45 protein-coding genes (2 of these 45 running past the window's edge) are annotated in these 57,671 nt (G+C 72.9%); 16 read left to right on the top strand and 29 right to left on the bottom strand.

What is annotated here, in order from left to right; translation table 11 throughout:
- The 3 genes from AC3A3L_RS09560 to AC3A3L_RS09550 form a co-directional block, all read right to left on the bottom strand.
- Positions 1–403: the beginning of an MSCRAMM family protein gene (locus AC3A3L_RS09560; protein WP_487639765.1), read on the bottom strand. 1,562 nt of this gene lie to the left of the window's left edge; only the first 403 of its 1,965 coding nucleotides appear in the window; its start codon is at positions 401–403; its stop codon lies beyond the left edge, outside the window.
- A 107-nt stretch (positions 404–510) separates the two neighbouring features.
- On the bottom strand, positions 511–1,752 hold the full coding sequence (locus AC3A3L_RS09555) for a fatty acid desaturase family protein (RefSeq protein WP_487639764.1): 1,242 nt from the start codon (positions 1,750–1,752) through the stop codon (positions 511–513).
- 35 nt (positions 1,753–1,787) lie between these two features.
- A complete protein-coding gene (locus AC3A3L_RS09550; RefSeq protein ID WP_487639763.1) occupies positions 1,788–2,918 on the bottom strand; it encodes a ferredoxin reductase in 1,131 nt (376 codons plus the stop codon).
- 103 nt (positions 2,919–3,021) lie between these two features.
- On the opposite strand from AC3A3L_RS09550, the gene AC3A3L_RS09545 reads away from it, so the two are divergent.
- A complete protein-coding gene (locus tag AC3A3L_RS09545; RefSeq protein WP_487639762.1) occupies positions 3,022–4,206 on the top strand; it encodes a PucR family transcriptional regulator in 1,185 nt (394 codons plus the stop codon).
- Between the two features lie 26 nt (positions 4,207–4,232).
- Here AC3A3L_RS09545 and AC3A3L_RS09540 read toward each other — a convergent pair whose 3' ends face one another.
- Together AC3A3L_RS09540 and AC3A3L_RS09535 are read right to left on the bottom strand one after the other, a co-directional pair.
- Positions 4,233–5,717 (bottom strand): amidohydrolase, encoded by a 1,485-nt coding sequence (locus tag AC3A3L_RS09540; protein WP_487639761.1) that lies wholly within the window; start codon positions 5,715–5,717, stop codon positions 4,233–4,235.
- A gap of 23 nt (positions 5,718–5,740) precedes the next feature.
- Positions 5,741–6,970, bottom strand: a complete 1,230-nt coding sequence (locus AC3A3L_RS09535) for an amidohydrolase family protein (protein WP_487639760.1) — start codon at positions 6,968–6,970, stop codon at positions 5,741–5,743.
- Positions 6,971–7,051: 81 nt separating this feature from the next.
- Here AC3A3L_RS09535 and AC3A3L_RS09530 point away from each other — a divergent pair, with 81 nt between their 5' ends.
- Together AC3A3L_RS09530 and AC3A3L_RS09525 are read left to right on the top strand one after the other, a co-directional pair.
- Positions 7,052–7,705 carry a hypothetical protein gene (locus tag AC3A3L_RS09530; protein WP_487639759.1) on the top strand — a complete coding sequence of 218 codons (654 nt, stop codon included), beginning with the start codon at positions 7,052–7,054 and terminating at the stop codon, positions 7,703–7,705.
- Between the two features lie 28 nt (positions 7,706–7,733).
- Positions 7,734–8,363: a hypothetical protein gene (locus AC3A3L_RS09525; protein WP_487639758.1), complete on the top strand. Its 630-nt coding sequence runs from the start codon at positions 7,734–7,736 to the stop codon at positions 8,361–8,363.
- Between the two features lie 8 nt (positions 8,364–8,371).
- On the opposite strand, the gene AC3A3L_RS09520 is transcribed toward AC3A3L_RS09525, so the two are convergent.
- Positions 8,372–9,856, bottom strand: coding sequence for a serine/threonine-protein kinase (locus AC3A3L_RS09520; protein WP_487639757.1), 1,485 nt, complete (start codon positions 9,854–9,856; stop codon positions 8,372–8,374).
- A 20-nt stretch (positions 9,857–9,876) separates the two neighbouring features.
- Here AC3A3L_RS09520 and AC3A3L_RS09515 point away from each other — a divergent pair, with 20 nt between their 5' ends.
- Both AC3A3L_RS09515 and AC3A3L_RS09510 read left to right on the top strand, forming a co-directional pair.
- Positions 9,877–10,455, top strand: coding sequence for an RNA polymerase sigma factor (locus AC3A3L_RS09515; protein WP_487639756.1), 579 nt, complete (start codon positions 9,877–9,879; stop codon positions 10,453–10,455).
- Positions 10,452–11,993, top strand: coding sequence for a M1 family metallopeptidase (locus AC3A3L_RS09510; RefSeq protein ID WP_487639755.1), 1,542 nt, complete (start codon positions 10,452–10,454; stop codon positions 11,991–11,993). Before AC3A3L_RS09515 ends, AC3A3L_RS09510 begins: the two co-directional genes overlap by 4 nt.
- Positions 11,994–12,034: 41 nt before the next feature.
- Here AC3A3L_RS09510 and AC3A3L_RS09505 read toward each other — a convergent pair whose 3' ends face one another.
- Positions 12,035–17,797, bottom strand: coding sequence for a carboxypeptidase regulatory-like domain-containing protein (locus AC3A3L_RS09505; protein ID WP_487639754.1), 5,763 nt, complete (start codon positions 17,795–17,797; stop codon positions 12,035–12,037).
- A gap of 179 nt (positions 17,798–17,976) precedes the next feature.
- Between AC3A3L_RS09505 and AC3A3L_RS09500 the strand changes: the two genes are divergently transcribed.
- Positions 17,977–19,452: a carboxyl transferase domain-containing protein gene (locus AC3A3L_RS09500; RefSeq protein ID WP_487639753.1), complete on the top strand. Its 1,476-nt coding sequence runs from the start codon at positions 17,977–17,979 to the stop codon at positions 19,450–19,452.
- A 58-nt stretch (positions 19,453–19,510) separates the two neighbouring features.
- On the opposite strand, the gene AC3A3L_RS09495 is transcribed toward AC3A3L_RS09500, so the two are convergent.
- On the bottom strand, positions 19,511–20,539 hold the full coding sequence (locus tag AC3A3L_RS09495) for a DivIVA domain-containing protein (RefSeq protein ID WP_487639752.1): 1,029 nt from the start codon (positions 20,537–20,539) through the stop codon (positions 19,511–19,513).
- Entirely contained in the window at positions 20,532–22,004 is a 1,473-nt protein-coding gene (locus tag AC3A3L_RS09490; RefSeq protein WP_487639751.1) for a coiled-coil domain-containing protein, read from the bottom strand. Before AC3A3L_RS09490 ends, AC3A3L_RS09495 begins: the two co-directional genes overlap by 8 nt.
- A gap of 137 nt (positions 22,005–22,141) precedes the next feature.
- On the opposite strand from AC3A3L_RS09490, the gene AC3A3L_RS09485 reads away from it, so the two are divergent.
- Positions 22,142–23,092: an NAD-dependent epimerase/dehydratase family protein gene (locus AC3A3L_RS09485; protein WP_487639750.1), complete on the top strand. Its 951-nt coding sequence runs from the start codon at positions 22,142–22,144 to the stop codon at positions 23,090–23,092.
- Positions 23,093–23,127: 35 nt separating this feature from the next.
- On the opposite strand, the gene AC3A3L_RS09480 is transcribed toward AC3A3L_RS09485, so the two are convergent.
- The 9 genes from AC3A3L_RS09480 to AC3A3L_RS09440 all read right to left on the bottom strand — a co-directional run bounded on the left by AC3A3L_RS09480 (position 23,128) and on the right by AC3A3L_RS09440 (position 37,119).
- Positions 23,128–23,907, bottom strand: a complete 780-nt coding sequence (locus tag AC3A3L_RS09480; RefSeq protein WP_487639749.1) for a DeoR/GlpR family DNA-binding transcription regulator — start codon at positions 23,905–23,907, stop codon at positions 23,128–23,130.
- Between the two features lie 17 nt (positions 23,908–23,924).
- Positions 23,925–24,980 carry a 4-hydroxythreonine-4-phosphate dehydrogenase PdxA gene (gene pdxA / locus AC3A3L_RS09475; RefSeq protein ID WP_487639748.1) on the bottom strand — a complete coding sequence of 352 codons (1,056 nt, stop codon included), beginning with the start codon at positions 24,978–24,980 and terminating at the stop codon, positions 23,925–23,927.
- 66 nt (positions 24,981–25,046) lie between these two features.
- On the bottom strand, positions 25,047–26,369 hold the full coding sequence (locus tag AC3A3L_RS09470; protein WP_487639747.1) for a four-carbon acid sugar kinase family protein: 1,323 nt from the start codon (positions 26,367–26,369) through the stop codon (positions 25,047–25,049).
- Positions 26,366–27,826: a GntP family permease gene (locus AC3A3L_RS09465; RefSeq protein WP_487639746.1), complete on the bottom strand. Its 1,461-nt coding sequence runs from the start codon at positions 27,824–27,826 to the stop codon at positions 26,366–26,368. The genes AC3A3L_RS09470 and AC3A3L_RS09465 overlap by 4 nt, the downstream gene beginning before the upstream one ends.
- Positions 27,827–28,039: 213 nt before the next feature.
- Positions 28,040–29,584, bottom strand: a complete 1,545-nt coding sequence (locus AC3A3L_RS09460) for a dihydrolipoamide acetyltransferase family protein (RefSeq protein ID WP_487639745.1) — start codon at positions 29,582–29,584, stop codon at positions 28,040–28,042.
- Between the two features lie 65 nt (positions 29,585–29,649).
- On the bottom strand, positions 29,650–30,636 hold the full coding sequence (locus AC3A3L_RS09455) for an alpha-ketoacid dehydrogenase subunit beta (protein WP_487639744.1): 987 nt from the start codon (positions 30,634–30,636) through the stop codon (positions 29,650–29,652).
- Between the two features lies 1 nt (position 30,637).
- Entirely contained in the window at positions 30,638–31,792 is a 1,155-nt protein-coding gene (pdhA, locus tag AC3A3L_RS09450) for a pyruvate dehydrogenase (acetyl-transferring) E1 component subunit alpha (RefSeq protein ID WP_378545188.1), read from the bottom strand.
- A 291-nt stretch (positions 31,793–32,083) separates the two neighbouring features.
- Complete coding sequence (locus AC3A3L_RS09445; protein WP_487639743.1) at positions 32,084–35,707, bottom strand: SpaA isopeptide-forming pilin-related protein; 3,624 nt, start codon at positions 35,705–35,707, stop codon at positions 32,084–32,086.
- A 422-nt stretch (positions 35,708–36,129) separates the two neighbouring features.
- Positions 36,130–37,119, bottom strand: coding sequence for a glutathione S-transferase family protein (locus AC3A3L_RS09440; RefSeq protein ID WP_487639742.1), 990 nt, complete (start codon positions 37,117–37,119; stop codon positions 36,130–36,132).
- A 45-nt stretch (positions 37,120–37,164) separates the two neighbouring features.
- Between AC3A3L_RS09440 and AC3A3L_RS09435 the strand changes: the two genes are divergently transcribed.
- Positions 37,165–37,950, top strand: a complete 786-nt coding sequence (locus AC3A3L_RS09435) for a metallophosphoesterase (RefSeq protein WP_487639741.1) — start codon at positions 37,165–37,167, stop codon at positions 37,948–37,950.
- Between the two features lie 166 nt (positions 37,951–38,116).
- Here the strand turns inward: AC3A3L_RS09435 and hisC are convergent, their stop codons facing one another.
- Together hisC and AC3A3L_RS09425 are read right to left on the bottom strand one after the other, a co-directional pair.
- Complete coding sequence (gene hisC, locus AC3A3L_RS09430) at positions 38,117–39,199, bottom strand: histidinol-phosphate transaminase (protein ID WP_487639740.1); 1,083 nt, start codon at positions 39,197–39,199, stop codon at positions 38,117–38,119.
- 10 nt (positions 39,200–39,209) lie between these two features.
- The gene (locus AC3A3L_RS09425; protein ID WP_487639739.1) at positions 39,210–39,785 is read right to left on the bottom strand and encodes a VanZ family protein; all 576 of its coding nucleotides are present in this window, start codon (positions 39,783–39,785) and stop codon (positions 39,210–39,212) included.
- A 183-nt stretch (positions 39,786–39,968) separates the two neighbouring features.
- Between AC3A3L_RS09425 and AC3A3L_RS09420 the strand changes: the two genes are divergently transcribed.
- Genes AC3A3L_RS09420 through AC3A3L_RS09395 form a run of 6 tightly spaced genes read left to right on the top strand, consistent with a single transcriptional unit; the run spans position 39,969 to position 44,604 of the window.
- Positions 39,969–40,358: a phage holin family protein gene (locus AC3A3L_RS09420; RefSeq protein WP_487639738.1), complete on the top strand. Its 390-nt coding sequence runs from the start codon at positions 39,969–39,971 to the stop codon at positions 40,356–40,358.
- The gene (locus AC3A3L_RS09415) at positions 40,358–40,897 is read left to right on the top strand and encodes a low molecular weight protein-tyrosine-phosphatase (protein ID WP_487639737.1); all 540 of its coding nucleotides are present in this window, start codon (positions 40,358–40,360) and stop codon (positions 40,895–40,897) included. Before AC3A3L_RS09420 ends, AC3A3L_RS09415 begins: the two co-directional genes overlap by 1 nt.
- On the top strand, positions 40,897–41,760 hold the full coding sequence (locus AC3A3L_RS09410) for a fructosamine kinase family protein (RefSeq protein WP_487639736.1): 864 nt from the start codon (positions 40,897–40,899) through the stop codon (positions 41,758–41,760). Before AC3A3L_RS09415 ends, AC3A3L_RS09410 begins: the two co-directional genes overlap by 1 nt.
- Positions 41,761–41,811: 51 nt before the next feature.
- Positions 41,812–42,432, top strand: coding sequence for a UdgX family uracil-DNA binding protein (locus tag AC3A3L_RS09405; protein ID WP_487639735.1), 621 nt, complete (start codon positions 41,812–41,814; stop codon positions 42,430–42,432).
- A gap of 51 nt (positions 42,433–42,483) precedes the next feature.
- A complete protein-coding gene (locus AC3A3L_RS09400; protein ID WP_487639734.1) occupies positions 42,484–43,179 on the top strand; it encodes a response regulator transcription factor in 696 nt (231 codons plus the stop codon).
- 18 nt (positions 43,180–43,197) lie between these two features.
- Positions 43,198–44,604 (top strand): sensor histidine kinase, encoded by a 1,407-nt coding sequence (locus tag AC3A3L_RS09395; protein ID WP_487639733.1) that lies wholly within the window; start codon positions 43,198–43,200, stop codon positions 44,602–44,604.
- A 58-nt stretch (positions 44,605–44,662) separates the two neighbouring features.
- Here AC3A3L_RS09395 and pabB read toward each other — a convergent pair whose 3' ends face one another.
- The 9 genes from pabB to AC3A3L_RS09350 all read right to left on the bottom strand — a co-directional run bounded on the left by pabB (position 44,663) and on the right by AC3A3L_RS09350 (position 55,634).
- The gene (gene pabB / locus AC3A3L_RS09390; protein WP_487639732.1) at positions 44,663–45,955 is read right to left on the bottom strand and encodes an aminodeoxychorismate synthase component I; all 1,293 of its coding nucleotides are present in this window, start codon (positions 45,953–45,955) and stop codon (positions 44,663–44,665) included.
- Positions 45,955–46,578, bottom strand: coding sequence for an anthranilate synthase component II (locus AC3A3L_RS09385; protein ID WP_487639731.1), 624 nt, complete (start codon positions 46,576–46,578; stop codon positions 45,955–45,957). The genes pabB and AC3A3L_RS09385 overlap by 1 nt, the downstream gene beginning before the upstream one ends.
- Positions 46,579–46,603: 25 nt before the next feature.
- A complete protein-coding gene (locus AC3A3L_RS09380; protein ID WP_487639730.1) occupies positions 46,604–48,307 on the bottom strand; it encodes a sulfatase-like hydrolase/transferase in 1,704 nt (567 codons plus the stop codon).
- Between the two features lie 113 nt (positions 48,308–48,420).
- Positions 48,421–50,313: an anthranilate synthase family protein gene (locus AC3A3L_RS09375; RefSeq protein WP_487639729.1), complete on the bottom strand. Its 1,893-nt coding sequence runs from the start codon at positions 50,311–50,313 to the stop codon at positions 48,421–48,423.
- Between the two features lie 43 nt (positions 50,314–50,356).
- Complete coding sequence (locus AC3A3L_RS09370; protein WP_487639728.1) at positions 50,357–50,950, bottom strand: class I SAM-dependent methyltransferase; 594 nt, start codon at positions 50,948–50,950, stop codon at positions 50,357–50,359.
- A 10-nt stretch (positions 50,951–50,960) separates the two neighbouring features.
- Positions 50,961–51,965, bottom strand: a complete 1,005-nt coding sequence (locus tag AC3A3L_RS09365) for a hypothetical protein (protein ID WP_487639727.1) — start codon at positions 51,963–51,965, stop codon at positions 50,961–50,963.
- Between the two features lie 109 nt (positions 51,966–52,074).
- Positions 52,075–54,252: a HelD family protein gene (locus AC3A3L_RS09360; protein ID WP_487639726.1), complete on the bottom strand. Its 2,178-nt coding sequence runs from the start codon at positions 54,250–54,252 to the stop codon at positions 52,075–52,077.
- A 118-nt stretch (positions 54,253–54,370) separates the two neighbouring features.
- Positions 54,371–54,793: a hypothetical protein gene (locus tag AC3A3L_RS09355; protein WP_487639725.1), complete on the bottom strand. Its 423-nt coding sequence runs from the start codon at positions 54,791–54,793 to the stop codon at positions 54,371–54,373.
- A gap of 70 nt (positions 54,794–54,863) precedes the next feature.
- Positions 54,864–55,634, bottom strand: a complete 771-nt coding sequence (locus AC3A3L_RS09350) for an enoyl-CoA hydratase-related protein (RefSeq protein WP_487639724.1) — start codon at positions 55,632–55,634, stop codon at positions 54,864–54,866.
- Positions 55,635–55,692: 58 nt separating this feature from the next.
- Here AC3A3L_RS09350 and AC3A3L_RS09345 point away from each other — a divergent pair, with 58 nt between their 5' ends.
- Positions 55,693–57,234 carry a molybdopterin-dependent oxidoreductase gene (locus AC3A3L_RS09345; protein ID WP_487639723.1) on the top strand — a complete coding sequence of 514 codons (1,542 nt, stop codon included), beginning with the start codon at positions 55,693–55,695 and terminating at the stop codon, positions 57,232–57,234.
- A gap of 228 nt (positions 57,235–57,462) precedes the next feature.
- Positions 57,463–57,671 carry the 5' end (the start) of a fasciclin domain-containing protein gene (locus AC3A3L_RS09340; RefSeq protein ID WP_487639722.1) on the top strand. 454 nt of this gene lie beyond the right edge of the window, so 209 of the gene's 663 nt are visible here — the first part of the coding sequence; it begins with the start codon at positions 57,463–57,465; the stop codon falls past the right edge of the window.

Here is a 57,671-nt window from a genome sequence, read left to right as displayed (position 1 = left end):
CGGCTCGCGTCACCATGACCGAGACGCCGGTGCGGTTCTCCCCGGGAGCAAGGACCAGGGTGCTCGCGGTGTCCATCGTGCCTCCGTTGGACCAGTACTCGGTGACGTGGTCGCCCGCGGGGTCCACGAAGCGGAGGCGGTAGGCACCAGCTTCGACGTCGGTGAACTGGTAGCTGCCAGTCGCGTCGGTCTCGGTGGTGTCGACGTCGTACCAGTCCCCGAAGTCCTCGGCGTAGAGAGTGACCTCGGCCCCCGGGATGGGGGCACCGCCGGTGACCAGCATCTGGCCGCTGATGCTGCCAAGGGCGGCAGCGGCGGTGCCGGTGGAGGCGGGTACGACGGTGCCCACGAGGGCGAGGACGAGCCCCAGCAGGAGGAGCAGGGCTGAGCGCAGGCGATGCATGACGACCTTTCCGAGTGCCCTGCCGACGCAGGGGCGTTGGCCCGGATCCTAGGTCGCCGTCAAGGACTCCGTGACAGGAACGATCACATCGGTCCCCATGGGACGTGTCACGCGGCCTTCGTCATGGCCCGGGCCTCGCTCTCGAGCTTGCGCCCGAGCAGGCGGCGGGTGCGGCGGTCGCCGGTGGCCATCTTGTAGAGGATGGCGAGCTGCTGGGGCGCGTTCTTCGTGCTCGTGGTCGCGAGCCAGCCGTTGGGCAGGGACAGGCGGATGACCTTGTGCCAGGCGGAGGCGACCTGCGGGACCATCGGCCGCGCGCAGTAGGTGAGGTCGTACTTGTCGAAGAGGGCCTTCACCTTGGGCGCGATCTCGGCGTAGCGGTTGGACGGCAGGTCCGGGAAGAGGTGGTGCTCGATCTGGTGGGACAGGTTGCCGGTCATCAGGTGGAGGAACTTCGAGCCGGAGATGTTCGCGCTGCCGAGCATCTGCCGGACGTACCACTCGCCCTTGGTCTCGCCCTCGATCGAGCGCTTCTCGAAGGTCTCGACGCCCTCGGGGAAGTGGCCGCAGAGGATGACCGAGTTGGACCACAGGTTGCGCACGACGTTGGCGGTGAAGTTGGCCGCGAGGGTCGGCAGGAAGGAGCCGGTCGGGATCGACAGCGCCGGGTGGACGACGTAGTCCTTGGTGGCCTGCTTGCGGATCTTGCCGAGCACGGCCTTGGCGCGGCGGCGGAACTCGGGGTCCTTGGTCTGCTTCTTCTTGATCACCGCGCCGAGCTCGAGGTCGTAGGCGGCGATGCCGTACTCGAAGAAGAGCGCGTTGATGAAGCAGAACAGCGGCTGGGCGAGCGAGGCCGGGGTCCAGGTCTGGTCCTCGTCGACGCGCATGATCCCGTAGCCGAGGTCGTTGTCCTTGCCGATGACGTTGGTGTAGGTGTGGTGGAGCTCGTTGTGGCTGTGCTTCCACTGCTCGGCGGGCGAGGCCATGTCCCACTCCCAGGTCGAGGAGTGGATCTTGGGGTCGCGCATCCAGTCCCACTGGCCGTGGAGGATGTTGTGGCCGATCTCCATGTTGTCGAGGATCTTGGAGATGCTCAGGCCGGCAGTGCCGAGGATCCAGGCCGGCGGGAACGCGCTGAACAGGAGCACCGCGCGCGAGCCGAGCTCGATCTTGCGCTGGGTGTCGATGACCCGCCGGATGTACGCCGCGTCGCTGGCGCCGCGGTCGTCGAGGACGTCCTGGCGGATGGCGTCGAGCTCGATGCCGATCTGCTCGATGTCGGCCTCGGTGAGGTGGGCGATCGGGTTGGTCTGGCCGAGGACGGCCTTCTTCTGGATCGTGGTCATGTCGATCTCCTGGGGGTGTCGTGGAGGTCAGGCGTTCAGTGGTCGATGTGGCACGGGCCGGCGGCGGCGTTGATGCAGGTCTGCACCTTGATGTCGCCGGTCTCGCCGGGCACGGCGGTGGTGATGGCGCCGTTGCGGAGGTCGCGCACGCTGCCCTCGCGCAGCGGGATGACGCAGCCCATGCAGATGCCCATCCGGCAGCCGCTCGGCATCAGCATCCCGGCGTCCTCGGCGGCGTCGAGGATGGGCGTCGCGCCGTCGAGGTCGAGCGTGGTGCCCGAGCTGAAGGTGACGGTGCCGCCGTCGCCGGGCTCGACGCGGGCGGTGCGGAACTGCTCGGTGGTGAGGCTCAGGCCGGCGTCGTCGTGGTGCGCGGCGAGCGCGTCGAGGAGACCCGCCGGCCCGCAGGCGAGGGTCTGGCGCTCGGCGAGGTCGGGGACGAGCGCGGCGAGGTGGTCGACGTCGAGGACGCCGTGCTCGTCGTCGTAGCGCGCGACGAGGCGGATCGCGCCCGCGGCGTCGAGCGCCTCGAGGTCGCGGATGAAGATGGAGTCGGGGTGGCTCGGTGCGACGTGGACGACCACGATGTCGTGGTCGGCGCTGCGCGTGGGCCGGAGCACTCCCTCGTCGGTGCTGGGGAAGAGGTTGCGCAGCATGCCGATCACCGGCGTGATGCCCGACCCGGCGGTGACCATGAGGAACTTGCCGCCGTCGGGCGGGAGCACGAACTCGCCTGCCGCCTGCTCGAGGTGGACGAGGGTGCCGGGTCGCGCCTCGTGCACGAGGTGGTTGCTGACCAGGCCGTCGGGGACGGCCTTGACGGTGATGGAGATGCGGCCGTCGCGGCGGGGGCCGTGGGTGAGCGAGTACGCGCGCCACTGGCGTACGCCGTCGACGTCGATGCCGATGCGGAGGTACTGACCGGGCACGTGGCCCGCCCAGTCGGCGCCGGGACGGATGACGATGGTCGCGGCGTCGGCGGTCTCGGGGTGCACCGACTCGATGCGTCCGCGCAGGTCGGCGCCGGAGCGCAGGGGCGCGAAGAGGTCCATGAAGTCGGCCGGCAGGTAGGGCGTGGTGGCGGCCTCGGCGACGCGGACGAGCTGGTCGCCCAGTCGCCTGCCGCGCGTGGCGCCGCGTGCCGGCGGCTCGAGAGTCGTGCTCATGACATCAAATCTCGCCGATCCGGCGGCGTTCTTCCTGCTCCCCGCACGTGAATCGGGACTAGACTCTTGTTCGTCGCGAACAAAACGGACCTCAGGAGTCACGATGGCCACGCGTGACGTGCGCCCCGCCACACAAATGAAGACCGTCGTCAGCCTGGACCCGGCCGTGGCCGAGGCGCTGCGGGCGCGGCTCGCCGACGTCGCGGACCGGGTCGTCCTCACCATCATCGACGAGGTGCCCAGCTATGCCGGCGCGTTCAGCGGGCGGATGGGCGAGGTGATCCGCAACGCCGTCCAGCTCGCGCTCGGCGGCTTCCTCACCCTGGCGACCCGGCAGGACGGCAAGGCGCCCCCGAAGGCGCCGGCGATCGAGGGGGCCTACCAGCTGGGGCGTGGCGAGGCCCGGAGCGGTCGGACCGTCGAGGCGCTGCTCGCGGCCTACCGGGTCGGCGCCCGCACGTCGTGGCGCGACATGGCCGACGCCGCGGTCGAGGCCGGGATCGGCGCCGAGCAGCTCGCGCGCTTCGCGGAGCTGGTCTTCGCCTACATCGACGAGCTGTCCGCCGCGTCGGTCGCCGGGCACACCGACGAGCTCGAGAGCAGCGGCCGCGTCCGGCAGCGCAACCTCGAGCGCCTCGCGCGCGCCCTGCTCACCGGCGCACCTGCCGACGCTGTCGGCACCGCCGCCGAGCGCGCCGACTGGGAGCCGCCCGGCGCGCTGACGGCCGTGGTGCTGCCGGAGTCGCAGGTCTCCCACGCGCTGACCGCGCTCGACCCGCGCACGCTCCAGCCCACCGACGACGTGGTCGGGCTGCCCGAGGGACACGCCCTCCTGCTCGTGCCGAGCACCGGGTCGGCGACGGCCCGGCGCACCCTGCTGCAGTCGCTGCGGGGCACGGACGCCGTCGTCGGCCCGGGTGTGACCTGGCTCGAGGCGTCGGCGTCGTACCGCCGGGCCCTGCGGTGCGCGGCGCTCGACATCGAGGGCCTCGTCGACTCCGAGGAGCACCTCGCCGCGCTCGTGCTCGCAGCCGACCCCGCTGCCCGCGACGACCTGCGGGCACGGGTGCTCGCGCCGCTCGCCGACCTGCGCCCCTCGACGGCCGAGAAGCTCACCGACACCCTCCGCAGCTGGCTGCTCCACCACGGCCGGCGCGACGCCGTCGCGGAGGAGCTCTTCGTCCACGCCCAGACCGTCCGCTACCGCGTCGGCCAGCTCAGGGAGATCTACGGCGACCGCCTCGAGGACCCGGCCTTCGTCCTCGACGCGACGCTCGCGCTGGCCTGACCACCGCTGGACGACCCGGGGCAGGCTCAGGGATGGGTGTACGCCGCCGCGCCGGCGACCCAGGTCCCGACGACCTGGTCGGCGAAGGACCGCAGCCGCCGGGCGTGCTCGCGGTCCGATGCCCCGTCGAGCGGGTCGGCGTCGAGGAGCACCAGGTCGGCCGGGTGCCCGGCCGCGACCGTGCCCCAGCCGTCGGTCGATGCGGCGAGCGCCTCGCGGGCGGTGATCGACTGCTCGGGGTGCCACGGCTCGCGGTCGTCGCCCGAGCGGTGGACCGCGCTGGCGATGGCCAGCCACGGATCGAGCGGGGAGACCGGGGCGTCGGAGCCGAGGACGACGTCGACGCCGTCGTCGAGCATCCACCGCAGCGGGAAGCAGCGCTCCGCCCGGCCGGGCCACAGCCGCTCGGTGACGTCGCGGTCGTCGAGGAGGTGGGCGGGCTGCACGCTCGCGCGGACGCCGAGGCGAGCCATGCGGCGTACGTCGTCGCGCGTCGTGAGCTGCACGTGCTCGATGCCGCCGCGGGCACCGGTGTCCTCGAAGGCGGCGAGCGCCTCGGTAACCGCACGGTCGCCGATGGCGTGCACGGCGACCTCGAGCCCGCCGGCCGCGGCCCGGGCCAGCAGGGCCCGGAGCTCGTCGGGGCTCTGGTTGGGCTGGCCCTCCTCGAAGCCGGGGACGGCCTTCTCCGCGTAGGGCTCGCAGCACCACGCGGTGCGGGTGTTGAGCGAGCCGTCGCTGATGATCTTGAGCGGCCCCATCGTCAGGCGGGGGTCGTCGGCGAGCGGGTCGCCCGAGCGCAGGCCGCGGGCGAGGACGTCGTCGAGCCCGTCGGCGTAGCAGGCGTGGCGGATCCGCAGCAGGTCGGCGCCGCCGCCCCACCGCTCGACCCAGTCGGCGACCCCGCCGCTGAACTCCAGGTCCACCAGCCCCACCACGCCCTGCGCGGCCGCGGCCTCCATGGAGCGGCGGTAGGCGTCGGGACCGGTGCCGTCCTGGCCGAGCACCGACGCCAGCCGGCCGTAGGCCATGAACCACTCGGCCTCGCTGACCACGCTGTCGCGGATCGGCAGGGCGAGTGCGTGGAGCGCGATCGTGTTGAGCCAGCCGTGGTGGCCGTCGCCGGCGATCAGCACGATCGGCTGGTCGGTGACGATGGCGTCGAGGTCGGAGACCGTGGGGTTGTCGGGCCACGCGGTCGGGCGGTGCCCCCACCCGATGACGGGCAGGTCGGGCCACTCCTCGATCCGCCGCCGCACGAGCGCGACGGCCTCGGCGCTGGAGCGGGCGGGACCGAGGTCGAGCCGCGCGGACGCGAGCGTCCACTGGCCGAGGTGGACGTGCTGGTCCCAGAGGCCCGGCATCAGCCATCGCCCGCCGGCGTCGTACGACGTCTCGTCCCCGCCCAGCGACGGTCCGACCTCCACCACGCGGGCGCCGTCGAGGCGTACGTCGACGGGTCCCGGGACGGCCTCGGTGACGGCGACGAGGCGGGCGTTGCGGATCAGCACGGGGCCACCGTAGGAGGTCGCGCTCACCGCTCGACCGCGACCCCGCCCACCCACACCGCGACGGGTCGCGACAGTGCGCCCACGTCGGCCGCGACGTCGCCGTCGACGACCAGCAGGTCGGCGAGGCGGCCGGGCGCGAGGCGGCCGGCCTCGATGCCGCAGTCGTCGGCGGCCACCGAGGTCGCGGTCGCGAGCGCCTCGTCCACCGGCCACCCGCCCCGGACCAGCTCGGCGACCGAGCTCCACAGGTGGCCGTGCGGCTTGGCGGGCATCGCCCCGGCGTCGAGACCGGAGACCACGCGGATGCCGTGCTCGCGCAGGCGGACCGAGTTGGCGGCGACCCGGGCGAAGTGCTCGTCGCGGTCGGTGATCCCGATGCGCTCGAGCATCTCGAGGATGTGCGGCGGCATCGCCGACACGGGCAGGAAGCGGGAGGGGTCGTTGCCCAGGGTCGGGCACACCGTGGTCCCGGCGGCCGCGACCCGGGCCAGCAGCTCGGACGGAGGTGTCGCACCGGCCTCGCCCAGGCACGTGAAGTGCTCGAGACCGTCGACCCCGGCGTCGACCGCGACCTCGGCCCCGGCGACCGAGTGGGTGTGGGCCAGGACCCGGAGGCCCGCCTCGTGGGCGGCGCGCACCATGTGCCGCAGCGGCCCCACCTCGAACTGGGCGCCCAGCTGGTCGCTGCCGGGCGTCAGGAAGCCGCCGCTCGCCATCACCTTCACCACGTCGACGCCCCGCTCGACGCGTTCCGCGACCGCGCTGTCGAGCGTCCGGGGATCGTCGGGGTCCACCTCGCCACCGAGGAAGTGGCAGTGCCCGAGCGGGATCGTGATCGGCGGGCCGGCGGCCACCACCCGCGGCAGCCCCTCGCCCTCGCGGCCGCGGTGCGCGAGGGCGAGGTAGCCGACGTCGCCGAGGTCGCGGACGCTGGTCACTCCTGCCGCGACCTGCGCACGCAGGGAGGCAGTCACCACCTCGTCCACCGCCTCGGGCGCGGCCGCGCCGGCCCACTCGAGGCTCCCCGGTGTCCCGGGGAAGGCACCCGATGCGACGAGGTGGACGTGGCAGTCGACCAGCCCGGGCAGGAGCGTGCCCTCGACGTCGGTGACCGGTACGTCGTCCGGCACGCGGAGGGCGGCGGGCTCCACCCCGACGACCCGATCACCCTCGACGAGCACCGTCGCGCCGCCGGGCACGAACCGCTCCCCGTCGAACGCACGCCCTGCCCGCACCGCCCACCGAGTGGCCATCTCCCGATGGTGCTCCCGGCGGGCCGCTGGCGCACCGGCGCGGCTTTCTGGACCAGACCACCCGGCTGACATGATGAGGGCGTGGAGTGGCGGGGGCCTGCGGTACTGGTCGCGCTCCTGGCGATCGGGGCCGGGGGCGGCTACGCCGCGTCTGCACAGAGCCGGGACGGCTCCATCGGCTCGGGCGTGCCGACGCCCGTGCCCGCGCGGGCACCGGAGATGCCGGTCGAGGCACCCCAGCCCCCCGTCCCGGACCCGACCGACCCGCCGCTGCAGCCCGGCATCGCGCTGGCGCCGCAGAAGGTCGGCACGGGGAAGTTCGAGATCACGTTCCCCGCACCCGTCGGGTGGAGCACCAACGCCAACGCCAGCAACGAGTGGAAGTGGAAGCAGCCCGGCACGTCCAACAACACCTACGTGATGCGGATCGAGCAGATCAACAGCCAGGACATCACGATCGAGGACGCCATCAACATCCGGATCGAGCGGCTGCGCGCGGAGCAGGACGACGTGGTCATCGTGGACCGCGGTGCGGAGACGCTGGAGTACACCTATCGCAGCAACGAGGGCAACGCCCGGCACAGCTTCATGCGCTGGCTCGACCTCGACGCGAGCGGCCAGGCCGACGTCGAGATCGTCGTCCACGGTCGCGAGCGGGACGTCGCCGGCACCCGCGACCTCATCCGCCGGGTGGCCGACGGCATGGAGGGCGCCGGCGGTGGGCCTGTCGGGTGAGCCCACCCCCACGGGCTAGGTTGGCGCCGTGAACTGGCGGGGGACGGCAGTGCTCGCGCTGCTGCTCGCCATCGGGGTCGCGGCGGGGTTCGGCGCGTCCTGGGTGCTCGGCGAGAACCCGTCGGGCGAGGGCACCGCAGCACCGGTGCCCGCCTCCCCCAGCCTGCCGGTCGACCCCGTCCCCGAGCTGCTGCCGGACCCTCCGACGCCACCGCTGGAGGAGGGGATCCCGCTGGTGCCCCAGTCCGTCGGTGCCGGCGACTTCCGGATGACGCTGCCGGTGCCGAAGGGCTGGTCGTTCTCCGAGAACTCGCTCAACGAGTGGCAGTGGCGCCCGCCCGACCAACCGGACTTCGGCTACGTCCTGCGGGTCGAGCAGGTGCTGAGCAACCGGCGGTCGATCGAGTGGACCCTCGACCGACGGGTCGACGAGCTGCGCGAGGACGAGAGCAACGTCGAGGTGCTCGGCCAGACCAGGGACAGCCTGCACTTCTCGTTCATCACCTCGAACCACCTGCGGCACGGCTACCTGCGGTGGCTCGACCTGACCGGCTCCGACAACGCCCAGGTGGAGATCGCCGTCACCGGCCGCGAGGTCGACGACCCCGGCATGGCCAGCCTGGTCGCGCGGGTCGGGTCGGGCATCCGGCTCGGCTGACCGGCGCGTCAGACGCCCGACGCCCGCACGGAGTCGAGCACCCGGTTGGCAGTGGCCCGGTCGTCGGCGCGGATCTGGATCCAGAGCAGCTGGTTCTGGTTGACGCGGACGATGCGCTCGACCATGAGGTCGACGCCGGGACAACCGCTGAAGAAGACGGTCATGAGCTGGTCACCCTCCTTCTCGTCGAAGTAGGGGCCGCGCTGGACCGGGCACGCGGCGTGGCCCGGCACGCGGGAGGGCAGCTTGTCGCCCGGGAGGAGGGCGACGAACACGCCCTCGCCGGGCTCGTCGTCGGAGTTCCACCCCGACCGGGCGCCGGCCGCGACGGATGCCTGCTCGGGCCGGTCGTCGAAGGGGACCCACTGCTCGGGATCGACCTGCTTGGTCCAGGACTCGGGCACGGTCACGAAGATCGTGCCGGTCACGTCCTCGACCGTGCGCTCGGAGGGCCCGCTGCGCTCGAGCGCCCACCCGGCGCCGGTCCCCGTCACCAGGGCCAGGACGGCGGCGGCGACCCACGGCCAGCGCCGGTGGCGCCGCCCCGACGACCTGGTCGCCGGCGGGTCGCTCGCCGGACCCGTCCTCGTGCCGGTCGCCGGGCCGGCCGTCTCGGTGCTGGCGGACGCGCGGGTGAGGTCGGGGTCGGGCGGGGTCCAGGCCGGCGGTGCCTCGTCGACGGGCTCGCCGACGGCCTCCACCAGCGCGGCGGTGAACGCCGCGACGTCGGGGAAACGGTCCTCACGGTCCTTGGCCAGCCCGCGGAGGACCACCGCCTCCACGGCGGGCTCGTCGATCCCCATCGGCGGAGGCGGCGCCGGGTTCTCGGCGGCCGTGAGGCTGTTGTGGGAGTAGGGCTGGCGACCGGTCAGCAGGTGGTAGCTCAGCGCGGCGAGCGAGAACTGGTCGGCCCGTGGGTCGAGCCCTTCACCCAGGGCCTGCTCGGGCGCGACGTAGGAGGGCGTGCCGCCGGCCATCGTGAGCCGCGAGGACATGTCCATCGCCTTGCCGAGGCCGAGGTCGCCGAGCATCGCCACGATGTGCGCGCCGCGGCCGTTCTCCACGGTGCGGAACAGCACGTTGGCCGGCTTCACGTCCCGGTGCAGCACGCCGCGGTCGTGGAGGGCGGTGAGCCCGCGACCGACCTGGGTGATCACCGACACCGCCTGCGACCGCGTCAGCGGCGAGAGCTCGACGAGGTCGGCCAGCGTGCCCTGGTCGGCGTACGCCATCACGAGGTACGGGCGTTCGTCCTCCAGCTCACCGGCGTCGTAGACCGTCACGACGTGGGGCGACTCCACCTTGCGGAGGAAGCGGCCCTCCTCGAGGAAGCGCTGGCGGATGTGGTGGTCGCCGGCCCAGTTGTCGGCGAGGACCTTGATGGCGACCGCGCTGTCGAGGTGCTCGTCGTAGGCCAGCCAGACGGTCGCGAACGCTCCCGACCCGATGCGACGGCGCACCGGGTAACGACCGAGACGAGAGGGAGCGGACACCCGGGCATTATCGTGCAGGCGTGGACTATTCGGGGGACCCGGGCGACGCGTTGGCGCCGGACGACATCGACGAGCTGGCGCGGCGCGCCCAGGACGGCGACCGTGAGGCGCTCGAGCTGCTGCTCGCGGCGGTGCGCCCCCGGGTGCTCAACATCTGCCGCGGGGTGCTCCCCTACTCCGGCGACGCGGAGGACGCGTGCCAGGAGGCGATGCTCAACGCCGCCACCAAGATCGCCTCGTGGGGCGGCCGCGGGCGGTTCACCACGTGGCTGCACATCGTGTCGGTCAACAGCGCGCGCACGACGTACCGCCGGCTGAAGAACCTCGCCACGCCGACCGACTTCGAGGACGGCGCCCACGACCGTCCCGACCCCCGCACCACCAGCGTCATCGCCGGCACCCGGCTCGACCTGCTCGAGGCCATGGACACGATCGAGAAGGACCACCCGCAGTACGTCGAGCCGCTGCTGCTGCGCGACGTCTACGGGCTGCCCTACGACGAGATCGCCACGCTGGTCGACGCGCCGCTGGGCACCGTCAAGGCGCAGATCCACCACGGCCGCAAGCTCGCCCGGCCGCTGCTGCGCGGTGAGCGGTGACGCACCTCCGCCTTCGCGCGGTGCTGGCGACGACCCTGTCGCTGACCTTCCTGGCCGGACTGGCCGGCTGCTCGGGCGGGGCCGACGCTCCCGAGGACCGGGCCGACACACCGTCGGCTGCGCCGTCGGACGGTGAGGCGTCCGGCAGCGAGGCGCCCGCCGCGTCCGACCCCGGCTCCGGGCCGGTGGTGAGCGAGCCGGTGGAGCCCGACCTCGACCTCGCCGTCTCGTCGCCTCGCGAGGACAGCGTCTACCCCGCGGTCGGCGACCCCCGGGTGGACGCGCTCCACTACGCGCTCGACCTCACCTGGGACCCCGACGCGAAGCACCTGAAGGGCGCGGCGGTCGTCACCTTCCGCGCCGCCCGCACCGCACGACGCTTCCAGCTCGACCTCGGGGCGCCCCTCACCGTCGGACGCGTCGAGCTCGACGGGGAGCCGATCGGCTTCGCCCGACGCGGCAAGGACCTCGTGCTGAAGGCGCCGATCCGCAAGGACCAGCGCTACGAGCTCAGCCTCGACTACGTCGGCACGCCCGAGCCCGCACCCGCCCCGACCACCCGCAGCGACTTCAGCACGACCGGCTTCACGGTGACCCGCACCGGCGAGGTGTGGACGATGCAGGAGCCCTACGGCGCCTACACCTGGTACCCCGTCAACGACCAGCCGGCGGACAAGGCGCTCTACGACGTCACCGTCCACGCCCCGCCGCGGTGGACCGGCATCTCCAACGGCGAGCTCACCGGGCTGACCCGCGACGCGCAGGGCACGACGACCTCGTGGCAGCTCGACGAGCCGGCGTCGTCGTACCTCGTCACGCTCGCGATCGGCCGCTACGCCCACAGCAGCAACACCACGGACGGTGGCCTGCGGGTGGACTACTGGACGCCGAGCCGGATGACGCGATCCCTCGACTCGATCCGGACGGCGGCCGACACGGTCGACTGGGTCGAGTCCCGGCTCGGCGACTACCCCTTCGACTCCCTCGGGCTCGTGGTGACCGCCTCGCAGAGCGCGATGGAGACCCAGACGATGGTCACCCTGGGCACCAACGACTACGTCCTCTCGCCCCAGGTGGTCGCGCACGAGATCGTGCACCAGTGGTACGGCGACCAGGTCTCGCCGTCGGACTGGCGTGACGTGTGGCTCAACGAGGGCATGACGATGCTGCTGCAGTGGGTCTACGAGGACGAGCACGACATCCGGCCGCTGCGCCAGAACCTGCGCACCGCCCGGGCCGCCGACCAGGAGCTGCGTGACGCGTACGGCCTGCCCGGCGCCTACGACCCGACCCAGTTCGGCAGCACCAACATCTACTACACGCCTGCGCTGATGTGGAACGAGCTGCGCGAGGAGCTCGGTGACGACGAGTTCTACGCCATCGCGCGCTCCTGGCTGGCCGACAACGACAACACCTCCGTGTCGCGCGAGCAGGTCTACGACCACTGGGAGGAGGAGACCGGCCGCGAGCTGTCGGCGTTCTTCGACCGCTGGATCATGGGCCGGCGGACGCCGGCGCCCGGCGTGCCGGAGGACTGAGCAGGTGGGCGCCGCCCCGGTCGTGCGGAGCGGCGCCTCCGCTACTTCACCTTCTTGGCCGCCGAGGTCTTTACGACCGTCGCGAGGCCGGCCTTGGCGTAGGTCACCCGCACGCTCACCTTCGTCCCCTTGTCCTTCGAGGTCAGCTTGTAGGAGGCCTTCGTGGCCTTCTTGATGGCCTTGCCGTTGCGCAGCCACTGGTACTTCACCGTGACCCCTGCGGGGGAGACGGTCCCGACGACGGCCTTTACCGTCCTGCCCACCTTGTAGGTCCCGCTCACCTTCGGCGTCGGGCACGTGATGACGGCCGGCGCGGGGGCGGGCGGAGGCGGTGGGACCGGCGTCGGGATCGGAGCCGGCGGGGGCGGCGGGGGCGGCGGGGGCGGCGGCGTGACCACCACCGCTGCGACAGCGGACGTCTGCGCCGATGTCGCGCTGGCACTCGTCCACCCGGCCTTCGACGCCGTCACCCGCACCGACAGCCTCCTCCCGACGTCACCCGTTACCGGCGTGTAGCCACTGGACGTCGCCCCCGCGATCGCGGTGCCGTCGGCCAGCCACTGGTAGGCGAACGTGGCATCGGCCGGCGTCCAGGTGCCGGGCGTGGCCGCCAGGGCCTCGCCGACCGTCGGCGTGCTGTCGCTGATCGCTGGCGCGACGGTGTTGTAGGCGGTCGTGGTCTCCACCACCGCGGCGGTCTCGGCCGAGGTGGCCGAGCCGGGCAGGTGCTCGGCCCTCGTCCCGGTGACCCGGACGGACAGCTTCTTGCCGAGCTGCCCCGCCGGGACCTGGAAGGTCTTCGAGGTGGCCCCGGCGATGTCGGTGCCGTCCGAGCGCCACTGGTAGGCGAACGAGACGCCGTCCGGAGTCCACGTGCCGTCGCCGACCGTCAGCACCTGGCCGACCTCCGGGGTGGTGTCGCTGACGGTCGGCAGCGCGGTGTTGGTCACCTGGGGCTGCGGCGCGACCGCGGTGGTGGCGGCCGACGTGGCGCTCGCGGTCACGAAGCCGGCCCTCGACGCCGTCACCCTCACGGACAGCACCTTGCCCAGGTCGCCCGCCGCCACCGTGTACGCCGCCGTGGTGGCACCCGCGATGGGCGTGCCGCCGGCCAGCCACTGGTAGGCGTACGTGCCGTCGGACGGCGTCCAGGTGCCGGGCGTCGCGGTGAGCGACTGGGCCACCGCGGGCGTCGAGTCACTGATGGTCGGAGGCGCCGTGTTGCTCATCGTCGGCGGTGTCGGGACGGCCGTGGTGGCCGCGGACGTGGCGCTCACGCTGGTGAACCCCGCCTTGCTCGCGGTCACCCGGACGGCGAGCGTCTTCCCGACGTCGGCGGACGCCACCGTGTAGCTGCTGGTCGTCGCCCCCGCGATCGGCGTGCCGCCGGCGAGCCATTGGTAGGCGTACGTGCCGTCTGAGGGTGTCCACGTGCCCGCGGTCGCCGTGAGAGCCTGGCCCACCTCGGGGGTGGTGTCGCTGATCGTCGGCAGCGCGGTGTTGACCATCGGCGGCGCATCGGGCGGACCGACGACCAGGTCGTTCGGCACGGGCGTGCTGCTCGCCCGGGTCGCCGGGACGGTGACGGCGCTGCCCGCCGACGGCGAGAGCGTGCCTGCGCCGTCGTACCACGACGTGGTGTCGCCGCAGCCGCCTCCGACCACCCGGAGCAGGTAGTCGCCGGTGGTGAGCCCGGGGACGACGAACGCGCCGTCCGCGCCTGAGGGACGCGACTGGCGCGTGACCCGCGACCCGTCGCCGGAGTAGGCGGTCACGACGCAGCCGGCGACGGGGTTCGACGAGGTGTCCCGCACGCGACCGGTCAGGCGGCCGCCCTCGACCAGGACCGCGCTGACCCCGGTCTGGGTGGCGGCGGCCGCGAGGGTGAACGTCTGCGACGACGCGACGCCGAGGTGCTCCGCCCTGCCGTTCCAGAACTGCGCCTCCGCGACGTCGTACCCTGTATCGCGGGCGAACTCGGCGCGGTACGTGCCGGGGACCAGGCCCTCGACCCGGTAGGCATTGGTGTGCGCGTTCACCGCGGCGCTGGTCGCGAACGCGCCGGTCGTGGCGTCGCGGAGGACGACCCGGCTGTCCCAGCCGGAGAGCCGCTGCGGGAAGGTCACTGTGCCCGTGACGGAGGCTCCGTCGTCGAGGACGGCGTCGATCCCGCTCACGTCGGTGGCCGTGCCGAGGACGACCGTGCCGGCTGCGGCCTGGGTGGCCGCGTTGTTCCACCACTCCGAGACCCGGTTGTCGTACGCCGAGATGTTCACCTTGTAGGTGCCGGAGGGAAGGTGGGCCCGGTAGACACCGTCGGCGTCCGTGCCGTCGGAGTCCACGAACGCGTAGCCCCCACCCGGCTGGAGCTGGTAGAAGGAAACGCTCGCGGTCTCGACGGCCCCGCCCACCCCGGTGACGGCGCCCGTGATCGCCCGGCCCCTCGCCAGGGTCGCGTCCACCGTCAGGGGTGCAGCCGTCGAGAGCGCGACCGGCGTGGCGGACGCCAGGTCCGGCTTGTCGAGGTGGAACTCCGGGATGAGCCGATACGACTCGAAGCGGACCTTGTAGCTGCCCGCAGGCAGGGTGTCGACGAGGTAGTCGCCGTCGGAGCCGGTGAAGTCACTGGCCAGGACCGGGGCCGTCGCGAGGTCGGTCGCGCTCGCCGGGTAGACCCTCACCTGGGCGGACACGGGCCCGTCCGGTCCGGACACCCGGCCCCTGATGACCGCCGCGGCGGCCAGCTGGGCGTTGATCGACCCGACGTCGGAGGTGGAGACCACCACGGGCTGGGCCGCTGCGGCGCTGGACGCGTCGTTCCACCACTCCGCGACGTGACCGCTCCGCCGGAACTCGACCCGGTAGGTGCCGGGTCGGACGTACGCCGCCCACGTGCCCGTCGCCGACGTCGTCGCGTCGGTGACGTAGTCCCAGTAGAAGCCGCCGTCGCCGTCGTCGTACCTCGCCTCGACCGTGACGTCCGCGCCGGCGAGCGGCGAGCCGGTGGGCCCGGTGACCGTGCCGGAGACCGCGCGAGCCGCCGCCAGCGTGGCGTTGGCGGTGACGGTGCTGCCCACGCCGATGACGATGCGGTCCGCGGTCGCCAGGGTCGGCTTGTCGTTCCAGTACTCGGTGACGAACCGGTCGGCCCCGATCTCCACGACGTAGGTGCCCGGGGTGAGCGAGTCGACGGACCAGGTGCCGGTCGGGCTCGTCGAGGCGTAGTCCTCGTCCTCGAAGTCGCCCGGCGCCACCTCGCGGTAGATCGTGATGTCCGCGTCGGTCACCGGTCCGCTCGGACCGGTGACGGTGCCGCTGATCGTCCCGGCACGTGCCAGTGCGGCGTTCAGCCCGGTGCGGTTGCCGCCGTTGACGACCACGGGGGTGGCAGCGGCCTCGGTCGTGGCGCCGGAGTACCACTGGCCCAGGTATCCGCTCCGGGAGAAGCGGATGCGGTAGGTGCCGTCGGGCACGGTGGTGCTCCACGTGCCGTCGGTCGGCGTGGTCAGGTCGGCCACGGAACGCCACCTGACGTCGTCCTGCGTCTGCACCCGGCGCTCGACCTCGACGTCGACGTCCGCGAGCGCCGCACCACCGGCCGCGGCGGTGACCGTGCCGGACATCGTGCGCAGGTTGGAGGTGAGGGTCGCGTTGACGGTCGCGGTGCCGTTGAGGGCGACCGGGACGTCGTCGGCGAGCTCGACGTCGGCCTTGTCGAGGTTGAACTCGGGCGTCATCCCGGTAGCCGTGAACCCGACGCGGTAGTTGCCGGGGTTGAGACCGGTGATCGTGTACGCCCCGCCGGCGGTCGTCTGCGCCGTGCCCGCCGGCACGAAGCTCGGGTTGGACCACCGGTAGACCCGCACGGTCGCCCCGGTGAGGGCGCCCGAGGGTCCGCTCGCGGTGCCGCTGACCCGGCCGAGCCGGTCGAGTGCGATGTCCTTGCCCGTCTGGTCGGCACCGGCGGCGACGACGATGCGTGCAGGCCGCGTCGGGGTGGCCGGGTCGCTGAAGGAGGCGGACCTGTGCTCGGTGGCCGACGCGGAGACGCGGTAGGTGCCGGGTGCGACGTCCACGGAGTAGCCGCCTGCTGCGGCGGGGGTCGCGGAGGCGTCGAAGGCCCAGTAGGTGCCTTCCGGACCGGTGAGCTTGCGCTGGACCGACACCGACGGGTTGGCGAGCGTGCCACCGGCGCGTGACGTGACCGTGCCGGTGATCCTGCGTGCCGCGGCGAGCACGAAGCTCGCCGTGGCGGTGCTGTTCTTGGCGGCCGTGATCGTGTCGGCCAGGAACACCTCGGGCTTGTCGTTCCAGCACTCCGGGGCCAGGCCGGCGGCGGAGTCGACGCACACGCGGTAGGGGCCGGGTGCCAGGCCGTCGAAGGTGTAGGCGCCACCGGCCGTGGTGGTCGCCGAGTCGCTCCAGCTCCAGCCCGAGGACGAGAAGCGGCTGGGCGTGTAGAGCACGACGGTGGCGCCGGTCACCGCGCCGGAGGGGCCGGTCACGGTGCCCGAGACCGTGCCGCCGAGGTCGAGGGTCGCGTTGGCGGTGGCCGTCGCTCCCTGGGTGACGGCGATGTCGGTCGCGGTCTCGAGGGTGTCCTTGTCCTGGTAGTACTCGGGGAGGTAGCCCCCGCTGCCGAAGGTCGAGAACCGCAGCCGGTAGGTGCCGGTGCGCAGCCCCCCGACGGCGTACGCACCGGTGCCGTCGGTGAAGGCGTCGCCGGCCGTCTGCCACGTGCCACCGACCAGGCGGTACGCCGTCACCGACACGCTCGCGATTCCGGTGCTGCCGGCGTTGCGCACGACCCCGGAGATCGTGCCGCCCGTCGTGAGCGCGGCGTTGACGTTGGTGATCGGGGACTGCGCCACCTGGAGCAGCTGCGCGTTCTCGGCGTCGAGGGCGTCGTCGTAGAACTCCGACAGGTAGGAGCCGGCGTCGAAGCGGACACGCGTGGGGCCGGCCGGCACGCGGAGGGTGTACGTCCCGTCCGCCGCCGTGGAAGCGAAGTCGACCTCGTCCCAGTAGGTGTCCCCGAACTGGTCGGTGACCTGCTGCTCGGCGGTCACGCTCGCGTTGGCGAGGTTGGCCCCGCCCGTGCCGGTGACCCGGCCGGAGACGGGGGTGCGGCTGGCCAGCACCGCGTTGGCCTGCTGGACCGCACCGGCCACCACCGTGACGTCGTCCGCCGCGGACAGCGACGTCTTGTCGTTCCAGTACTCGGTGATCTGGTTGAGGGCACTGAACTGCAGCCGGTAGGCCCCGGGCGGCAGGCCGGCGAGCTCGTAGTGACCGGACGCGTCGGTGGTCGCATACGCCACCTCGCTCCAGAACCCGTCGAGCTCGTAGGCGGTGACGTCGGCACCGGCGATCGGGCCACCGGCGTTGCTCACGGTGCCGGCGATGACAGGCGGTGGGATCAGCTGCAGGTCGACGAACTCGCCGAAGTCGGGGTCGACCGCGATCTGGGTGGCGTTGGCGATGGTGCCGGCGCTGTCGTAGAAGACGGTGCCGACACCGGCCTTGGTGGCACCGACGTAGTACGTGCCGTCCAGCCCACCGAACTCGAACGTCCCGTCGGCACCCGTCACCTGGGGGCTGCCGACCGGGACCCTGGATGCGTCGTAGAGCGTCACCGTCGCGCCCGAGGCCTCCACGAAGTCGGGGTCGTACACCGTGCCCCCGATGGTGCCGGGATCGAACGGCGCTGCGGACGCCGGCGCAAGAGGCGCCAGCACCACGGCCAGGACGAGGAGGAACAGGCCGATGGGGCCTGCGACGCGACGGGCTTCTCCAGTGACCACAGCGATCTCCGTACAGGCGTGGCCCGAGCCCGATGGACAGCGTGCTGCAACGTAGATCCACGCCCGTTCGCGTCGGGAACCCCTTGACGGCAGATACCCACGCTGGTGTACGCCGCCCCTCCCCTCGGGTGAACGGGCAAACACCTCGCAGCTGCCAAGGCATGGCCTAACCTCTCGCAATGGGCGAACGACTGAGCGCGCGCGACCTCATCGACCTGGTCCTCGACGAGGGCTCGTGGTCCTCGTGGGACACCGCGCCGACGCGCGACGGCGTCGGCGAGGCGTACGCCGCCGAGCTGGCCGCGGCGGCCGGGAAGTCGGGCGTCGACGAGTCCGTGCTGACCGGCGAGGCGCGGATGAACGGGCGGCGGATCGCCGTGCTGGTGGGCGAGTTCGGCTTCCTGGCGGGGTCGATCGGGCGGGCCGCCGCCGACCGCATCGTGGCCGGCATCGAGCGCGCGACCCGCGAGGGACTGCCGCTCGTGGCCGCGCCCGTCAGCGGCGGCACCCGGATGCAGGAGGGGACGCCGGCCTTCGTCCAGATGGTCCGGATCTCCGCCGCCGTGGCCGCGCACCGCACGGCGGGTCTGCCGTACCTCGTCTACCTGCGCCACCCCACCACCGGCGGGGTGATGGCGTCGTGGGGATCCCTCGGCCACGTCACGGTCGCCGAGCCGGGCGCGCTCGTCGGGTTCCTCGGCCCACGGGTCTACGAGGCGCTGTACGACCGCCCCTTTCCCGAGGGCGTGCAGACCTCGGAGAACCTCTACGCCCGCGGCATCATCGACGCCGTCCTGCCGCCCGAGGAGATCAAGGAGATCCTCGACCGCGCGCTCAGCATCCTCATGGCCGCCCGTGAGGGCGTTGCCCCGGTCGCCGACCCCGGCCAGGAGGACGTGCCGGACGTCGACACGTGGGACTGCGTGACCCGGTCGCGGCGCCCGGACCGGCCGGGCGTACGACGGCTGCTGCGCTACGCCGCCAGCGACGTCGTACCCCTCAACGGGACCGGGCAGGGCGAGCGTGACCCGGGGCTGCTCATCGCCCTCGCGCGCTTCGGCGACGCGCCGTGCGTCTTCCTCGGCCAGGACCGCCGCGGCCAGACCACCGACCACCCGATGGGGCCCGAGGCGCTGCGGGAGGCCAGGCGCGGCATGCGGCTCGCCTCCGAGCTCGGGCTGCCGCTGGTGACGGTCATCGACACCCAGGGAGCGGCCCTCTCCGCCGACGCCGAGAACGGCGGCCTGGCCGGTGAGATCGCCCGCTCGCTGGCCGACCTCGTCACGCTCGACGCGCCCACCCTGTGCCTGATGCTGGGCGAGGGCAACGGCGGCGGCGCGCTCGCGCTGCTGCCCGCGGACCGGGTCGTGGCGGCGCAGCACGCGTGGCTGTCACCGCTGCCCCCGGAGGGCGCCTCCGCGATCGTCCACCGCGACCTCGACCACGCCGCCGAGATGGCGCGGACCCAAGAGGTACGGGCGATCGACCTCCACCGCCGGGGCGTGGTCGACCGGATCGTCACCGAGCACCCCGACGCCGCCGACGAGCCCGAGGACTTCTGCCGCCGCGTCGGCGCCGTGCTCGAGCACGAGCTCGGCGCGCTCCTGGCCTCCGGGCCGGGGTCGGCGGAGGACCGGGCGCGGCGCTACGCCTGACGGTTCGCTGCTCGAGCGGTGAGTGAGGCAGGTTCTGGGGCTGCAGAACCTGCGTGGCTCACCGCTCCTCGGAGTCCTCCGGCGTGTCGGCCTCGTCGCCCGCGTCGGCCTCGGCCGGGGCGTCCGACTCCTCGCGCGCAGCGTCGGCGACGGGGTCGCCGTGGGGGGCGGTGGCCGAGGTGTCGGGAGCCTCCGACAGGCCGACGACGCCCGGCACCGTGCCGGTGAGGGTGGCCAGCATCTGCCGGACGTTGGACAGCTGCGCGTTGATGCTGTCGCGGCGCTGGGCCGCGGCGGCGAGCTCGCGCTCGGACTCGGCCCGCACGCGGTCGGCGGAGCTGCGCGCCTCCGAGACCATCGTGGTCGACCGCTCCTCGGCGTCGGCCAGCATCCGGGCGATGCGCTCCTCGGCCTCGACCCGGTTGCGCTCCAAGGTGGCCTCGGTGTCCTTGTTGCGCGCGGCCATCGCGTCGAGCTCGGCCTGGATCGCGGCCTGCTGCGCCTGGAACTCGGCCGTCGCCTTCTGGCGGCGCTCGGCCAGCGTCGTCTCGAAGTCGGCCGCGGCCTGGGCGGCCTTGGCGCGCTGCTCCTCGTGGAGGGCCTCGGCCTCGGCACGGCGCGCGGACGAATCGCGCTCGGCGGCGTCGCGCTCGCTGTCGGCGGCCTTGCGGGCGTCGGCGAGGACGCGGGCGCCCTCGGCGTCGGCATCGCGTCGCGTGTCCTCGGCGTAGCGGTCGGCATCGGCGCGCAGCGCGCCGACCTCCTGCTCCGCCTCCTTGCGCATGGTCTCCACCTCCCCGAGCACCCGGTCGCGGATCTCGGCGGCCTCGGCCTCGGCGAGCGAGAGGATCTGCCCGACGCGCTCACCGAGGTGCTCGTACGACGGCGCCTCGGGCTGCTGCGACTCACGAGCCACGAGCGCCTCGCGGGATGCCGACGCCTCGCCGCGCGCGGTCTCGGCAGCCGCCTCGGCGGCCTCGAGCCGGCTGCGGAGGTCGGCGACCTCAGCCTGCGCCTGGCCCACGGCGCGCTCGACCTCGGCGGGGTCGTAGCCGCGGCGAACGGTCGTGAACATCTCTTCAGGCATCGGGGTTCTCCTGGCTGGGCGGGGGTGAGTGGGGTGGCGGGTCGTCGTCAGGGGTGGCGGTGCCGGTGGGGTCGGCACCGGGCTGCTCGCGCTCGGGCACGGAGAGCGCCGCGATGACGCCGGACAGCTGGCCGAGCTCGGTCGCGATGGTGTCGCGCTGCTCCTGCAGCTGCGCGATCTCGGCCCGTGCCCGCTCCAGCGCGCGGCGGGCACTGTCGCGGAGCTGGTCCGCCTCGGCGCGGCCCTCGGCGACGAGCGCGACGGCCTCCTCGCGCGCCCGGCGGCGGTCCTCGGCGGCGTCGGCGCGGCTGCGGGTGACCTCCTCGGCGACGAGCGCGCGCAGGCTGGCGGCGCCGCTCTCCGCCTCGGCCCGGCGGCGCTCGAGCCGCTCGACCGCCCGCTCGGACTCGTCGGTCGCGTCCGCGACGATCCGGGCGGCCTCGGCCTCGGCCTGCTCGAGGGCGGCCCGCGCCTCGGCCTTCCGCTCGGCCGCCGTGGTGGTCGCGTCCTGGGTGATCTCGTCGGCCCGCTGCTTGGCCTCGGCGAGCTCGAGCGCCATCCGGCCGTTGACCGCGGCGATGATGCCGTGGGCGCGCTGGCGGGCGAGCCGCGCGTGGTCACCCGCATCGGCGTGGGCGGCCTTCCGGATCGAGTCGGCCTCGGTGGCCGCGCCCGCGAGCACCGACTCCACGGTCTGCGTCGCCCACGCGGTCTGCTCGGCCGCGTGGCGCAGCTTGTCCTCGCTCTCGGTCCGCGCCGCCGCCAGCGTCTCCTCGGCAGCCAGGCGCATCCGATCGACCTCCGCGCCGGTCGTACGGCGCAGCTCCTCGACGTGGAGCGCCGCCTCGTCGCGCATCCGGGCGGACTCGGTGGAGGCGCTGGCCCGCAGCGACTCGGCCTCGGCGATGGCCGAGTCGAGGTGCTGCTGGCCGGTCGTGCGGGCCTCCTCGACCAGGCGGGCCGCGGCTTCCTGGGCGCCGGCGACCATGACCTCGGCCTCGGTCCGCGCGGCCTCCAGGAGCTCGGCCTTCTCGCTGGCCGCGGTGTCGCGGAGCTCCTGCGACTCGGCGCGCATGGCGGCCGCGTCGTCCCTGGCCTGGGCACGCAGCTTGTCGCTCTCGGTGCGGGCGGCCTCGACCTGCTGGTCACGGGCGCCCTCGGCCGAGCGCATGAGGAGCGCGGACTGCTCGTTGGCGTCCACGACGATGGTGGCGGCCTCCTGGGAGGCGCCGGCGAGCACCTCCTCGGCCTGCTTGCGGGCGCGGCCGGCCTCGGCGCGGTCGCGCTCGGCCTCGACCTTCAGCAGGCGGGCCTGCTCGCGCTGGGTGGCGAGGTCGCCCGTCAGTCGCTCGGCCTCCTCGCGCGCCTCCCGGACCAGCTGGTCGGCCACCTGCTGCGCGCGTGCCAGCAGGGCCGCAGTGGTGGGCGGCTCGCCGGAAGCAGCCGTGGCGGCGTCCTGAGCCATCCGCACACTCCTCTTCTCACCCGTACGGAGGGTCCAGTGTCGCAGCACGGCGGCGTCGGTGCCAAAGGGAGAGGCCGGTTTGCGCCCACAGCGAACCGCCCTTGCCGCCCGCTGCCACGAGGCGGTGGAGTGCAGCCATGAAGCTCCTCGTGCTCGGCGGCACCCGGTTCCTGTCCCGCGAGGTCGCGACCCAGGCGGTCGCGCGCGGCTGGGACGTCACCTGCGCGTGCCGTGGCGCGTCCGGGCCCGTGCCGGAGGGCGCCACCCACCTTCCCTGGAACCGCTCCGACGCGCCGCCGGACGCGATGACCGATGGCGGGTGGGACGCGGTGGTCGACGTGACGCGGCTGCCGTCCCAGGCCCGCAGCGCGGCCGCCGCGACGTCGTACGCCCACTGGGTGTTCGTCTCCACGGTGAGCGTGTACGCCGACAACTCGTCGTCGGCGATGGAGCCGCTGCTCGAGCCCATCACGGAGGACGTGGACCTCGCGGTGAACCCGGAGGCCTACGGCGGGATGAAGGTGGCGTGCGAGCAGGCGGTCCAGGCGGAGGCAGCCTCGTCGGTGGTCGCGCGCCCGGGCCTCATCGTCGGTCCCGGCGACCCGACCGGGCGCTTCGCCCACTGGCCGCAGCGCCTGGCGCGAGGCGGCGAGGTGCTGGCACCGGGTCGGCCCGAGGACGTCGTGCAGGTGATCGACGTGCGAGACCTTGCCGCGTGGCTGCTCGTGCTGGCCGAGTCGCGGACGACGGGGACGTACGACGCCGTGGGCGAGCCCGTGCCGCTCGGCGACCTGCTGGCGCAGGTGGCGGCCGGCGTGGGCGAGACCGACCCGCGGCTCACGTGGGTCGACAGCGCCTTCCTCGAGGGTCAGGGGGTCGCGCCGTGGGCCGGTGAGGACTCGCTGCCGCTGTGGCTCCCGCGCCCGGAGTACGACGGCATGCTGGCCCACGACCCCGGCCCGGCCGTCGCCGCCGGGCTGCGGCTCCGGCCGCTGGCGGAGACCGCCCCGGGCTGCCTCGACTCCCCCGTCATCGCCCTCACCCCCGAGCGGGAGGCCGAGGTGCTGGCGGCCTGGCACGCCCGCTGAGCGGGCACTTCCTCGCGCTACGAGGCCCCGACCGGTCAGGAGAGGAGGGCGACACCCACGTCATGACAGGCGGCCTCGACGTCCGGCGTCGGCTCGTCGGTCACGAGCGTCCACGGGCCGGGCATCCGGGTCCAGGCGGGGGCGGCGGCGCCGAGCTTGGTGGCGTCGGCAAGGACGACCGTGCGCCGGGCGATCCCGGCGACCTGCTCCTTGAGGGAGGTCTCCTCGACGGTCGGTTCACCGACCCCGCGTCGTACGTCGACCGCGTCGGCGCCGAGGAACGCCACGTCGAACGACATCCGGTCGAGCGCCAGCGTGGCGAGCGGACCGACCAGGCCGTGGCTGAGCCGCCGAAGCCGACCGCCCAGGAGCTCCAGGTCGACGTGCTCCGCGTCCGCGAGGACCGCAGCCGTCTCCAGCCCGCGGGTCACGACCGTCAGCGGACCCATCGTCGCGTCAGCGGCGACCAGCCGCGCGAGCGCCCCGCAGGTGGTGCCCGCGTCGAGGAAGATCCGCCCACCCGACGGGACCATCGGCAGGGCGGCCCTCGCGATCCGCTGCTTGGCCTCCACGTGGACCCGGGCGCTGTCGCCGATCGAGCGCTCGTGGAAGGGCGCGGCGGGAAGGGCACCCCCGTACGTCCGGGCGACCGCTCCCTCCTCCCGCAGCCGGGCGAGGTCGCGGCGCACCGTCGAGGCCGACACCCCGGTCCGGCTGGAGAGGTCCTCGACCGAGGTGACGCCCTCCCGGACCAGCTGCAGCAGCGCAGCGTGCCGGGCTCGGGTGGCGGAGCGGGTGGTCGGGGGCTCGCTCATGCGACGAACCGTACGGCTCAGCGGCCGTACGCCGCACGCATCCGGGGCACGAAGGGCGCGTAGTCGACGGCAGCGAGGTAGGCGGACCGCATGGTGCCGTGGTCGGCCTTCCCGGTGCCGGCGATGTCGAAGGCGGTGCCGTGGTCGACCGAGGTCCGGAGGATCGGCAGGCCGACCGTGACGGAGATGGTGCCGTCGAAGTCGTAGGTCTTCGCGGCGATGTGGCCCTGGTCGTGGTACTGCGACAGGACGCCCTCGAACCTGCCCTCCAGCCCCTGGTGGAACACCGAGTCCGCGGGGATCGGTCCGTGGACGGCCAGCCCCTCGGCGCGGAGCGCCTCGCACGCGGGGATGATCTCGTCGAGCTCCTCGCGGCCGAACGCGCCGTTCTCGCCACCGTGCGGGTTGACCGCCGCGACGGCGAGGCTCGGGTCGTCGACGCCGTACACCTCGAGGGCCTGCAGGGCGCGGCGGATGGAGTCGACCTGCTTGTCCTGCGTCAGCTGGTCCAGGGCCTCGCGGAGCGAGACGTGGCGGGTGGCGAAGAAGATCCGCAGGTGGTGGTCGGGCTGGTGGCGCGAGCGGACCACGAACATCGTGTCCTGCTGGGTGACGCCCGTGAGCTCCCCGAGCATCTCGGTGTGGCCGAGGTGCTGGCTGCCGCTGGCCCAGATCGCCTCCTTGTTGATCGGGCCGGTGACGACGCCGTCGACGCGCCCGTCCATCGCGGCCTTCGTCGCGACCTCGATCGCCGCCACGGCGGCGCGCCCGGCCCGCTCGTCCACCTCGCCCCACGGCAGCTCCTCGCCGTCGAGCACGCCGATGTCGAGCACGTCGATGACTCCCTCGCCCGCGGGCTCGGTGTCGAAGTCGGCGACCTCCCGCACCTCGACGTCGAGCCCGGTCGCGGCGACTGCCCGGCGCACCGCGACCGCGTCACCGACGGCCACGCCGTGGTGGCCGGTCTCGCCGGCCTGCTCGGCGAGCGTGCGGACGGTGATCTCCGGGCCGATGCCGACCGGGTCGCCGACGGTGAGGGCGAGGACGGGGGTGCTGCGGGTGGGGGTGGTCATGGGGTTCCTCCCAGGGTGGTGGATCAGGGCGCTGGAACAGGGTTGGTTGGCAGTGGTCGTGAGTGGTCAGTGGACGCGGGTGCGTGCGGGTGGGACGTGCCGGCGACGGGCTCGGGCGGACTGCTCGAGGAACGCAACGCACGCGACGGCGGTGTCGTCGTCGCCGACGAGGCCGCCCTTGGTGACGACCGGCAGGCCGGACCAGGGACCGCCGACGAGGCTGCCGGCGACGGCCAGCGGCACCACCTCGTCGGCGACGTCGAGCCCGTCGGCGGCGAGCTCGGCGAGGCAGGCGGCGGCGATGTCGCCGCCGGTGAGGTAGAGGCCGTCGACGCGCTCCGACTCCAGTGCGCGCCGGGTCGCCCGGGCCAGCACGGACGGGACCGACGTACGCGCCACGGTGTCGAGCAGGTCGCCCTCCTCGAGCGAGGACGCGACCAGCACGAGCTCGCCCGGGGCAGCCGTGCCGAGGGCCTCGTGGAGCGCCGCAGTGGTGGCGTCGACGTCCGGTCGTCCGTCGGCGTCCAGCGCGAGCCGCACGACCCGGACCTGCCGGGTCGAGCAGAGCTGGCCGAGCTGGCGCCGCGTGAGCGCGGTGGCACTGCCACTGACCGCGAGGTACGGCGCTGCGTCGGCGCCACCGCCGAGCCCGAGCGCGCGGGCCATCGCGACCGTGCCGGGGCCCGGGTCGACGCAGAGCCAGGTGACGCCCTCCACCGCCGCCGCGGCGCTCGCCACCCGCTCGACGTGGTCGAGGGTGAGGGCGTCGGCGACCACGATCCCCGTACCGGCGGCCGCGGCCTCGGTGACGGCGTGGACCAGCTCATCGAGCGGCCCGGTCACCGTCTCCAGCGCGATGGCACGGATCGGGAGGTCGGTCTGCCGGCCGAGCAGCTCGGCGACCTCGGACCGGGTCACGGGCGAGCGCGGGTCCTCGGCCAGCTCGGTCTCCTCCAGGCGGCGGCCGCCCAGCAGCTGCACCCCGCCCACGGTCTGGCGGTGCGCCTCGGGGTGCGCCGGGACGCACAGGGCGACCACCGGCCCACCGGTGAGCTCGGACAGCTCCGCGAGCATCGCCTCGGTGGTCGCTCCGACGTTGCCGCGCATCGTGGAGTCGATCCGGTTGGCCACCACGGCCGCGGGCCAGCCGGCGCGCAGCGCACGTCGTACGTCCTCGGCGGCCGCGGCCGGCTCGGCGTGCCGGTTGTCGGCCGACACGACCACGGCGTCGAAGCGACCGGCGAACTCGGCGACCAGCTCGGGGTGCTCGGCGTCCGCCACGGTCACCGACCGCAGGCCGGCCCGGGCGAGGCCGGCCGCGGTCGCGTTCGCACCGGTGAGGTCGTCGGCGACGACCAGCACCCGGCGCGGGCGTTCGTCAGCGGTCACAGCACCCAGCCGGCGAGGAGCACGAGCGGGATCGACCCGAGCCAGGCGGCCGTGGTGATGCCGGACCAGCCCTTGATCGCCGCGATGCCGTCGAGCCCGGTGAAGCGGGTGACGACCCAGAAGTAGGAGTCGTTGAAGTAGCTGAACACCATCGACCCGGCACAGCAGGCCAGCGCGGCGGCCAGGGGCGACAGGTCGAGACCGACGACGAGCGGCGCGGAGACCGAGGCGGCAGTGATCATCGCGACGGTGCCCGATCCCTGGGCGATGCGCACCAGGCTGGCGACGAGGAATGGGACGAGCACGCCCGGCAGGCCGGTGCCGGCGATGGCCTCGGCGAGGGCGTCGCCCACCCCGGAGTCACGGAGCACCTGGCCCAGCGCGCCGCCGGCGCCGGTGATGAGCAGGATCAGGCCCGCGGATGCTGCGGCGTCGGCCAGCCAGCCGCTCACCTTGTGGCGCGGGGTCCACCGCGGCAGCAGGACGTAGACCGCGAGCAGCAGCCCGATCAGCAGCGCGACGACCGGGTGGCCGACGAAGGCCAGGGCGGAGGCCCACGACGAGGGGGTGTAGTCGTCCTCCGGACCGAGCACGCCCTGGTTGTTGCGGTCGAGGGCGGTCGCGCCGGTGTTGAGCACGATCAGCAGGAGCGGCACGAGCAGCGGCAGCGAGGCGACGACGGCACCGAGCTGCTTGCGCTCAGGCAGCTCGCCGTCCCCGTCACCCGCGTCGTACGACGTCGCATCACCGCCGTCGGCCACGGCCGTGCCCCCGGTCGCGCCGGAGCCGCCGCCCACCGCAGCGGTCGCGTAGACCGCCCGGCGGACCTCCTCGTCGACCTCGGACTCCAGCTGCGGGCCCATCCAGCTGGCGTACAGGACCACGACGGGCAGGAGGAGCACGGAGAAGAGCAGGCCGACCAGGATGAGGCCACCGAGGTTGGCGCCCAGGATGCCGGCGACCCCGAGCGGACCGGGCGTCGGCGGGACGAGGTGGTGGGTCAGCGTCATGCCGCAGCCGAGGGCCAGGGCGAGGGTGACGTAGCCACCTTGCTTGACCCGCGCGATCGAGCGGGCGAGGGGGTTCATGATGACGTAGCCCGAGTCGCAGAACACCGGGATCGACACCAGCGCGCCCGTGGAGCCCATGGCCCAGGGCTCGCGGCCCTTGCCGAACGCCTTGAGGAACGCCCGGGCCAGCGTGTCCGCGGCTCCCGAGACCTCGAGGATCTTGCCCACGGCGACGCCGAGGCCGATGACGATGCCGATGTTGCCGAGCGTGGTGCCGAAGCCGGCGGTGATCGAGGCGATTGTGTCGGCCGGCGCGGATCCCGCGATGGAGCCGGTGACGAGGGCGGCGATCAGCAACGCCGCGAAGGCGTCGAGGCGGGTGCGCAGCACCAGCACCACGATGGTGGCGATGCCCACGACCAGGGCGAGCAGCAGCTGCAGGTCCATGTGTTCCTCCTGAAGGTGACCGCCGTCACCTTGCCAGAGCTACCTGCGCAGATCAACCACTCGGCCGTGCTTTGTTGCGCACTTTGCGCAACTGCCCCCGGAAGAACGGCTCGAGTCGGCGCATCCTGACCTCGAAATGCAGTCGAGTCGGCGCATCCTGCGTCAGGATGCGCCGACTCGATGTCTGGCAGGCGTCAGGATGCGCCCGCTCGATCAGAAGAGCAGCGCCGTGCCCGGGTCCTGCAGCATCCCGGCGACGTCGGCGAGGAAGCGCGAGCCCTTCTCGCCGTCGATGTGGCGGTGGTCGAAGGACAGCGCCAGCGTGGTGACGTCGCGGACCACGATCTCGCCGGTCTCCTCGTCGACCCACGGACGCTTGTTGATCGCGCCGAAGCAGAGGATCGCGGACTCGCCCGGGTTGATGATCGGCGTACCGGCGTCGACCCCGAAGACGCCGACGTTGGTGATCGTGAAGGTGCCGCCGGCCATCTCCGCCGGCTGCGTCTTGCCGTCGCGGGCGGTGGCGGTCAGCTCGCCGAGGGCCTGCGCGAGCTCGGTCATCGAGAGCGAGTCGGCGTCTTTGACGTTGGGCACCACCAGGCCGCGCGGGGTGGCGGCCGCGATGCCGAGGTTGACGTAGTGCTTGTAGACGACCTCCTGGGCCTGCTCGTCCCAGTAGGAGTTGATCTCCGGGGTGCGCTTCATCGCGAGGATGACGGCGCGGGCGAGGACGAGCAGCGGGCTGACCCGGGTGTCACGGAACTCCGGGCGCTTCTTCAATCGCGCGACGAGCTGCATCGCGGCGGTGACGTCGACGGTGATCCACTCGGTGACGTGCGGGCTGGTGAAGGCCGACTGGCTCATCGCCGTCGCCATCATCTTGCGCACGCCCTTGATCGGCTCGCGGGTCTCGCGCTCGCCGGACGCCTGGTGTCGTGACGGGCGCTGGGCGCCCTCCTCGACCAGCGGCGTACGGGCGGCAGCCGAGCCGTTGGCGGCGCCCTGCACGTCGTCACGGGTGATCGAGCCCGACGGGCCGGAGCCGGTCAGCGTCGAGAGGTCGACGCCGAGGTCCTTGGCGAGCTTGCGCACCGGCGGCTTCGCCAGGGCGCGTACGACGCCCGGCTCCTGCGCCGCGGCCGGGACGAGGGCCTCGGCGGGGGCGGCTTGCGCCGCCCGCTGGTCGGTCGCGGGCACCGGTGACTCGTCGGCCGGCATGACCTCGTCGGACTGGGCGCCGCCGGGCGAGAACGCGCCCTGCACCTGCATCTGCGTCTGGCCGCCGGCGACGGTGCTCGGCGAGGCCGAGCCGCGACGGGCGCGACGCATCGGACCCCGGTCGGCCTTGATCCGGCCGACGAGGGACGCACCCTCCATCGAGCCGGACGCTGCCGGGTTGGACAGGTCGATGTCGGCCGGGTCGACCTGCGCCTCGGCAGCACCCGCCTTCTCGGCCATGCCCAGGTAGGGGTCGGACTCGGTCTGCTCGGTCGGCGCCACGGCGGCCGGGGCGGGCGCCTCGCCGGGGGCGCCGATCGCGATGATCGGCGTCCCGACGGGGACGGTCTCGCCCTCGGCGACAAGCAGCGCCTGCACGGTGCCCTCGAACGGCGAGGGCAGCTCGACCAGCGACTTGGCAGTCTCGATCTCGACGATCACGTCGTTGATCTCGACGGTGTCGCCGACCTTGACCTTCCAGGCGACGATCTCGGCCTCGGTGAGGCCTTCCCCGACGTCGGGGAGGAGGAACTCAGACATCAGAAACCTTTCGGAGCCGGGTCTCGTGACGGTCGCGGGGCGACCTCCTCGACCACCGGCGGGGCTCAGTAGGCGAACGCGCGGTCGACGGCGTCGAGGACCCGGTCGAGGTCGGGGAGGTACTCCTCCTCGATCCGCGACGGCGGGTAGGGGGTGTCGAACGCGCCGACGCGCAGGACCGGGGCCTCGAGGGAGTAGAAGCACTCCTCGGTGACCCGGGCGGCGAGCTCGGCGCCCATGCCGAGGTTGACGTGTGCCTCGTGGGTCACGACGCAGCGGCCGGTGCGGCGTACGGACTCGTAGACCGGCGCCATGTCGAGCGGCGAGAGAGTGCGGAGGTCGATGACCTCGAGGCTGCGGCCCTCGGACTCGGCGGCCTCGGCGCACTTGAGCGCCGTCTTCACCGTCGGGCCGTACGCGAGCACCGTCGCGTCGGAGCCGGGGCGGACGACGCGCGAGGTGAAGAGCGGCTCGGGCGTCGCCGTCTCGTCGAGCTCGGCCTTGTCGGCGTGGTACTGCCGCTTGGGCTCGAGGAAGATGACCGGGTCGTCGTGGGCGATCGCCTGCTGGATCATCCAGTAGCCGTCGACCGGGTTGGAGCAGGCCACGACCTTGAGGCCCGGCGTGTGCGCGAACTGCGCCTCGGGGCTCTCGGAGTGGTGCTCGACCGCGCCGATGCCACCGCCGAAGGGGATGCGGATGACGATCGGCATCTTCACCTTGCCCTGCGAGCGGTAGGTGTACTTCGCGACCTGGCACACGATCTGGTCGTAGGCGGGGTAGACGAAGCCGTCGAACTGGATCTCCACGACCGGGCGGTAGCCGCGCAGCGCCATGCCGACCGCGGTGCCGACGATGCCGGACTCCGCGAGCGGGCTGTCGATGACGCGGTCCTCGCCGAAGTCCTTCTGCAGGCCGTCGGTGATGCGGAAGACGCCGCCGAGCTTGCCGACGTCCTCGCCCATGAGCAGGACCTTGTCGTCGTCCTCCATGGCCTTGCGCAGGCCCATGTTGAGGCCCTTGGCCAGGGTGATCTTCTGGTTGGCGCTCATCTCAGTGGGCTCCTTCGAACGACTCGAGGTAGGCGGCGAAGCCGTCGCGCTGGGCGGCGATCTCGTCGGTCATCTCGCTGAAGACGTAGCCGAACTGGTCGAGCGGCTTGGGGTCGGGCAGTGCCTTGCAGCCCTCGCGGAGGTGGTGGCCCAGCTCCTTGGCCTCGGCGTCGAGGTCGTCGAAGAACTGCTGGTCGACCAGGCCGTTGCGGCGCAGGTAGACCTTGAGCCGCTCGATCGGGTCCTTGAGCTTCCAGTGCTCGAGCTCGTCGTTGAGGCGGTAGCGGGTCGGGTCGTCGGTCGTGGTGTGCGCGCCCATCCGGTAGGTGTAGGCCTCGACGAACGACGGGCCGTTGCCCTCGCGCGCACGCTGCAGCGCGGCCTTCGTGACGGCGTACGTCGCCAGCACGTCGTTGCCGTCGACGCGGATGCCCGGGAAGCCGAAGCCCAGCGCGCGCTGGTAGAGCGGGATGCGGGTCTGGCGCTCGATCGGCTCCGAGATGGCCCACTGGTTGTTCTGGCAGAAGAACACGACGGGGGCGTTGTAGGAGGCGGCGAAGATGAACGCCTCGTTGACGTCGCCCTGCGAGGACGCACCGTCGCCGAAGTGGGCGATCACGGCCGCGTCGCGCTCCGGGTCACCCGTGCCGACGACGCCGTCGCGCTGCATGCCCATGGCGTAGCCGGTGGCGTGGAGGGTCTGCGCGCCGATCACGATCGTGTAGAGGCCGAAGTTGTTCTCGTTGGGGTCCCAGCCGCCCTGGTCGACGCCGCGGAACAGGCCGAGCAGCCGCAGGGGGTCGACGCCCTTGCAGTAGGCGACGCCGTGCTCGCGGTAGGTCGGGAAGACGTAGTCCTGTGGACGCAGGGCGCGGCCGGCGCCGATCTGCGCGGCCTCCTGGCCGAGCAGCTGGGCCCAGATGCCGAGCTCGCCGTGGCGCTGGAGCGCGGTGGCCTCGACGTCGATGCGCCGGGTGAGGACCATGTCGCGGTAGAGCCCGCGGAGCTCCTCTGCCGAGAAGTCGTGGTCGAACTCGGGGTGGTGGACGCGCTCGCCCTCGGGCGTGAGCAGCTGGACGAGGTCGGGTCCACCGTCGGACTGGGACGGTCCGAAGACGTCCGCCAGGTCGGGGCCGAAACTCACAGGATCGGACAACGCACTACTCCTCACAATCAGGCAGCGGCAGTCACGGGATCGCCGGACGCCGACGCTTGCACACGTGGTCGTCGGCGTGTGTGACCCCGACCACAGGATGGGCTCAACGTACTGGCCGGAGCCTGCCAGCACCAATCTGGGCAGGCTCTCCTGGTCCCGGTCGTACGCCGTCCGGGGAGCGCGTAGATGGGCCGGCGCCGACAGGCTCGTGGGTGACCTGTCGACGCCGGCCCGCCTCCATGGGGGCTGGAGGCGCGGGCAGCAGCTGCTACCCCGTGATGAAGGCGGCCATCACCGGCTCGTGGCCCGCAGTCCGGTGTCGGGCAGGACCTCGGGGGCCGCGCACAACGCCGGGATGCGGAGCTTGTCGAGCCGGGTGGATCCGACCCTCAACGTGACCTTCGCCCGGGGACGTCCGTGGGTGACGAACTTCCGGCCGGTCTGGGACTTCACCGGGATCCGGTGGACCTCCGGGCCCACGCGGAGCGTGTAGACGACCTTCTCGCCGGTCCGGTTGGCGAGCCGGGCGCGCACCGTGCCCTGGCAGCTGGCCCGCACCGAGCCGACCGCCTTGCCGAAGGCCTGCGTGGGCAGCACCTCGGGCGGCGCGACCGGCGGGACGAGGGGCGGCGGCGGGGTCGCCGGGGTGCAGACCAGGACGGCAGCACTGGCCGTCGGGTCCGTCCCGACCGGCTGGTCGACCGTCGCCGTGTTGGTCCAGCCGCGGCAGGCACCGGGAGCCCCGCCCGCCAGCGTGAGCGAGTAGGTGTAGCTCCTGACGAGTCCGGCTGCCCAGGTCAGCGCCGGGTCGAGGACGACCCGCTGGCCGGCCACCGTCTTGTCGTCGACGACCTGGACCGTCTTGTTGGTCTCCGACCGGACGCCGAAGGTGATCGGCTGTGTCGTCGCGGTCACCGACGTCGAGGTCGCCGCACCCGCCGGGTCCCACGTCGCGGTCACCCTGAGCGTGCCCGACGCGGCCGGCCTGGAGCTGAACGTGCAGGCCACCGGCAGGGTGGTCGTGCTGTCCTCCGCGACCGCGACGTCCGTGCCGCCGGTGACGGTGCACACCGCCCCGCCCCCGAGGTCGGTGGACGCCGTGACGTCGGCGACCACGTCACCCGCGGCGTACTGGTTGGGGTTGGTGATCGCCACCTCGCCCTGCAGCCGCCAACCGGACTCCGTCCTCGCGCCGGCCCGGGCCGTCACCGTGTAGGTGAAGGTCGCGTTGCCGTTGGCGTCGGCGGTGCGCTGGGTGGCGTCGGCGACCTTGCTGATCGACCAACCGTGGTCGACGGCGAGGTCGGCCCTGCCCGTGGGCACCAGCTGGAGCGGCTTCTCCACGCACACCTTCACCGTCTCGGTGTCGGAGTCGGAGTCCTGGGAGTCCGTCGCCACGACCTTCGCGGTGTTGTCGTACGTCGTGCACCCACCGGGGACGCCGTCGAAGGCCTTCGTGTAGGTGAAGGTCCGCGGGCCGTCGGAAGCCTTGACGACCACGCCGTCGGCGGCGCCTCCCGGCAGGACGACCTGGCTGTCGGTCACCGTCGCGGTCGCGTCCGTCACCGTCGGCCTCGCGTCGGCGAAGTCGAACCCGGCCGTGCCCGAGGCGGTGCCGCTGGTGCCGAAGTAGGCGCTCTTGTCCCACGTCGCCGTGGCGGTGTTCGTGCCCGTCGTGGTCGCGGTCGCGTTCGCCAGGACGCACGAGTAGTCGAACGTCGACGTCCCCTTCGGGACCGACACCGGACCACCCGGCTTGTCGATCGTGCACGTGCCACCCGGCAACGAGTCGGCCAGCTGCACCCCGGAGATCGTCGTCTGGTTCGGGTTGGTCACCGAGATCGTGCCCGTCACCACGAACACCGTGTCCTTGGCGGCGGACGGGGTGACGACCACGTCGTACTCGAACGACGCCGGCGTTCCGTCGGGCACCGTCTGCGTCGACGAGCCCTTGACCGACTTCTCGATCGTCCAGTCGTAGTCCCGTGCGAACGCCGGCTTCGCCGTCTTGGTCACGACCAGGTCGTCGAGGTCGACGCACACCTCCACCGTCTGGCCGGAGGTGTCGAAGTCGTCGGTGTCGCTCTCGTCGACCCGCGCCACGTTGTCGTAGTCGCGGCACGCGCCGGGCGTGCCGCCCACAGCGGGGCCGGCGTACGTCGCCACCACGACGCGGTGGCCGGGTGCGTTCCAGACGTCGGTCCACGCGTACTCCGGCAGACCGATCCGGACCGGGGTGCCGCCGTCGAACGAGTCGGTCACGGTGGCGTGCTCGTCGATCTTCGGCTGCACCGTGATGGCGTACGTCGCCCCGGCCTGCACGCTGCCGGGGTGCGCGTCCTGCTGCGGGTACGTCGACTGGTCCCAGCTCACCGTCGCGGTCGTCTGGCCACCGGTGAGCGCCCCCGCGCCCGGGTCGCACGCGTAGTCGTACGACGTGGCGCCGGCGGCGACGTCGACCTGGACCCCCGTGGTGCCCGGATCGACGTCGACGTCGGCGTTGCTCGGCAGGAAGTGGCACGCGAGGTCGCCGGCGATGCCGACCGTGGCGCGCATGCTCGGGTGGGTGGCGGAGGGGTTGGGGTTCGTGACCGTCACCTTCCCGTGCACCTCCTTGCCCGTGGGCGTTCCCTCGGGCAGGGCCTCGAGCTCGACCTGGTAGCCGAACGTCGTGGTCGCGCCCTCGTCGATCGTCTTCGACGCGTCCCCGACCACGGTCTTGTGGACGCGCCAGTCGTAGGCGACGCCGTAGGACCCGGACGCCTGGTTGGCGACGGCCAGCGGCTTGAAGAACAACCTGTTGGTGAACTCCACCGTGGCGACGCTCGTCCCGGAGCTCCCGACGACGACCCCCGTGTGGACGGTCGTGTCCGGCGCGTAGCCGGCGGGCGTGGCGGTCTCCTCGACCGTGTACGTGCCGGGCTTGGCGGGGTCGATGGTCACGACTCCGTCGGCGACGGTGTCGATCCCGGGGGTGGCGCCGTCCTTGACGACGAGCCGGTCGGCCGCGGCTCCCGTCGCTCCCGGGACCGGGTTCTCGGTAACCCGGAAGGTGGCGCCGGGGACGAGCCGCTGGAACTGGTCGCGCTTCTCGATGACGAGCTTGCCGCAGGTCGGCGGCACGGAGATGCCGATGCCGCCCACGAAGTCCAGCAGCGACGACTTCTCGGAGTCGCCGGCGAACGAGCGGACGTTCATGACGCCGTAGGCGCCGCGGCAGTCGCCGACGTCGTCGAAGGAGCTGAGGTTGACCGCGCCCTCGGCGAAGAGCTTGCCCTCGCCGGTCGCGCCGTCGAATCCGGCGCCGGCGGTCGGGGTGGGGCAGTACGCCGACGGCGTCGCGTAGCCGGGGACCTGGAAGCACCCGGTGGCGAAGGTTCCGCTCGCCGACCGGGTCCACTTGTAGGCGTGGGTGAGGGCGAAGTTCCCGTTGCCGTCCTGCTCGAAGCGCAGGAGGAGGTCGTCGACGCTCCGGTCCGGGCGGAACTGCACCGAGTCGCCGGCCTCCTTGGGGAGGTTGGCCTTCTGGTTGAGCTCCACCATGAACGTCATCGTCCCGCTCTGGGCGATGCGCCTGAAGCCGAGGAACGCCCAGGTCGAGGACCCGGTGATGAAGTGGGAGTAGACGTCGGAGATGTCGCCCTGGTCGGTGCTGGTCCCGGTGCCCTCCGACCAGTCGCTCGGGTTCTGGAACTCCTTGGAGCCGCCGGTGAAGTTGCTGTCGTCGGCGGTCTTCACCGGGTCGGGCGTCGGCGCCGGGATCCCCGGGCTCGTCCAGTCGATCCCGCCGCCCTCGACGGACGTGTTGCCGTCGATCTCGAAGCCGGCGGTCACGCCCGCCCCCGCGGACGAGGTGGTCGCGGCCTGGACCGCGACGGTCGGGACGAGCAGGAGGAGCGCGATCGACGCCCTCAACCGTCCGGAGTCTCTGTGTCGTTCACCGGCACGGGCCCCTCCGGCCCGCCGTCCCCACCGTGTCGTCATCATTCGAGCGCGTTGCATTGCCGCCCCCTGGCGCGAGTAGTCCCCACTGAAGTCCTTGGTGACCGACGCCCCCCAGCGCTGCCGACCGTGGTCGCCGCGCACCCCCAAGTGGCACGGCGTCTGTGTTCAGGGCAGAAGACTGGCGTCAGGGGACCACGACGGGAATCCACCGCGAGGAGGCACCAGACTTCCTGCGGAGGGGCTTGACCCAACGTTGGTAAAGCGGCCCGGATAGGGGGCTTCCCGGACCAGACCACGTACCCACGTCGGGAGAGGTCGGGAGACGACGAACCGGCGCCGACAGGACCCGCGGGGACCCGTCGGCGCCGGCTCGGCGTCGTACGTCGTCGGTGTCAGCCGCGACCGTGCGGCGTCCGCCAGCCCGACTCGTCGGGCCCGACGGGGACGATCTGCGTCGGGTTGATGTCGGTGTGGACGACGTAGTAGTGCTTCTTGATCTGCTCGAAGTCCACCTCGTCGGCGAAGCCCGGGGTCTGGAAGAGGTCGCGGGCGTAGCCCCAGAGGTTCGGCATCTCGGTGAGCTTGTTGCGGTTGCACTTGAAGTGCCCGTGGTAGACCGCGTCGAAGCGCACGAGCGTGGTGAACAGCCTGACGTCGGCCTCGGTGATCGCGTCGCCCATCAGGTAGCGGCGGTCGGCGAGCCGCTCCTCCAGCCAGTCGAGCGTCGTGAACAGCCGGTCGTAGGCGTCCTCGTAGGCCTCCTGCGACCCGGCGAAGCCGCAGCGGTAGACGCCGTTGTTGACCTCGGTGAAGACGCGCTTCATCACCGACTCCATCTCCTCGCGGAGGTCGGCCGGCCACAGGTCGGGGGCGTCGGGGCGCTGGTGCTCGCGCCACTCGAAGGAGAGGTCGTGGGTGATCTGCGGGAAGTCGTTGGTCACGACCTTGCCCGACTCCACCTCGACGATCGCCGGCACCGTGATGCCGCGCGGGTAGTCGGGCTGGCGGGCGAAGTACGCCTCCTGCAGGCGCTCGATGCCGAGCACCGGGTCACGGCCGCCCTCGTCGAGGTCGAAGGTCCAGCTGCGCGCGTCGTGGGTGGGACCGGGCGCGCCCCAGGAGATGACGTCCTCGAGGCCGAGCAGCGTCCGGACGATGATCGAGCGGTGCGCCCACGGGCAGGCACGGGCCGCCACCAGGCGGTAGCGGCCGGGCTCGGCCTTCCAGACCGGCACGTCGCGCGGACTGTCCTTCGACCCGCTCGGGAACCGGTCGTCGAGCGGGTCCGCGGACCGCACCCCCGCGAGGACGCGGTCCGGGAGGTAGGACATGTCGCGCTCGAAGGGCTTGCCCTTGGTCGTGTACGTCGCCGTGTCGTTCACACTTCAACCATACCCGCGGACGCGGTACGGCATACCTTCGTGACCGTGAGTGCCACCTTCGCCACCAGCGACTCCCACGGCCACCTGACCGAGCTGACCGCCGCGCTGCAGGGGGCCGGCCTCCTCGACGAGGAGTCCCACTGGAGCGGCGGCACCTCGAGACTGTGGGTCCTCGGCGACCTGCTCGACCGGGGACCGGACGGGCTCGGCGTGATCGCGCTCGTACGCCGGCTCGTCGACGAGGCCGCGGCGGCCGGCGGTTCGGTTGACCCGCTGCTCGGCAACCACGAGGTCATCGCCCTGGGCATGCGGCTGTTCGGCGACACCGAGGTGGTCCACCGCGGGGTGGTGCGGACGTTCGAGTCGGTCTGGGCCCGCAACGGCGGACTCGCCTCCGACCAGGACGGCATCGACGCCGAGCTCTTCGCCTGGCTGGCCGCGCTGCCGGCGGTCGGCCTCGACGGCGACCACCTCCTCATGCACTCCGACACGCTCGCCTACCTCGAGTGGGGCGGCACCGTCGACGACGTCAACCGGGCCGTGCGCGAGGTCCTCACCGGGGACGACCCGGTGGCCTGGTTCGACCTGCTCCTCGCCCTCGGCCGGCGCCACGACTACGCCGGGCCGTCCGGCCCCGCGGCCGCGCGGACCCTCCTCGACGCGCTCGGCGGGCAGCGCGTCGTCCACGGCCACAGCATCATCGCCGACCTCTTCGACGTGCCCGTCGACTCCTACTCCGAGCCGCGGCTCTACGCCGACGGCCTCGCGCTCGACATCGACGGCGGGATCTACGAGGGCGGACCGTGCCTGGTCGCCCGGCTGTCCGGGTAGGCGGGCCGCCGTTCGCACCCGTCCCCCCGGGCGGTGAGTGAGACACGTTCTGGGGCTCGAGAACGTGTCCTACTCACCGCTGGGGCATTGATGGTCCGAGGAGCGGTGAGTGAGACATGTTCCCGGGTGCGGAAACCTGCCTCACTCACCGCTCGACGGGAGTACGTCAGGGGGCGAAGCGGGCGGCCACCTCGACGACGCGGTCGAAGGCCTCGGCCTCGCCGATGCTGACGCGTACGCCGTCGCCGGCGAAGGGGCGGACCGAGATCCCCACCTCCCCGCAGGCGGCGGCGAAGTCGAGGGCGCGCTCGCCCAGCGGGAACCAGACGAAGTTGCCCTGCGCGTCGGGAAGGTCCCAGCCGACCTCGCGCAGCCGCGCGACCAGGTCGGCGCGGCGGGCGACGAGGTCCTCGACCCGCACGAACAGCTCGGCCTGCGCCTCGAGGGACGCGATCGCCGCGGCCTGCGCGACGTGGCTGACGCCGAACGGCAGCGAGACCGCGCGGAGGGCGGCCGCGAGGGGTGCAGGAGCGACGGCGTACCCCACGCGGAAGCCGGCGAGGCCGTAGGCCTTGGAGAAGGTGCGCGTGAGCACCACGTTGTCGTGGCGCCGGTAGGTGGCGATCCCGTCGATGGCGTCGTCCATCCGCACGAACTCGAGGTAGGCCTCGTCGACCACGACCACGACGTGCGAGGGGACCTTCGCGATGAAGGCGTCGAGCTCGGACTGCGTGACGGCGGGGCCGGTCGGGTTGTTGGGCGTGCAGACGATGACCACCTTGGTGCGGTCGGTGATCGCCGCGGCCATCGCGTCGAGGTCGTGGCGGCCGTCCGCCGTGACCGGGACCTGCACGCTGCGCGCGCCGCCCGCGGTGACCGCGATCGGGTAGGCCTCGAAGGAGCGCCACGCGTAGACGACCTCGTCGTCCGGCTCGCAGAAGGCGTTGACGAGCTGGTAGATCAGCGCGACCGACCCCGTCGCGGCGGCGAGGTCCTCGGCCGGCACGCCCATCGCGTCGGCGAGCGCGGCGTAGAGCGCGGCGCTGCCCATGTCGGGGTAGCGGTTCATCTCGGCGGCGGCCTCGCGCGCGGCGTCGAGCACGCCCGGCAGCGGCGGGTAGGGGTTCTCGTTGGAGGAGAGCTTGTACGACGTCAGCCCGGGTCGGGCGACGGGCGGCTTGCCGGCGACGTACGCAGGGATGGCGAGCACGTTGGGCCGGGGCTGCGGGGACGCAGGGGTGGAGGACATGACCCGCACCCTAGTGAGCGACGAGCTGCTCCGGCCTCCGCCTGCCCCGCCACGGCCGCACGACCGGGAGCAGGACGACCCCGATCGCGAAGCCGATCCCGGCACCCAGGATGTTGTCGACCATGTCGGTGACGTCGCACGCCCGGTCGAGACGGGCGAGCTGCAGCTGCGTGAGCTCGATCGCGAGGCTGTACGCCGCCAGGCCGAGGAGGCCGAGGGGCGCGAGCACGACACCCGACCACCAGCGTCCGACCGCGAGCACGAGGAACATGCCGGCCGGCACGAAGAGGAGCACGTTGAGGGTCCGCTGGTCGAAGCCGAGCACCTCGAACGCCGCACCCGAGGGGCCGCCGTAGTCCCAGGAGCACGCCTCGCTGCGACCCTCCGCCGGCACGATCCCGACGTCCGCCCGCGTGGGCACGAGCGTCACGAGCGCGATCGCGGCGAGCGACCAGAGCAGGCCCGCGACCGACACTGCGGACGCAGTGCCGAGCCGAGGCCGCAGCACCGTCGCGAGCAGCGCCGCGACGGCGGCCGCCACGAGGGCGCCGAGCACCATCACGCCCGTGCCGCCGATCGTCACCACGCGGCACACCGTAACCGCCTCGCCCCGCTGGTCGAGGAGGGACGAAGTCCCGTCACGAGACAGCGCCGCCGGAGACCGGGCCTCGGTACACGCCGCCACGACCTCGCAGGCTCGGTCGCGGGGGCACTCGACCTCGCGACACACGCGGCGAGCTCGTTCCTCGCTCCCCGCTAGTGTCGCGACATGAGGTTCCTGATGTGGCTGCTGACCTATGCCGCCGGCCTGGCCGTCGCGGCCTGGCTCCTGGACGGGATCTGGTTCGAGGGGGCGAAGAACGGGCAGGCCGAGCTGCAGGACAAGATCGTGCCGCTGCTGGTCGTCGCGCTCATCCTGGGCCTGGTCTCCACCTTCATCGAGCCGGTGATCAAGCTGATCTCCCTTCCCTTCATCATCCTCACGCTGGGCTTCCTGCTGCTGGTGATCAACGCGCTGATGCTGCTGCTCACCGCACGGCTGGCGGACGCGTTCGGGCTCGGCTTCCACGTCGACGGCTTCTGGAACGCGCTGCTGGGCTCGATCATCGTGACGATCGTGGGCTGGGGCGTCCGCGTCGCCATCCCCTACGACGACTGATGCGGGACGTCCCCGCGCAGCACACCCCGGGTCGCTACCGGATCGCACTCGTCTGCCTGGGCAACATCTGCCGCTCGCCGATGGCCCACGTCGTCCTGGAGGGCCGGCTCGCCGACGCCGACCTCGCCGACCGCGTCGAGGTGGCGTCGTCCGGCACCGGCGGCTGGCACGTCGGCAACCCGATGGACCCGCGCGCCGCGGCCGCGCTGACCGCCGCCGGCTACGACGCGAGCCGGCACCGCGCCCAGCAGTACGACGCGACCTGGCCCGCGTCGTACGACCTGGTGCTCGTCATGGACGAGGCCAACCTCGCCGACGTCGGCGGTCGCACCGATCGCGTGGGGATGTTCCGCGACTTCGATCCGGTGGATCCGGGTGGGGCGGTTCCCGACCCGTACTACGGTGGGGACGACGGCTTCGAGGAGGTGCTGACGATGGTCGAGCGCACGAGCGACGCGATCGTGGCGGCCCTGGCGGCGGCGCTGGAGGGCCACGCGGGAGACCGCACGAGCGACCGGGCGGGCGGGGGCCGGGCCTGATGGCTCGCCAGCCGCTGGTCGCCAGGCGCGCCGAGGAGCTCCTCGGCACGGCCGTGGTCGCGACCTCACCGGTGGCCGGTGGCGACATCGCCACGGCCACCCGGCTGCGGCTGTCCAGCGGGCAGACCGCGCTGATGAAGACGTTGCCCCATGCGCCGGAGGGCTTCTTCGAGTCGGAGGCCACCGGCCTGCGCTGGCTCGCCGAGGTCGAGGGCGGCGTCCCGGTGCCCGAGGTGCTCGCCGCCGCGAGCGACTGCGTCGTGCTGGAGTGGGTCGAGCAGAGCCCGAAGACCCCGGTCGAGGCGGCCGTCGCGTTCGGCCAGCAGCTGGCCACGACCCATGCCGCCGGAGCCGACGGGTGGGGACTCGACCACGACGGCTTCATCGGGCGGCTTCCGCTGCCCAACAAGACCGCCGACTCGTGGCCGGAGTTCTATGCCGTGCGTCGCGTCCTGCCCTACCTCAAGCTGGCCCGCGACCGCGGCGCGATCTCCGACACCGATGCGACCGCGGTCGAGGCGGTGGTCGGCAGGCTGACCGGACTGCTCCCCGACGAGACGCCCGCGCGGCTCCACGGCGACCTCTGGAACGGCAACTGCCTCTGGGGCCAGGACCTCGCCATCCACGTCATCGACCCCGCCGCGCACGGCGGTCACCGCGAGCTCGACCTGGCGATGCTGCACCTCTTCGGCCTCACGCACCTGCCGCGGGTGATGGCGGCCTACGACGAGGCGCAGCCGCTCGCCGAGGGCTGGGAGGACCGGCTCGGGATCCACCAGCTCTTCCCGCTGCTCGTCCACGCGTGCATGTTCGGCGGCGGCTACGGCGCCCGCGCCGGGACGGTCGCGGCCCGCTACGCCTGACCCACCCGTCGGGCTGGTCCGTCGTACGTCCGGGTCGGGCACCGTGGAGGGATGACCGACGCAGCCGACGCGACCCCGTGGGTCCCGGGGTCGCGCGACCTCGGCGAGCTCGAGTCGGCGGCGCACGAGTGCCGCGGGTGCGAGCTGTGGCAGCCGGCGACCCGGGTGGTGTTCGGCTCCGGAGGGACCGCTGCCGCGGTCGTCCTCGTCGGCGAGCAGCCCGGCGACCAGGAGGACCGGCAGGGCGAGCCGTTCGTCGGTCCGGCGGGCCGCGTGCTCGACGAGGCGCTCGCCGAGGCCGGCATCGACCGCTCGACGGCCTACCTCACCAATGCGGTCAAGCACTTCCGCTTCGAGCCACGCGGCAAGCGCCGGATCCACCAGAAGCCCGACGTGCGCCACGTGACGGCGTGCCACCCGTGGCTCGACGCCGAGCTGGAGGCCGTCGATCCGCGGGTGGTGGTCGCGCTCGGCGCGACGGCCGCCCGGGCCGTGCTCGGCCGGACGGCCAGGATCGGCGAGCTCCGCGGGCACGTGCTCGAGGAGCCGGACCGGCCCGTCGTCGTCACCACCCACCCGTCGGCCGTCCTCCGTCTCCGCGGGCGGGGCGGCTACGACGAGGCCTTCGCCGGCCTCGTGTCCGACCTGCGGCTGGCGGCGCCGTACACCTGAGTACCAGCGAACGTTCAGGATCGCCTCAGGAGCCGATGGCATCCTTGGCCTGTGAGTGAGTCCAGGCCCCGCGTGCTGGTCGTCGACGACGACCGTGCCGTGCGCGACTCGCTGCGCCGGTCGCTGGAGTTCAACGGCTACGAGGTCGTGCTGGCCGCCGACGGCGCCGAGGGCCTCGTGGCGGTCGGGGCCCAGCACCCCGACGTCGTGGTCGTCGACGTGATGATGCCGCGGCTCGACGGGATCGAGACGACGCGCGCGCTGCGGGCGGCGGGCAACGACGTACCCGTCCTGGTCCTGACCGCGCGCGACGCGGTGGGCGACCGGGTGGAGGGGCTCGACGCCGGGGCCGACGACTACCTCACCAAGCCCTTCGCGCTGGAGGAGCTGCTGGCCCGGCTGCGCGCGCTGCTGCGCCGCGTCGTCCCCGACGGCGACGGCGAGTCCGAGGTGCTGTCCTTCTCCGACCTCACCATGGACGTCGGCAGCCGTGACGTGTCGCGCGGCGGCCGCCCGATCGAGCTGACCCGCACCGAGTTCACCCTGCTGGAGATGTTCCTGCGCCGGCCGCGACGGGTGCTCGACCGCTCGTTCATCCTCGAGGAGGTCTGGGGCTACGACTTCCCGACCAGCGCCAACTCGCTCGAGGTCTACGTCGGCTACCTGCGCCGCAAGACCGAGGCCGAGGGCGAGTCCCGGTTGATCCAGACCGTGCGTGGCGTCGGCTACGTGCTGAAGGAAGCATGAGCGCCCCGTGAGCACGAGATGAGCACCGCCACCGCCTGGCCCGACGGGCGCTGGCACTACCGCAGGTCGCTCGCGTCGCGCGTCGCCGTGCTGACCACGGTCGCGCTCGGCCTCTCGATCGCCGTCATGGCCTTCACCGCGTTCGTGGTGATGCGCCAGCAGATGATGAGCTCGCTCGACCAGTCGCTGCTCAACCGCGCGCACAAGGCGACCGCCAACACCACCCTGTCGCGCGTCACCTCGGGCGGCGTCCCGTCGTGGATGCTGGGCGCGGCCGACGTCCGCATCATCTTCATCAGCGCCGACGGCCGTGGCATGTCAGGGTCCGACATCCCGCACTTCACCCTCGGCCAGCCGGAGTACGACGTCGTGACCGGCCAGCGCGAGTCTGCCGTGCGCACGCTGGTGACCCGGGAGGGCGAGCGGTTCCGGGTCGCGACCGTCCAGGCAGGGAGGGATGAGGCCCTCATCCTCGCCCAGCCGTTGGCAGCGAACGACCGGACGCTGGAGAAGCTCGGCGGGGTGCTGTTCGTCTTCGGCGCCCTCGGCGTGCTGGCCGCGCTGCTCGCCGGCTGGCTGGTGGCCCGCAACGGGCTGCGGCCGCTGCGCCGGCTCACCTCGCGGGTCGAGCACATCGCGATGACGGAGGACCTGCGACCGCTGAGCGTGGAGGGGGACGACGAGGTCGCGCGCCTCGCCACCGCGTTCAACCAGATGCTGCTCGCCCTCAGCGCCTCCCGCGACCGCCAGCGCCGCCTCGTCGCCGACGCCAGCCACGAGCTGCGTACGCCGCTCACCTCCCTGCGCACCAACCTCGACCTGCTCCGCCAGGCCGAGGGCAACAACGCGCTGCCGCCGGAGGCTCGGCTCGAGCTGCTCGACGACGTCCGCGGCCAGATCGAGGAGCTCAGTGCGCTCGTCGGCGACCTGGTCGAGCTGGCGCGCGACGAGCCCGCGACCCGGGTGGTCACCGAGGTGGACCTCGCCGACGTCGTCGAGCGGGCGGTCACACGCGTACGCCGTCGTGCCCAGGGCGTGTCCTTCGACGTCGCGCTCGACCCGTGGCGGGTCGTCGGTGACTCCAACAGCCTGGAGCGGGCCGTCACCAACCTGCTCGACAACGCCGCCAAGTGGAGCCCGCCGGACGGCACCGTCACCGTGCGGCTGGCCGACGGGGTGCTCACCGTCGACGACCAGGGATCGGGCGTGGCCGAGGCCGACCGGCCGCACGTCTTCGAGCGCTTCTACCGCGCCGAGGAGTCCCGCGCCATGCCCGGCTCCGGCCTCGGTCTGGCCATCGTGCGCCAGGTGATCGACCGCCACGGCGGCCAGGTCCAGGTGACCGAGGCTCCCGGCGGCGGCGCGCGCTTCGCCCTCTGGCTGCCCGGCGTCGCCGCGGTCGCGGAGTCACCGGATATCCGGTGAGTCTCCCGCTTGGGGGCCGACATCTCGGTCACCAACCGGGAAGCTCGGGTGCCAAGCCTCAGTCGAAGACACGCAGCAGCCGCTCGGCCTTCCACTCCGACTCCGCCCACTCCTCCGCGACGTCGGACTTCACGGTGATGCCGCCGCCCGTGCCGAGGGTCCACGTGCCGGTGCCGTCGGTCATCAGCGAGCGGATGACGACGCCGAGGTCGGCCGGGCCGTCGCCGCTGATCCAGCCGAACGCGCCGGCGTACACCCCGCGCGGGGTCGACTCGACCTCCTCGACGATCTCCATCGTGCGCAGCTTGGGCGCGCCCGTCATGGAGCCGGCGGGGAACAGCGCGCGCAGCGCGGCGACCGTCGAGACGTCGTCGCGCAGCCGTCCGCGGACCGTCGACACCAGCTGGTGGACCGACTCGTAGGACTCGACCTGCATCAGCTCCGGCACCTCGACCGACCCGACCTCGCACACCATCGACAGGTCGTTGCGGAGCAGGTCGACGATCATCAGGTTCTCGGCGCGGGTCTTCGGGTCGCGCGCGAGCCGCTCGCGGTGGTGCTCGTCCTCCTCGGGCGTCGCGCCGCGCGGGGTGGTGCCCTTGATCGGCTTGGTCTCGAGGTGGCGGTCGGGGGTGACGAGGGCGTACCTCTCCGGCGAGCTCGACAGCAGCCAGCCGCGCGCCCCGTCGACGTCGTGCTGGAGGAAGCCGCTGTACGGCGCCGGGTTGAGCTCGCGGAGGCGGAGGTACGCCGTCACCGGGTCGAGGTCGGAGGTGCGGGACAGCCGGTGGGTGAGGTTGACCTCGTACGAGTTGCCGGCGTGCAGGTGCTCCTGGACGCGGGCGAAGGCGGCGGCGTACGAGCTGGGAGGGGGACTTGTAGGGGGAACCTGACTCCTCGAGGCCTTTGCAACCCCCTCCGAGTGCCAGTTTCCCCGCTCGAGCGGGGAATCTGCGAAGCGCACGCCCCGCTCCCCAGCAACCCCCGCCGCATGCTCGAACACCCGCACCGCGGCCGGCCGCATCCAGAGCGCGTCGGGGAGGGCGGGGTCCGCGGCCGCGGGGAGGTCGGTGCGCGAGGCGTAGCCGAGGTAGCCGAACCACTGCTCCCCTGCCGCGATGCGCTGCTCGAGCACGGCGAAGACGTCGTCACCGACGACCCTCGAGGTGCCGTCGGCGTGGAGGGTGACCTCGCGTCGGGCCGCCGACCACGACAAGGACGGGTCGTCCTCCTCGAGCCAGCCGATGATCGAGCGGCGGCCCGACCACTCGCGCGCGCCGCCGCCGTCGAGCCAGAAGCAGCGCGGGTGCCGAGCGGCCACGGACCGGAAGAAGGCGACGGGGTCGCTCATCATCCGGGGTCCCCGCGGCGTTGTTCGGAGGAGCGGAGCGGGGGAGAAGAAGGTCGTGGGGTGGTACGGAGAAAGTTCCTGACGAGGTCCTCACCGTGCGAGGACAGGACCGACTCGGGGTGGAACTGCACGCCCTCGATCGGCAGCGACGCGTGGCGGACGCCCATCACCACGCCGTCCTCGCTCCACGCCGTGGCCACCAGCGACGACGGCAGCGAGACAGCACCGAGCGAGTGGTAGCGGACGGCGGCGAAACCCTGCGGCACGCCGGCGAAGACTCCCGCGCCGTCGTGCTCGATCGTCGCCACCTCCCCGTGGGCTGGGGCCAGGCGTCGCACCGTGCCGCCGTACGCCGTCACCAGTCCCTGCATGCCCAGGCACACGCCGAGCACGGGGCGGGTGCCGGACCGCAGCACCGCCGGGCCCACCGCGAAGTCCGCGGGGGACGACGGGTGGCCGGGTCCGGGCGACAGGACGACGTGCGAGTGGGCGAGAACCTCCGCGGCGGAGACCTCGTCGTGCTGCACGACGCGCGGCAGGACGCCGGTCACCCGGGCCACCAGGTGCACCAGGTTCCACGTGTAGGAGTCGTGGTGGTCGACCACGATCACGTCCGGCTGCACGCAGCGACAGTAGTGGGCGCGGCGCCTACTGGCGCACGACGCGGCACGCGTCCGAGACCGGCTGGTCGCCGACCTCCTGGCAGCCGTCGAACGCCGCGAGCTTCGCCATCAGCGCGGCGACCTCGGGGGCATGCCTCTTGCTCGCGAAGGTGTTGCGCTTCTCGAACTTCTGGCGCTTGTAGCTGTAGTACTCGTAGCCCCAGGTGACCTTGCCGGGCCGCGGGTCGAGGTCGAACCGCGCCAGCAGCCCGGTGCGGCTCCGCACGGCCGTGTAGGACGGGATCCGGTCGAGCTCCGAGCCGCTGAAGGCGGCGTCCGGGTCGTTGCCGGTCAGCGTCTGCTGGGTGTGCTCGAGGAAGGCGTGGGACTGCCGCACCAGCTTCGGGTCGGCGAGGGTCGGGACGAGCGAGAGCCCGCTGCGGTAGGGCGCGGGCGCGAGCCCGGCCAGCTCCTCGAACGTCGGGGCGAGGTCGATGTTGCTGGTGACCTCGCGGCGCGTGCCGGGCACGACGCCCGGGCCGGTGACCAGGAGCGGCACGCGGACGTCGGTGTCGTACGGCGTCCCCTTGCCGCGGCCCATGCCGTTCTGGCCGAGGTGGAAGCCGTTGTCGGAGGTGAGCACGACGTAGGTGTTCGGTCCCACCGCCTCGAGGATGCGCTTCACCAGCCGGTCGGCCGACTGGGCCATCCGCGCGCGGTCGCGGAGGTCGCGGACGGCAGCGGCTGCGGGGAGCGTGCGGACGGTGTTCCACGCGCGGGCCTGCTTGCCGTTGGCCAGGCGCGGGCGGTTGTCCTTGCGTGGGTCGGCGAAGCCGGGGAGGTCGTCGACGGTCAGCTTGCCGCAGGCGACGCGCCCGCAGCTGCGCTTGCCGGTGCGGTCGCGGAACATCGGCGGGAAGAGCGGGTCACCGGCGTAGTGGCCCTGTGGGTTCGTCCGGTTGTGCGGCGCGTAGAGCGCGACCTCGAGGAAGTACGGCGCTCCCGCGGCCTCGTTGGTGCGGACGAAGTCCATCGCCATGCCACCGATCACCGCACCGGCGTACGCCTTGTCCTTGGCCGCGTTGCTCGCGCTGGCCGGCGGCGCCGGGTGGTGCACCAGCCGCAGCCGGTCGTCGACGATGGAGGTGCTCGCGAAATCCCAGCCGTCGTAGGCGGAGCCGAAGACGGTGTTGAACGTCGTCCAGCCCGGCACGACCGGCGGCAGCGCGCGGCCGGGGGACCACTCGTACTCGTTGAGGAACTTGCCGACGAAGCCCGTCTGGTAGCCGGCCTCCTGCAGCCGCACGTTGAACGCGCGCTCGGGGTTGCCGTGGACGTCGTAGGCCGGCCAGCCGCCGAGCTTCGACGTGCCCTTGTTGGACGTGTTGGTGCGGACGCCGGTCTGGTGTGGGTACTGCCCGGTGAAGAAGCTCGAGCGCGACACGCAGCACAGCGAGTCGGTGACGAACGAGTGCGGGTAGCTCGCGCCGGCCTTCCGCATCCGCTGCACCGAGCGCATCGTCTGGACGAGGTCCATCGAGAAGTCGTCGAGCATCACGACCACGATGCTGGGCGGCGTCACCCGTGCCGCCGCCGGCTCGAGCCCGGCGACCGCGTCCGCCTCCCGCGTCACGCGCGGCGGCGCGACGTCGTCGGGCGTGCCCGGTCCGTCGACCTGTCCGCCGGTCGCCCCGCATGCCATCAGTGCGAGCAGGCACACGCCTGCCCACGCTCCCTTGAACGTCCCCACTGCTCCCCCGTCGTGTCCCGAGCCGGCTACCAAGGGTGACGTCGTGAGTCCCCGATTCGTTGCCTGCCACGCCGAATCAATGTGTATAGGTTCGGTCGACTTTAGCCGACGGGTCAGGCGAGGAGGTCGCGCACCGCCGTGTGGAGCAGGTCGTAGCCGTTCTCGGTGAGGATCGACTCGGCGTGGAACTGGATGCCGCGGAAGTGCGGCCCCACGACGGCGTGGATGTCGCCGGTGGCCTCGTCGGCCTCCACGGTGACCCCGGACGGGAGCTCGACGCCGTCGGGCACGCGCCCGACGAAGGTGTTGTAGAAGCCCACCCGCTCGGTGCGGCCGTCGAGCCGGACCGGCGACTGGGTTCCCTGGAAGACGACGTCCTTGTAGCCGAGGTCGAGGCCGAGGCGCTGGCACAGCGTCTGGTGCCCCAGGCACACGGCGAGGAACGGCTGCTGCGAGGCGAGCAGGTCGTCGACGGCGCGACGGAACGACGCGATCTTGGGGTGGTCGCCCTCGCGCGGGTCGCCGGGCCCCGGTCCGACGATGACCAGGTCGGCGCCGTCGAAGGCGCCGGCGGCGTAGTCCTCGTGCCGGACCACGCGTGCGGTCATGCCGAAGACACCGAGCACGTGGACGAGCATGTTCACGAAGTCGTCCTCGCCGTGGAGGATCACCGCCGACCTCCCGGCCAGCCCCGGGTCTGCCGGCTCCCCGGCCTGGTCGGTCAGCCAGAAGCGGGAGAGCCGCTGGTTGCGGCTGCCGAGCGCCAGTACGACGTCCTCGTCGCGCGCGAGCTCGGCGATGTCGGTGCCGTCGGAGGTCGCCGCCGGCGCCAGGCCGAAGGCACTGAGGATGCCGCCCGCCTTGGCGCGGGTCTCGGCCACCTCGTCGGCCGCGTCGGAGTCGCGCACCAAGGTCGCGCCGGCGGTCACCTTGAGCTCCCCCGCCGGCGACACGTCGGCCGTGCGGATGAGGATCGGGCTGTCCATCGTCGGGGTGCCGTCGGGCGAGCGACCGAAGAGGGCGAGCGCGGCGCCGTAGTAGCCACGACCCTCGGGCTCGTAGTCGGCGATCAGCCGGCAGGCGTTCTCGACGGGCGCGCCGGTCACCGTCGCGGCGTACATGGTGTCGCGCAGGATCTCGCGGTGGTCGCGATCGGAGCGGCCGGCGAGGAGGTACTCGGTGTGGATCAGGTGCGTCATCGGCTTGAGGAAGGGCCCGAGCACCTGGCCACCCTCGTGGCAGATGTCGCACATCATCTTGAGCTCCTCGTCGACCACCATGAAGAGCTCGAAGACCTCCTTCTCGTCGGCGAGGAAGTCGAGCAGCCGGTCCTTGAGCGCGTCACCGTGGCCCGCCACCCGGAACGTCCCGGAGATCGGGTTCATCCGGACGTCGCCCTGGCGCACCGAGACGTGCCGCTCCGGGCTGGCGCCGATGAGGAAGCGCTCGCCGGTGAAGAAGCAGAAGGTCCAGTAGGCGCCGCGCTCGCGCTCCATCAGCCGCCGCAGCACGGTCAGCGCCTTCGCGGCGTCCCAGTCGGCGACGACGGCGCGGTAGTGGCGACCGATGACGAGGTTGGCGCCCTCGCCCTGGCCGATCTCGTCGCGGATGATCGCCTCGACGACCTCGCCGTAGTCCTCGTCGCTCGTCGCGAAGCCACCGCGGTCGGCGAACTCGACCGGCACGTCGGGCAGCGCCTCGAGCAGGTCGTCGACCGGCACCTCGTGCTCGGCCTCGATGTCGACGACCGTCAAAGGCGTGCCGTCGTCGATGGCGGCGAAGCCGCGCTCGCGCACCTGGCGGAACGGCACGGCGACCAGCCGGTCCGCGCTCCGACCCGGCTCCGGGGCGCCGGTCTCGAGCGGGATGTCGAGCAGGCTCGCGACCTCGTGCGGCGTGCCGCCCACCAGGCCCGCCGTGGGCGAGGCCTTGCGCCGAATGACCGCCCACGCGCCGTACCCCTGGATCTGCTCCAGGAGGTCTCGGACGGCAGGGGTCTCGGTCATGGCCGAAACCCTACGGCGGGGCGGTCAGCGGTCGGCGGGCATCTCAGGCCGGCTTGGTCGCCAGGACGTGGAACTCGTTGTAGACGAACGGCTTGCCGGCCCATCGGGGGAACGGGAAGCTGCGCCACGGCTCGGGCTGCAGGCCCAACGCGCGGGACAGGTCCTCGAGGTCCTGGCCCGTGGTCCACCGGACGTGGGTGGGGTCGGAGGCGTAGCCGCGCTCCTGCGGACAGATGAAGAACACCTTGCCGCCCGGCCGCAGGTAGGGCAGGTACGACCGCATGACCTGCTCGCCCTCCTCGGCCGGCATGTGCTCGATCACGTGGGCCACCAGGATCCCGTCGAACGACTCGGGGACCCGGAGGTCCGACTCGGCCCACTCCGCCGTCGTGAGGGCCACCATGCCGCGTGAGCGGGCGATCTCGATGGATGCGGCGTTGTGGTCGACGCCGACCGACCCCGCCGCCAGGGTGGCGAGGTTGCGACCGATGCCGCACCCCACCTCGAGGGTGCGACCGAGGCCCTGTCGGCGGATGTTGCGCTGGTAGGGCGCCTGGACGTTGAGCACCCGCTTCCACAGGACCTGCTCCTTCGCCTGCAGGCGCCGGGCGTAGTCCTCGCCTCTCGTGTCGCGCATGCGCAGGAGCCTACGGGTAGTCCACCTCGACCCGGACCCAGTCGACGAACATGCTGTGCTGCTTGCCACCCTTCACGGCGTAGCGCGGGACGACGTCCTTGTTGGAGAGCCTGAGGTGGAGCGGGATCGTGTTGCTGGGGACCCGGCGGGGGTCGGGCAGCGTGGTGACGCTGTAGAGCTCGTTGCCCGCGCCGTCGGCTGCCGAGAACCTCACGGTGTCACCGCCGATGGTGAACTCGGCGGCGTACTCCCACGAGGTGTCCCACGGCCCGGCGCCCTGGGGGAAGGAGTCCGCGACCGGCCAGAGCTCGGGTGCGCGGCCGGTCGCCGCACAGGCGTTGGCCGCCGTCTCGGGCGAGTCGTCGTAGCAGATGTGCGACCCCACCTGGGCGCCCGCGGGCTTCGAGGGCCCGTAGCTCTCGATCACGTCGATCTCACGAGGGTCGAGGGGGCTGGGGTGCTGGACCCAGAAGGCGGCGTAGTTGCTGCCGGTGTCGGGCATCACCAGGCTCACCGTGGTGCGCACGCGGGTGCCGGCCGGCAGGGACCAGCCGGAGTTCGAGCGCAGCTGCGCGAGGCGGTCCACCTCGAGCCTGCCCTGGCCGTCGAGGGACGCACCGTTCCACCCGGCCAGCGGGTGCCACTGGCTGGGCGCGGTGCCGGCGGGGCCGTCGAACTCGTCGTCGAAGACCACCTCCCACTCCGAGGTGGGCGCGGGCGCAGGCGCCGGCTCGGCCGCGGGCGGCGGCGTGCCGACGGCAGGGGCGGTCACCGCCGGCGCTGTCGGGTCGGCCGCGACCGGCGCGGTCACCGCGGCCTGCGGTACGTCGGCCGCGGGGGCGGTCGCGTCGGGCTCCGGGACGTCCGGGACGAGGGAGTCCGACACCGGGTTGCCGGTGCACGCGGTCACTCCCACCAGCACGGCCGCTGCGAGGACCCCGGCGGACCGGCGGTCGCCTCGCCGCGCGTGGCCCTGCCCGAGCCGGTGCCTGAGCCGGTGCCTGAGCCGGTGCATGAGCCTCCCGATGTGGTGACGGCCTGGCCGTCTCGTGCTGGTGGTCCGTGCCGGCCCGTGATGAGCAGCCGACGATACGTGCTCGCGCCAACGGCGCGTGGAGCGACTCTCAGCCGACGGTCGTCAGCAGCTGCGTCGCGCGGGTGAGCACGACGTAGAGGGTGGCCCGGCCCGTGGCCGACTCGTCCTCGATCTCCTGCGGCGAGACCACGACGATGCCGTCGAACTCCAGTCCCTTCGTGTCGAGTCCGGTCAGCACGACCACCCGGTCCTCGCCGCTCGGCGTGACCCTCGAGTCGACGGCTGCCCGGGCGCCGGCGGCGTCGTCGGCCAGCTCGGGCCACGACGCCAGCCAGGCGTTGACCTCGGATCGACGGGCGACCGGCACGACGATGCCGACGGTGCCCTCGACACGACCGGCGATCGTGGTGACGGCGTCGCGCACGGCGGCCTCGAGGTCGTCGACCGGGCCGACGACCTGCGGCTCCTCGCCCGTGCGGCGTACGGCGTCGGGGAGGTCGGCGTCGAGCCCCACCCGGCGCGCGTAGTCGGCGGCGAAGGCGTAGATCTCGGCGGAGTTGCGGTAGTTCGTCGAGAGGTGGAACTCGTGGAGCTCCTTGCCCTCGAGCGCCTCGGCGCGCGCGGCGGCGGCCTCCGGGGCGTCGGGCCACGACGACTGCGCCGGGTCGCCGACTATCGTCCAGCTCGCGGCGCGGCCGCGACGGCCGACCATCCGCCACTGCATCGGGGTGAGGTCCTGCGCCTCGTCGATGAGGACGTGGGCGTAGCCGTCGTCCTCGATGCGGTGGGTCGGCGGCGCCCACTGCCGGCCGCCGGGGGCGTAGTCGCGCTCGGAGATGGTGGTGAGCTCCTGCAGGTCGACGCCGCCCTCGAGCAGGCCCGTCTCGTCGAGGTCGCGCTCGTCGTCGGTGCGCTGCGGGACGTCGCCGAGGGCGTAGCGGAGCTCGTCGACGAGCGGGACGTCCTCGATCGAGAGGTCGCCGGACGCCCACGACTTCAGGAGCAGCAGCTGCTCCTCGCGACTGATCACGCCCTCGCCCACGCGGGCCAGGAAGTCGGGCTCGCGGAGCCAGCCGAAGACCGTGGGCGCGTCGAGCGGCGGCCACCAGGCCGACGCGAACTCGACGAAGCCCTCGTGGCCGAGCATGTCGTCCTCGAACGCCTCCCGGCCGCGCTCCTTGCCGCGCTCGCCGGTGACCTGGCGCCACATGGCGTCGAGAAGCGTCTTGGCCACCCGCGGGAGCTGGCGGTTGCGACGCCCCTGCGACATCAGCTGGCGTCGCAGCCTTCCCAGCAGGCCCGGGTCGAGGACGATCGTCTCGTCGCGCCAGTAGATCCGGAAGCTGGTCGGCGCACCGGGCGCGTGCTGGCGGGCCGCGCGCCGCAGCAGCTCGGCCATCCGGGTCGCGCCCTTGACGTCGGCGACCGCGGGCTCGTCGTGGCGCGTCGCGCGGATGCCGCCGACGACCTCGCCGAGCGAGCGCAGGGCGACCGCCGTCTCGCCGAGGCTCGGCAGCACGCGCTCGATGTAGCGCATGAACACGCCGCTGGGGCCGACGACCAGCACGCCGCCACCCTCGTAGCGGCGGCGGTCGGAGTAGAGCAGGAACGCCGCGCGGTGCAGGGCGACGACCGTCTTGCCCGTGCCGGGGCCGCCCGAGATCGACACGACGCCCTTGCCCGGCGCGCGGATCGCCTTGTCCTGCTCGGCCTGGATGGTGGCCACGATCGAGTGCATCGACCGGTCGCGGGCCCGCGAGAGCTGTGCCATGAGGGCGCCCTCGCCGACGATCGGCAGGTCGGTCTCGACCTGGTCGTCGAGCAGCTCGTCCTCGACGCCGATGACGGTGCGGTGCAGCGAGCGCAGCACCCGGCGGCGTACGACGCCGGACGGGGTGGCGGCCGTGGCCTGGTAGAACACGCCGGCGGCCGGGGCGCGCCAGTCGATGAGCAGCACGTCACGGTCCTCGTTGCGCACGCCGATGCGGCCGATGTAGCGCGGCTCGCGGTCGATCTCCGGGTCGAGGTCGAGGCGGCCGAAGACCAGCCCCTCGTGGGCGGCGTCGAGCTGGGCGATGCGCTTGGCGGCCTGGAAGACCATGGCGTCGCGCTCGACGAGACCGCCCTCGTGCTCCAGCTTGCCGCGGCTGTGCCCCTCTGCGGCCAGCGCCCGCGCACTGCGCGTCGACGCCTCCAGCTGCACGTAGACCTCGTCGACGTACGCCTGCTCCGCCGCGATCTCCCGCGCCTCGAGCTCCTCGCTCACTCCCGCTCCTCATCCCCCATGAACCACTGCCCAACGGTCCCGGGCAGGCGGACAAGGGTACCGGCGAGCACCGACGACCACCGACTTCCCGTGGATCCTGGACCGCACCAGCGGGACGTCACCCGACGAGCAGGACGGCGCCCGCCACGCACACCGCCGCACCGATCGTGCGGATCAGGTCCGCCTGGCCGAGGGCTCGCAGCAGCTCGGGACGCTCCGCGGTGGTGCCCAGCCGGCCGTGCAGCGGCGCGGCGATCGCTGCGGTGGTGACCACCGACACCGCCCCGCCGACGAGGGCGAGCCAGGTGCCCGACGCCTCCGGCTCCGCCACGGCGGTCGAGACCAGGACGATGACGAGCGGGACGTAGAGCACACCGACGAGCGGGGCGATCCGGCGCGAGTGGCGCTCGAGCGCCGCCGGCCACGCCCCGTCGTCGACCTCCCGCAGCGCGGGGTAGACCACCAGCGACACCGTCAGCTGGAAGCCGAGGTGCGCCGCGGCGACGAGCAGCAGCCAGCTGCTCGGGTCGGTGAGGATCATCTCCACAGCCTCCTCGAAGTGGTCCTCCCACTTCTCCGGCCGGGGACCGCCCGTGGATGCAGCGCGGGCGCTACTTCTTGCGGGAGAGGAAGGCGGTCATCGCCTCGCGCGCCTCGTCGGAGGCGAACAGCCGCGTGCTGGTCTGCGCCATCTCCTCGCCGAGTGCGTCGATGCGCGCCACGAGGTCGCGGTTGAGGATGCGCTTGGACTCGCGGAGGCCCTGGGCCGCCCCGGTCGCCAGGCTGGCGCACACGGCCGCGACCTCGGCGTCGAGGTCGTCGGCGGGCACGGCCTTCGTCACCAGTCCGTACGCCGCCGCCTCGGCGCCGGTGAACACCTCGCCGCCGAGCGTGGTGAGGGCAGCGGCCCGCGGGGTCATCCGGTGGTGGACGGTGAGGCTGATGATCGCCGCCGCCAGCCCGAGCTTCACCTCGGTCAGCGCGAAGGTGGCGTCCTCGGCGCTGATGGCGATGTCGGCCGCGGCGACGATGCCGATGCCGCCGGCGCGGACGGCACCGAGGTTCTTGGTCACGACCGGCTTGTCGAGGGTGGCGATCAGGCGTTGCAGGTCGACGATCCGGCGGGTGCCGGCCTCCATGCCCTCCGTCGACGCCTCGCTGAGGTCGGCGCCGGAGCAGAAGACCTTGCCGGAGCTCTCGATCAGCACGGCCCGTACATCCGGCTCGTCGCCGGCACGCTGGAGGTGGGCGAAGAGCTCGGTCACCAGCTGGCGGCTCAGCGCGTTGCGGTTGGCGGGGCTGTCGAGGGTGATGGTGGCGACGGAGTCCGCCACGTCGTAGTGCACCAGCTCTGCGGGGGCCTGGTCGGTCGGGGCGGTCATGGCGAGCATCCTGCCGCACCTGACACATCCGGAAGCCCGGCCGCTCCGAACACCACCCATGCACCCCCTCGACCAGCGGTCCCGGCCGCGCACCCTGCGCCACGCGGCGTACGGCGTGCTCGCCACCGTCGTCGGTCTCGCCGCCGCCCACCTGGTCGCGGCACTGACCGTGCCGGCGGCGTCGCCGGTGCTCGCCGTCGGCTCGACCGTCATCGACCTCACGCCCACGCCGCTCAAGGAGTGGGCGATCCGCGAGTTCGGCAACGCCGACAAGCTGGTCCTGGTCAGCTCCGTGACGCTCGTCGTGCTGCTGCTGGCCGCGGTCGCGGGCGTCGTCACCGCCCGCCGCGAGACGGCGGGCCTGCTCGTCCTCGTGGGGCTGGCGGGCGTCGCCGGAGTGCTGGCCGTCCTGCGCCCGGGGTCCGGGCCGCTGGACCTGCTGCCTGCCCTGGTCGCCGCCGCGGTCGCCGCCACCTCGCTGTGGTGGCTGCACCGGGTGGACGGCCGGGGCGTCCTGGACCCGTCGCCGGGGGTCGACGGTCCGACACGACGCGGGGTCGTGCTGGCCACCGGTGGACTGGCGGTGGCCGCGGCTGCCATGGGGGCCGCCGGGCGCTGGGTGACGTCGTACCGCCTCGGCGGTACCGACGTCGCCCTGCCGGTCGCCACCGACCCCGCGTCGTCCTTCCCCACCGGCCTGGAGGCGAAGTACGACGGCATCACGCCGCTGCGCACCCCCACCGGCGACTTCTACCGCGTCGACACCCGGCTGACGCTGCCCACCGTCGACGTCGACTCGTGGACCCTCACCATCGACGGCGACGTCGACCGCGAGGTCACGCTCACCTTCGACGACCTCGCCGCGATGGACACCATCGAGCGCGACATCACGCTCACCTGTGTCTCCAACGAGGTCGGCGGGCCCTACGTCGGCGGCGCCCGTTGGCTCGGCGTGCCGCTCGAGGCCGTGCTGGCCAGGGCCGGCATCGACGCGACGAAGGCCGACCAGATCCTGTCCACGGACGTCGACGGGATGACGATCTCCACGCCCCTCGACGTCGCCCTCGACGGGCGCGACGCGATGATCGCCATCGGCATGAACGGCGGACCGTTGCCGCGCACGCACGGCTTCCCGGCGCGGATGGTCGTGCCCGGCCTCTACGGCTTCGTCAGCGCGTGCAAGTGGATCACCCGGATGACGCTGACGACGTACGACGCCGAGCAGGCGTACTGGACCGAGCGCGACTGGGTGGTGGACGCGCCGATCAAGATCTCGAGCCGCATCGACACCCCCAAGCCGCTCTCCGAGACCGACGCCGGGACGGTCGTCGTCGGAGGTATCGCCTGGGCCCAGGGCGTCGGCATCGACAAGGTCGAGGTGCGGATCGACGGCGGCCCGTGGCAACGCGCGAAGCTCGGGCCAGCGGTCAACGACGACTACTGGCGCCAGTGGTACCTCGAGTGGGACGCCGAGCCGGGGCGGCACCTGATCGCCTCGCGCGCGACCAACAAGGACGGCGACGTGCAGACCGACGTCCGGATGCGGCCCTTCCCGGAGGGCTCGAGCGGCCTGCAGGAGATCTCGGTCCTCATCGCCTGACCGCTGACCTCCTGCCCACCCCCCACGCGTCGTCGGGCGGTGAGTGAGGCAGGTTCCGCGCCTCCGGAACCTGCCTCACTCACCGCTCGACGGCGCGCTTGGAGACTTGTCCAAGGATTGTCCAAACTTTTTCGCCGGATGACCCATCCGCCCCCCGGCCGGCCCCGAACACCTCCTGACAGCGGGCCCCACGGCCCCCCTGAAGGCTTCCAACCGAAAGGCAGTGTCATGAACACCAAGCTCCGCACCCGCTCGATGGGCCTCGCCGCCCTCGCCCTGACCGCGTCGATGGGCCTGGCCGCCTGTGGCAACGAGAGCGACGACGGCAACGCCACCGAGTCCACCACGTCCGAGGCCCCCATGGAGTCCGAGAGCTCGGAGTCCGAGTCGCCGATGGAGTCCGAGGAGCCGATGGCCGCCGACGCGCCGTTCGGTCC

The organism is Nocardioides sp. Soil_C_8, from assembly GCF_057656315.1.
Note: the sequence above shows the minus strand (reverse complement) of the source record. Positions and strands in the feature narration are given on the sequence as shown.

Excerpts from the sequence above, each read along its gene's own strand:
- AC3A3L_RS09460 (WP_487639745.1), bottom strand. The coding sequence starts at position 29,584 with ATGTCTGAGTTCCTCCTCCCCGACGTCGGGGAAGGCCTCACCGAGGCC.
- AC3A3L_RS09485 (WP_487639750.1), top strand. The coding sequence starts at position 22,142 with ATGAAGCTCCTCGTGCTCGGCGGCACCCGGTTCCTGTCCCGCGAGGTC.
- AC3A3L_RS09550 (WP_487639763.1), bottom strand. The coding sequence starts at position 2,918 with ATGAGCACGACTCTCGAGCCGCCGGCACGCGGCGCCACGCGCGGCAGG.
- AC3A3L_RS09410 (WP_487639736.1), top strand. The coding sequence starts at position 40,897 with ATGGCTCGCCAGCCGCTGGTCGCCAGGCGCGCCGAGGAGCTCCTCGGC.
- AC3A3L_RS09365 (WP_487639727.1), bottom strand. The coding sequence starts at position 51,965 with ATGCACCGGCTCAGGCACCGGCTCAGGCACCGGCTCGGGCAGGGCCAC.
- AC3A3L_RS09350 (WP_487639724.1), bottom strand. The coding sequence starts at position 55,634 with ATGACCGCCCCGACCGACCAGGCCCCCGCAGAGCTGGTGCACTACGAC.
- AC3A3L_RS09455 (WP_487639744.1), bottom strand. The coding sequence starts at position 30,636 with ATGAGCGCCAACCAGAAGATCACCCTGGCCAAGGGCCTCAACATGGGC.
- AC3A3L_RS09555 (WP_487639764.1), bottom strand. The coding sequence starts at position 1,752 with ATGACCACGATCCAGAAGAAGGCCGTCCTCGGCCAGACCAACCCGATC.
- hisC (WP_487639740.1), bottom strand. The coding sequence starts at position 39,199 with ATGTCCTCCACCCCTGCGTCCCCGCAGCCCCGGCCCAACGTGCTCGCC.
- AC3A3L_RS09420 (WP_487639738.1), top strand. The coding sequence starts at position 39,969 with ATGAGGTTCCTGATGTGGCTGCTGACCTATGCCGCCGGCCTGGCCGTC.
- AC3A3L_RS09545 (WP_487639762.1), top strand. The coding sequence starts at position 3,022 with ATGGCCACGCGTGACGTGCGCCCCGCCACACAAATGAAGACCGTCGTC.
- AC3A3L_RS09535 (WP_487639760.1), bottom strand. The coding sequence starts at position 6,970 with ATGGCCACTCGGTGGGCGGTGCGGGCAGGGCGTGCGTTCGACGGGGAG.
- AC3A3L_RS09465 (WP_487639746.1), bottom strand. The coding sequence starts at position 27,826 with ATGGACCTGCAGCTGCTGCTCGCCCTGGTCGTGGGCATCGCCACCATC.
- AC3A3L_RS09405 (WP_487639735.1), top strand. The coding sequence starts at position 41,812 with ATGACCGACGCAGCCGACGCGACCCCGTGGGTCCCGGGGTCGCGCGAC.
- AC3A3L_RS09370 (WP_487639728.1), bottom strand. The coding sequence starts at position 50,950 with ATGCGCGACACGAGAGGCGAGGACTACGCCCGGCGCCTGCAGGCGAAG.
- AC3A3L_RS09355 (WP_487639725.1), bottom strand. The coding sequence starts at position 54,793 with ATGATCCTCACCGACCCGAGCAGCTGGCTGCTGCTCGTCGCCGCGGCG.
- pabB (WP_487639732.1), bottom strand. The coding sequence starts at position 45,955 with ATGAGCGACCCCGTCGCCTTCTTCCGGTCCGTGGCCGCTCGGCACCCG.
- AC3A3L_RS09375 (WP_487639729.1), bottom strand. The coding sequence starts at position 50,313 with ATGACCGAGACCCCTGCCGTCCGAGACCTCCTGGAGCAGATCCAGGGG.
- pdxA (WP_487639748.1), bottom strand. The coding sequence starts at position 24,980 with ATGACCACCCCCACCCGCAGCACCCCCGTCCTCGCCCTCACCGTCGGC.
- AC3A3L_RS09415 (WP_487639737.1), top strand. The coding sequence starts at position 40,358 with ATGCGGGACGTCCCCGCGCAGCACACCCCGGGTCGCTACCGGATCGCA.
- AC3A3L_RS09490 (WP_487639751.1), bottom strand. The coding sequence starts at position 22,004 with ATGGCTCAGGACGCCGCCACGGCTGCTTCCGGCGAGCCGCCCACCACT.
- AC3A3L_RS09500 (WP_487639753.1), top strand. The coding sequence starts at position 17,977 with ATGGGCGAACGACTGAGCGCGCGCGACCTCATCGACCTGGTCCTCGAC.
- AC3A3L_RS09480 (WP_487639749.1), bottom strand. The coding sequence starts at position 23,907 with ATGAGCGAGCCCCCGACCACCCGCTCCGCCACCCGAGCCCGGCACGCT.
- AC3A3L_RS09395 (WP_487639733.1), top strand. The coding sequence starts at position 43,198 with ATGAGCACCGCCACCGCCTGGCCCGACGGGCGCTGGCACTACCGCAGG.
- AC3A3L_RS09345 (WP_487639723.1), top strand. The coding sequence starts at position 55,693 with ATGCACCCCCTCGACCAGCGGTCCCGGCCGCGCACCCTGCGCCACGCG.
- AC3A3L_RS09495 (WP_487639752.1), bottom strand. The coding sequence starts at position 20,539 with ATGCCTGAAGAGATGTTCACGACCGTTCGCCGCGGCTACGACCCCGCC.